Origin of the sequence: Phyllobacterium zundukense, assembly GCF_025452195.1 — a bacterium.
Lineage (GTDB): Bacteria > Pseudomonadota > Alphaproteobacteria > Rhizobiales > Rhizobiaceae > Phyllobacterium > Phyllobacterium zundukense_A.
Map to the genome: position 1 here is coordinate 80001 of NZ_CP104969.1, position 57671 is coordinate 137671.

At 57.9% G+C, this 57671-nt stretch carries 47 protein-coding genes and 1 pseudogene (1 of these 48 only partly in view); 24 read left to right on the plus strand and 24 right to left on the minus strand.

The window, feature by feature from the left end; all coding sequences use genetic code 11:
* Positions 1-206 precede the first annotated feature (206 nt).
* From N8E88_RS00350 to chvE, 4 genes are all read right to left on the minus strand, one after another.
* A complete protein-coding gene (locus N8E88_RS00350; protein WP_262290516.1) occupies positions 207-1232 on the minus strand; it encodes a histone deacetylase family protein in 1026 nt (341 codons plus the stop codon).
* A gap of 274 nt (positions 1233-1506) precedes the next feature.
* The gene (gene mmsB, locus N8E88_RS00355) at positions 1507-2706 is read right to left on the minus strand and encodes a multiple monosaccharide ABC transporter permease (protein WP_262290517.1); all 1200 of its coding nucleotides are present in this window, start codon (positions 2704-2706) and stop codon (positions 1507-1509) included.
* Complete coding sequence (mmsA, locus tag N8E88_RS00360) at positions 2703-4232, minus strand: multiple monosaccharide ABC transporter ATP-binding protein (RefSeq protein WP_262290518.1); 1530 nt, start codon at positions 4230-4232, stop codon at positions 2703-2705. The genes mmsB and mmsA overlap by 4 nt, the downstream gene beginning before the upstream one ends.
* Before the next feature lie 156 nt (positions 4233-4388).
* Positions 4389-5402 carry a multiple monosaccharide ABC transporter substrate-binding protein gene (chvE, locus tag N8E88_RS00365; RefSeq protein WP_262290610.1) on the minus strand — a complete coding sequence of 338 codons (1014 nt, stop codon included), beginning with the start codon at positions 5400-5402 and terminating at the stop codon, positions 4389-4391.
* Between the two features lie 313 nt (positions 5403-5715).
* Here chvE and araD1 point away from each other — a divergent pair, with 313 nt between their 5' ends.
* The gene (gene araD1 / locus N8E88_RS00370; protein WP_262290519.1) at positions 5716-6708 is read left to right on the plus strand and encodes an AraD1 family protein; all 993 of its coding nucleotides are present in this window, start codon (positions 5716-5718) and stop codon (positions 6706-6708) included.
* Here araD1 and N8E88_RS00375 read toward each other — a convergent pair.
* Positions 6698-7453, minus strand: a complete 756-nt coding sequence (locus N8E88_RS00375; RefSeq protein ID WP_246411303.1) for a FadR/GntR family transcriptional regulator — start codon at positions 7451-7453, stop codon at positions 6698-6700. The two genes, araD1 and N8E88_RS00375, sit on opposite strands and share 11 nt — an antisense overlap.
* A gap of 209 nt (positions 7454-7662) precedes the next feature.
* On the opposite strand from N8E88_RS00375, the gene N8E88_RS00380 reads away from it, so the two are divergent.
* The 8 genes from N8E88_RS00380 (at position 7663) to N8E88_RS00415 (ending at position 15711) form a co-directional block, all read left to right on the plus strand.
* Positions 7663-8571, plus strand: coding sequence for a LysR family transcriptional regulator (locus N8E88_RS00380; RefSeq protein ID WP_112528152.1), 909 nt, complete (start codon positions 7663-7665; stop codon positions 8569-8571).
* A 118-nt stretch (positions 8572-8689) separates the two neighbouring features.
* Positions 8690-9850: an ABC transporter substrate-binding protein gene (locus tag N8E88_RS00385; RefSeq protein ID WP_262290520.1), complete on the plus strand. Its 1161-nt coding sequence runs from the start codon at positions 8690-8692 to the stop codon at positions 9848-9850.
* A gap of 226 nt (positions 9851-10076) precedes the next feature.
* Positions 10077-11078, plus strand: coding sequence for an ABC transporter ATP-binding protein (locus N8E88_RS00390; RefSeq protein ID WP_262290521.1), 1002 nt, complete (start codon positions 10077-10079; stop codon positions 11076-11078).
* Complete coding sequence (locus tag N8E88_RS00395; RefSeq protein ID WP_262290522.1) at positions 11075-12028, plus strand: ABC transporter permease; 954 nt, start codon at positions 11075-11077, stop codon at positions 12026-12028. The genes N8E88_RS00390 and N8E88_RS00395 overlap by 4 nt, the downstream gene beginning before the upstream one ends.
* Complete coding sequence (locus N8E88_RS00400; protein ID WP_262290523.1) at positions 12018-12833, plus strand: ABC transporter permease; 816 nt, start codon at positions 12018-12020, stop codon at positions 12831-12833. Before N8E88_RS00395 ends, N8E88_RS00400 begins: the two co-directional genes overlap by 11 nt.
* Positions 12834-12849: 16 nt before the next feature.
* The gene (locus N8E88_RS00405) at positions 12850-14277 is read left to right on the plus strand and encodes a gamma-aminobutyraldehyde dehydrogenase (RefSeq protein WP_262290524.1); all 1428 of its coding nucleotides are present in this window, start codon (positions 12850-12852) and stop codon (positions 14275-14277) included.
* A 75-nt stretch (positions 14278-14352) separates the two neighbouring features.
* Positions 14353-14958 carry a sulfite oxidase-like oxidoreductase gene (locus tag N8E88_RS00410; protein WP_262290525.1) on the plus strand — a complete coding sequence of 202 codons (606 nt, stop codon included), beginning with the start codon at positions 14353-14355 and terminating at the stop codon, positions 14956-14958.
* Between the two features lie 3 nt (positions 14959-14961).
* Positions 14962-15711: a ferredoxin reductase gene (locus N8E88_RS00415; protein WP_262290526.1), complete on the plus strand. Its 750-nt coding sequence runs from the start codon at positions 14962-14964 to the stop codon at positions 15709-15711.
* A 2-nt stretch (positions 15712-15713) separates the two neighbouring features.
* Here N8E88_RS00415 and N8E88_RS00420 read toward each other — a convergent pair whose 3' ends face one another.
* The 9 genes from N8E88_RS00420 to gcl all read right to left on the minus strand — a co-directional run bounded on the left by N8E88_RS00420 (position 15714) and on the right by gcl (position 25154).
* On the minus strand, positions 15714-16532 hold the full coding sequence (locus tag N8E88_RS00420; RefSeq protein ID WP_262290527.1) for a carbohydrate ABC transporter permease: 819 nt from the start codon (positions 16530-16532) through the stop codon (positions 15714-15716).
* Positions 16533-16543: 11 nt separating this feature from the next.
* Positions 16544-17449, minus strand: coding sequence for a carbohydrate ABC transporter permease (locus N8E88_RS00425; RefSeq protein ID WP_262290611.1), 906 nt, complete (start codon positions 17447-17449; stop codon positions 16544-16546).
* Positions 17450-17479: 30 nt separating this feature from the next.
* Positions 17480-18808 (minus strand): ABC transporter substrate-binding protein, encoded by a 1329-nt coding sequence (locus tag N8E88_RS00430; RefSeq protein WP_262290528.1) that lies wholly within the window; start codon positions 18806-18808, stop codon positions 17480-17482.
* A gap of 49 nt (positions 18809-18857) precedes the next feature.
* Positions 18858-19517: a GntR family transcriptional regulator gene (locus N8E88_RS00435; RefSeq protein ID WP_262290529.1), complete on the minus strand. Its 660-nt coding sequence runs from the start codon at positions 19515-19517 to the stop codon at positions 18858-18860.
* Between the two features lie 34 nt (positions 19518-19551).
* Entirely contained in the window at positions 19552-20382 is an 831-nt protein-coding gene (locus N8E88_RS00440; protein ID WP_262290612.1) for a dihydrodipicolinate synthase family protein, read from the minus strand.
* Positions 20383-20528: 146 nt separating this feature from the next.
* The gene (locus N8E88_RS00445) at positions 20529-21464 is read right to left on the minus strand and encodes a PfkB family carbohydrate kinase (protein WP_262290530.1); all 936 of its coding nucleotides are present in this window, start codon (positions 21462-21464) and stop codon (positions 20529-20531) included.
* Positions 21465-21654: 190 nt separating this feature from the next.
* A complete protein-coding gene (locus N8E88_RS00450) occupies positions 21655-22539 on the minus strand; it encodes a 2-hydroxy-3-oxopropionate reductase (RefSeq protein ID WP_262290531.1) in 885 nt (294 codons plus the stop codon).
* A 4-nt stretch (positions 22540-22543) separates the two neighbouring features.
* A complete protein-coding gene (gene hyi, locus N8E88_RS00455; protein WP_262290532.1) occupies positions 22544-23359 on the minus strand; it encodes a hydroxypyruvate isomerase in 816 nt (271 codons plus the stop codon).
* A gap of 10 nt (positions 23360-23369) precedes the next feature.
* Positions 23370-25154 (minus strand): glyoxylate carboligase, encoded by a 1785-nt coding sequence (gene gcl, locus N8E88_RS00460; RefSeq protein ID WP_262290533.1) that lies wholly within the window; start codon positions 25152-25154, stop codon positions 23370-23372.
* Between the two features lie 167 nt (positions 25155-25321).
* Between gcl and N8E88_RS00465 the strand changes: the two genes are divergently transcribed.
* Positions 25322-26152: an IclR family transcriptional regulator gene (locus N8E88_RS00465; RefSeq protein ID WP_410010504.1), complete on the plus strand. Its 831-nt coding sequence runs from the start codon at positions 25322-25324 to the stop codon at positions 26150-26152.
* A gap of 5 nt (positions 26153-26157) precedes the next feature.
* Here N8E88_RS00465 and N8E88_RS00470 read toward each other — a convergent pair whose 3' ends face one another.
* Positions 26158-27141: a bile acid:sodium symporter family protein gene (locus N8E88_RS00470; protein WP_262290534.1), complete on the minus strand. Its 984-nt coding sequence runs from the start codon at positions 27139-27141 to the stop codon at positions 26158-26160.
* A gap of 374 nt (positions 27142-27515) precedes the next feature.
* On the opposite strand from N8E88_RS00470, the gene N8E88_RS00475 reads away from it, so the two are divergent.
* The 5 genes from N8E88_RS00475 (at position 27516) to N8E88_RS00495 (ending at position 32647) form a co-directional block, all read left to right on the plus strand.
* Positions 27516-28541: a 2-dehydropantoate 2-reductase gene (locus N8E88_RS00475; RefSeq protein ID WP_262290535.1), complete on the plus strand. Its 1026-nt coding sequence runs from the start codon at positions 27516-27518 to the stop codon at positions 28539-28541.
* 67 nt (positions 28542-28608) lie between these two features.
* Positions 28609-29991, plus strand: a complete 1383-nt coding sequence (locus N8E88_RS00480; RefSeq protein ID WP_410010501.1) for a Re/Si-specific NAD(P)(+) transhydrogenase subunit alpha — start codon at positions 28609-28611, stop codon at positions 29989-29991.
* Positions 29991-30404, plus strand: coding sequence for an NAD(P) transhydrogenase subunit alpha part 2 (locus N8E88_RS00485; RefSeq protein ID WP_262290615.1), 414 nt, complete (start codon positions 29991-29993; stop codon positions 30402-30404). The genes N8E88_RS00480 and N8E88_RS00485 overlap by 1 nt, the downstream gene beginning before the upstream one ends.
* A gap of 10 nt (positions 30405-30414) precedes the next feature.
* A complete protein-coding gene (locus N8E88_RS00490; RefSeq protein ID WP_262290536.1) occupies positions 30415-31815 on the plus strand; it encodes an NAD(P)(+) transhydrogenase (Re/Si-specific) subunit beta in 1401 nt (466 codons plus the stop codon).
* A 58-nt stretch (positions 31816-31873) separates the two neighbouring features.
* Entirely contained in the window at positions 31874-32647 is a 774-nt protein-coding gene (locus tag N8E88_RS00495) for a fumarylacetoacetate hydrolase family protein (protein WP_262290537.1), read from the plus strand.
* 111 nt (positions 32648-32758) lie between these two features.
* Here the strand turns inward: N8E88_RS00495 and sucD (N8E88_RS00500) are convergent, their stop codons facing one another.
* The 4 genes from sucD (N8E88_RS00500) to N8E88_RS00515 all read right to left on the minus strand — a co-directional run bounded on the left by sucD (N8E88_RS00500) (position 32759) and on the right by N8E88_RS00515 (position 38149).
* Positions 32759-33640 (minus strand): succinate--CoA ligase subunit alpha, encoded by an 882-nt coding sequence (sucD, locus tag N8E88_RS00500; protein ID WP_262290538.1) that lies wholly within the window; start codon positions 33638-33640, stop codon positions 32759-32761.
* Complete coding sequence (sucC, locus tag N8E88_RS00505; RefSeq protein ID WP_262290539.1) at positions 33637-34812, minus strand: ADP-forming succinate--CoA ligase subunit beta; 1176 nt, start codon at positions 34810-34812, stop codon at positions 33637-33639. The genes sucD (N8E88_RS00500) and sucC (N8E88_RS00505) overlap by 4 nt, the downstream gene beginning before the upstream one ends.
* A gap of 217 nt (positions 34813-35029) precedes the next feature.
* Positions 35030-36307, minus strand: coding sequence for a formyl-CoA transferase (gene frc / locus N8E88_RS00510; RefSeq protein WP_262290540.1), 1278 nt, complete (start codon positions 36305-36307; stop codon positions 35030-35032).
* An 87-nt stretch (positions 36308-36394) separates the two neighbouring features.
* Positions 36395-38149, minus strand: a complete 1755-nt coding sequence (locus N8E88_RS00515) for a thiamine pyrophosphate-binding protein (protein WP_262290541.1) — start codon at positions 38147-38149, stop codon at positions 36395-36397.
* 465 nt (positions 38150-38614) lie between these two features.
* Between N8E88_RS00515 and N8E88_RS00520 the strand changes: the two genes are divergently transcribed.
* The 8 genes and pseudogenes from N8E88_RS00520 (at position 38615) to N8E88_RS00555 (ending at position 49617) form a co-directional block, all read left to right on the plus strand.
* The gene (locus N8E88_RS00520; RefSeq protein WP_262290542.1) at positions 38615-38752 is read left to right on the plus strand and encodes a hypothetical protein; all 138 of its coding nucleotides are present in this window, start codon (positions 38615-38617) and stop codon (positions 38750-38752) included.
* 202 nt (positions 38753-38954) lie between these two features.
* The gene (gene oxlT / locus N8E88_RS00525) at positions 38955-40247 is read left to right on the plus strand and encodes an oxalate/formate MFS antiporter (RefSeq protein ID WP_262290616.1); all 1293 of its coding nucleotides are present in this window, start codon (positions 38955-38957) and stop codon (positions 40245-40247) included.
* A gap of 239 nt (positions 40248-40486) precedes the next feature.
* Positions 40487-42613, plus strand: a complete 2127-nt coding sequence (locus tag N8E88_RS00530; protein ID WP_262290543.1) for an acetate--CoA ligase family protein — start codon at positions 40487-40489, stop codon at positions 42611-42613.
* Positions 42614-42750: 137 nt separating this feature from the next.
* The gene (gene sucC, locus N8E88_RS00535; RefSeq protein WP_262290544.1) at positions 42751-43950 is read left to right on the plus strand and encodes an ADP-forming succinate--CoA ligase subunit beta; all 1200 of its coding nucleotides are present in this window, start codon (positions 42751-42753) and stop codon (positions 43948-43950) included.
* Positions 43950-44867 (plus strand): succinate--CoA ligase subunit alpha, encoded by a 918-nt coding sequence (sucD, locus tag N8E88_RS00540; protein ID WP_262290545.1) that lies wholly within the window; start codon positions 43950-43952, stop codon positions 44865-44867. The genes sucC (N8E88_RS00535) and sucD (N8E88_RS00540) overlap by 1 nt, the downstream gene beginning before the upstream one ends.
* Positions 44867-47710 (plus strand): phosphoenolpyruvate carboxylase, encoded by a 2844-nt coding sequence (locus N8E88_RS00545; RefSeq protein ID WP_262290546.1) that lies wholly within the window; start codon positions 44867-44869, stop codon positions 47708-47710. Before sucD (N8E88_RS00540) ends, N8E88_RS00545 begins: the two co-directional genes overlap by 1 nt.
* Before the next feature lie 105 nt (positions 47711-47815).
* Positions 47816-48533, plus strand: a pseudogene (locus N8E88_RS31630) (GntR family transcriptional regulator).
* An 82-nt stretch (positions 48534-48615) separates the two neighbouring features.
* Positions 48616-49617: an NAD(P)H-quinone oxidoreductase gene (locus tag N8E88_RS00555; RefSeq protein WP_262290547.1), complete on the plus strand. Its 1002-nt coding sequence runs from the start codon at positions 48616-48618 to the stop codon at positions 49615-49617.
* 169 nt (positions 49618-49786) lie between these two features.
* On the opposite strand, the gene guaD is transcribed toward N8E88_RS00555, so the two are convergent.
* On the minus strand, positions 49787-51142 hold the full coding sequence (gene guaD, locus N8E88_RS00560; RefSeq protein ID WP_262290548.1) for a guanine deaminase: 1356 nt from the start codon (positions 51140-51142) through the stop codon (positions 49787-49789).
* A complete protein-coding gene (locus tag N8E88_RS00565) occupies positions 51139-52380 on the minus strand; it encodes a urate hydroxylase PuuD (protein ID WP_262290549.1) in 1242 nt (413 codons plus the stop codon). Before N8E88_RS00565 ends, guaD begins: the two co-directional genes overlap by 4 nt.
* A gap of 134 nt (positions 52381-52514) precedes the next feature.
* Between N8E88_RS00565 and N8E88_RS00570 the strand changes: the two genes are divergently transcribed.
* On the plus strand, positions 52515-53429 hold the full coding sequence (locus tag N8E88_RS00570; RefSeq protein ID WP_224506342.1) for a LysR family transcriptional regulator: 915 nt from the start codon (positions 52515-52517) through the stop codon (positions 53427-53429).
* Positions 53430-53438: 9 nt separating this feature from the next.
* Here the strand turns inward: N8E88_RS00570 and xdhC are convergent, their stop codons facing one another.
* The 3 genes in view from xdhC to xdhA are tightly spaced (at most 10 nt apart) and all read right to left on the minus strand, a layout consistent with a single transcriptional unit that may run on beyond the window.
* Complete coding sequence (xdhC, locus tag N8E88_RS00575) at positions 53439-54296, minus strand: xanthine dehydrogenase accessory protein XdhC (RefSeq protein WP_262290550.1); 858 nt, start codon at positions 54294-54296, stop codon at positions 53439-53441.
* A 6-nt stretch (positions 54297-54302) separates the two neighbouring features.
* Positions 54303-56639: a xanthine dehydrogenase molybdopterin binding subunit gene (gene xdhB, locus N8E88_RS00580; protein WP_262290551.1), complete on the minus strand. Its 2337-nt coding sequence runs from the start codon at positions 56637-56639 to the stop codon at positions 54303-54305.
* Between the two features lie 10 nt (positions 56640-56649).
* On the minus strand, positions 56650-57671 hold the 3' portion of the coding sequence (gene xdhA / locus N8E88_RS00585; protein WP_262290552.1) for a xanthine dehydrogenase small subunit. Its footprint extends 460 nt past the window's final position; 1022 of the gene's 1482 nt are visible here — the last part of the coding sequence; its start codon lies off the right edge, out of view — the gene reads right to left on this strand; the stop codon is at positions 56650-56652.

Below are 57671 nucleotides of genomic sequence, written 5' to 3' on the forward strand. Positions count from 1 at the left end.
GGCAACCGCCAGCGGCGCCCCGCCCTCGTTGTGTCGGTATATAGACCCCACCCCATAAAACTGTCAACACACCAAATCACAAAAATTCCAAACTTCACAAATCTAACAACACATCCTGGGGATAAACCGGAAGGAGGAGGCGTTCGGGCGCCCGTTTTCCGGGGATTTTCTACGCCAACAGAACTTTTGTCGGCGAAAAAGAAAAGTCAGATCGCACCGCCAAAGCCGGTGAGGAACGAGGTGAGGTTGTCGCCGAGCTCGTCGCAAATATACCCGCCCTCCTGCACGATAACCGTCGGCAGGCGCAATTTCGCGATGGCTTCGGCGATGCGGGCAAAGCCTGGCGTCGAAACGGAGAGCTCGCCGAACGGATCGCCCTCGAAAGCATCAAGCCCAAGCGCTACGACCAACGCTTCCGGCGCAAACGCTTCAATGCGGCTCCTTGCAGCAGCGAGCGCTTCCAGGAACACCTCGTCGCCGGATTTGCGCTCCAGCGGCAGGTTGTAATTGTAGCCGAGACCCGCGCCCTCGCCGCGCTCGTCGGCATAGCCCCAGAAGAACGGATAGAACCGCACCGGATCGGCATGGATCGAAACGGTCAGCACATCGGAGCGAGCGTAGAAGATGCCTTGCGTGCCATTGCCATGATGCAGATCGACGTCGAGGATGGCGACACGGGCGGCATTCTTGCGCAGTCTTTGCGCTGCGACCGCTGAATTGTTGATGAAGCAAAAGCCGCCGGCGACATCGGCGAAGGCGTGATGGCCAGGCGGTCGGCACAGCGCATAGGCGGCCGGTTCGCCGGAGATTACCGTTTCGGCTGCTTCCACCGCGGCCCAGGCGCTCCAGCAGGCGCTTTCCCACGTCTCCGCAGAAATGGGACATGCGGTATCGGCCATGTGATAACCCGCCTGCCCCACGGCGGAAGCCGGATAGCTGCCCGTGCGGCCGATCGGATGGATATTGGGAACCACTTCTTCCGAGGCGCCGGGAATCAGCTGCCAGCGCCGGTGGATAGTCTGCAGGAACTCCAGATATTCAGGCGTATGAACGGCGGCAATGGGGCCGAGCCCGTGATTGGCGGGGTGATGGATAGAACTCGCCGCCGCTCGGGCACCCGCGAGAAGTCGCTCGATCCGCTCCGGCTTTTCCGGATTGGGCCGCGGCGAGCCGCTCGACAGAAAACCCTTCGGGTTATGGCGCTTTTGCTCGTCCGCACAGAATGTTTTCATGAACCCTCCCTGGCGCAATCGTCGGGCTGTATTCATGCATTACGCCGATAGAGAGTCAAAACGGAAAGGTAGTCCGCGGTCGGGTTATTTTGTCAGGCCTTTTCTTCGACAAAATGGTGCGTGGTTCGACAAGCTCACCATGAGGGAACTTGGGTGTTACACGGAGCCAAGGACGCCAACATCGGCTACTTGGGCTTTTGAGCCCACGACGTCCTCATGGTGAGCTTGTCGAACCACGCACCGACTTCATGTATCAGACTTCGCCAAACAGGCTTCAAGCCTTGTTCTTGTTGTAGACGTCGAAGATAACCGCAGCGAGCAGAACGAGACCCTTGATCACCTGCTGCCAGTCGATATTGACGCCCATGATCGACATGCCATTGTTCATGACGCCCATGATGAAAGCGCCGATCACCGCGCCCATGACCTGGCCGACACCACCCATGGCCGAAGCGCCGCCGATGAACACCGCAGCGATCACGTCGAGCTCGAAACCAAGGCCTGCCTTTGGCGTCGCCGTGTTGAGACGTGCTGCAAAGATCAGCCCGGCGAGAGCGGCGAGAACGCCCATGTTGACGAAGGTCAGGAAGGTCAGCCGTTCGGTCTTGATGCCGGAGAGCTTTGCCGCCTTTTCATTGCCGCCCATGGCGTAGATGCGGCGACCGACGGTCATGCGCTTGGTCACGAAGACGAAGAGCGCGATCAAGAGGGACATGACGATCAGGACGTTTGGCAACCCCTTATAGGAAGAAAGAAGATAGGTGAGGAACAGCACGATCCCGGCGATGATCAGGTTCTTGGCAACGAAGAGTGCAAAGGGCTCGCCCTGATAGCCATGCTTCTCGCGCTTGGCGCGTCCGCGCACGCTGAAATATATCATCAGCGCAACAAGGATAATGCCGACAAGCATCGAGGTGACGTTGAATCCGGGATAGCCGAAAAAGTCGGGAATGAAACCGGAGCTCAGGAGCTGGAACTGCGGCGGGAACGGGCCAACGGACTGGCCGCCCAGCAGCCAGAGTGCAAGACCGCGGAAGACAAGCATTCCGGCCAGCGTGACAATGAAGGACGGGATCTTGTGATAGGCTATCCAATACCCTTGAGCGGCTCCAATTGCGCCGCCCATTATCAGACACAGGATCGTCGCCGGAATGTAGTGGATTTGCCAGCGGACCATCATCACTGCGGCAAGGCCGCCGATAAATCCCGATACCGAGCCCACCGAAAGGTCGATGTGTCCGGCCACGATCACCAGCAGCATGCCGAGTGCCATGATGATGATATAGCTGTTCTGCAGCACGAGGTTGGTCAGATTAACCGGCCTGAAGAGAACGCCACTCGTTGTGTACTGGAAGAAGAGCATGATGAGGATCAAGGCGAGCACCAGGCCATATTCGCGGTAATTGCCTTTCAGCGCGGAGCCATCCGTCTTGAAGTCTTTTTTACCCTGGGTTGCTGCAGTTTCGACGGTCATGATGCTTTCCCTTCTGCACGAATGATGGCGCGCATGATTTTTTCCTGGCTGGCTTCGCTGGCCGGCATTTCACCGACGAGCCTGCCCTGGTTCATCACGTAGATCCGGTCGCAGACGCCGAGCAGCTCTGGCATTTCCGACGAGATCATCAGCACGCTTTTGCCTTCGCTTACCAGTTGGTTGATGATCGTATAGATTTCATATTTCGCGCCGACATCGATGCCGCGCGTGGGTTCGTCAAGGATCAAAAGATCCGGGTTGGCGAACAACCATTTCGAGAGAACGACTTTCTGCTGGTTGCCGCCAGAGAGATTGCCGGTCTTTTGATAGATGCTTGAGGAACGGATATTGGTCTTGCGGCGATATTCATTCGCCACTTTCAGTTCGGCCATGTCATCCAGCACACCGTTGTGGGAAACGCCCTCAAGATTGGCGATCGTGGCATTGTGCTTGATGTGGTCGATCAGGTTGAGGCCATAGGTCTTGCGGTCTTCGGTGACGTAGGCGATCCCGTTGTCGATGGCTTTGCCGATGGTGGAGACGTCGACTTGTCTGCCATTGATGAAGACCTCGCCACTGATGTTCCGCCCATAGGCCTTGCCGAACACGCTCATGGCGAATTCGGTGCGGCCAGCGCCCATCAGCCCGGCGATGCCGACGACTTCTCCCCGGCGCACATTGAGATTGATACCATTGATGACGGTGCGCTCGCTATGAATATGGTGATGAACGACCCAGTCCTTCACCTCGAACACCACCTCGCCGATATTGGGTTCGCGCTGCGGAAAGCGGTCCGCCAGCTGGCGTCCGACCATCGAGGTAACAATCCGGTCCTCGGAGATATCCCGCTTGTCGAGCGTCTCGATCGTCGCGCCATCACGCAGCACCGTGATGCGGTCGGCAACCTTGCCGACTTCGTTCAACTTGTGTGAAATCAGGATGGAGGAAATGCCGTGCGCCTTGAACTCCAGCAACAGATCCAGCAGTGCGTCGCTGTCTTTCTCGTTGAGGCTAGCCGTCGGTTCGTCGAGGATGAGCAACTCGACATCTTTCGACAGAGCCTTGGCAATCTCCACAAGCTGCTGCTTGCCGACGCCGAGATTGGTAATCAATGTCAGCGGGTCTTCCTTCAGACCGACCTTGGCGAGGAGTTCGCGCGTGCGGTTTTCCGCAACGTGCCAATCGATGATACCGAATTTGGCCGGTTCGTTGCCAAGGAAGATGTTTTCGGCGATCGACAGGAGCGGAACCAGCGCCAGCTCCTGGTGAATGATGATGATGCCCTGCTTTTCACTGTCGCTGATCCCGCGGAAGTGCTGCTCCTGGCCATTGTAGAAGATTTCACCTTCGTAGCTGCCATGCGGATAGACACCGCTCAGCACCTTCATCAGGGTTGATTTGCCAGCGCCATTCTCGCCCACCAGAGCGTGAATTTCGCCTTTACGTACATCGAGGTTGACGTTGTTGAGCGCTTTCACACCAGGGAAAACTTTGGTGATGTTGCGCATTTCGAGGATGGTTTCCATCGATATCCTCACCGACGCTTCTGCAGCGTCGTTCCTTCTGCAATTTTTATTAGGCTTTATGGCTTTTGGCCAATGGATTTATTTTCCGGAAAGCCTTTATCGACATGGCAACAAACCCTGCGCCGTAAGCACAGGGTTTGTGATTGATTCCTGGATCTACTTGATCTGGTCTTCTGTGTAGTAACCGCCGCCAATCAGGATCTCTTTCCAGTTGGTCTTGTCGACTTCCACCGGCTTCAGCAGGTAGGACGGAACAACCTTGACACCATTATTGTAGGTCTTGGTGTCGTTGACTTCCGGCTCCTCGCCCTTGAGAACCTTGTCGATGAGATCGGCCGTGACCTTGGCCAATTCACGCGTGTCCTTGTAGATCGTCGAATACTGCTCGCCGGCGATGATCGACTTGACCGATGGTACTTCCGCATCCTGTCCGGAAACGAACGGGAATGGCTGGTCGGCAGTTCCGTAGCCGACGCCGCGCAGCGACGAAAGGATACCGATGGACAGACCATCATAAGGTGACAGAACGGCATTGACCTTCTTGTCGGTGTAGTAGGCTGACAGGAGGTTATCCATGCGTGCCTGCGCAACGGCACCATCCCAACGCAGCGTACCGACCTTGTCCATGCCCATCTGGCCGGACTGAACGACGAGCTTGCCGCTGTCGATCAGAGGCTGCAGGACAGACATCGCGCCGTTATAGAAGAAGAAGGCGTTGTTATCGTCAGGCGAACCACCGAACAATTCGATGTTGAACGGGCCCTTCGCATCCGGCAGGCCAAGCGCCTTGACGAGCGAGCTTGCCTGCAGAACACCAACCTGGAAATTGTCGAAGGTTGTGTAATAGTCGACATTCGGCGTGTCACGGATGAGGCGGTCATAGGAAATAACCTTGATGCCGGCATCGTGGGCCTGCTGCAAAACGTTGGAAAGCGTGGTGCCATCAATCGCTGCGATCACGAGGACCTTGACGCCCTTGGTGACCATGTTCTCGATCTGCGCCAGCTGGTTTGGAATATCGTCTTCCGCATATTGCAGATCGGTGGTGTAGCCGCGTTCTTTCAGCGCCTTCACCATGTTGTCGCCGTCGGCAATCCAGCGTGCCGAGGATTTCGTCGGCATCGCGATACCGACAGAGCCCTTGTCCTGGGCGTAGCCTTGCGACCCCATCGCACCAAGTGCGATCAATCCCGCGGCAAACAGATTGAGTATTTTCACGTGTATCCTCCCGGTTTCTAAATCATGCCCGATACTTTTGAGCGACCTCGACCGAGCTTTTTAGCCCGGACCAGTCCTCCCAGAGCAGGGTCTTCCCAACATCTATCGCAAAAGTATGACTTTTGGAATAGGACTTTCGCTTAGTTGCGAAAAAGCCTTCGAACCATATAATACTATTATAATATTTTTGAAAAGAGCCGCTGGACGATGGCCGATGGCCAGCCTATAACCACGCCACCACATCTGATATATCGGGAGGAAAGCCTTGAATCTGGTCCAGTTGACGAATGCCAATGGAAAGCGGCAAGTCGCCGCACGTGTCGGTGAAGAATTCCGGCATGTCAAGCGCACGCGTTCCGTTCTGGAACTCGCGCATGCGGCGATCGATGCGAAAACAGGCATAGCCGAGATTGTCGAAAAACGCGGGCTCGGCAAGCGTATCGATGTTGCGGCTGCCTATGCGGAAGGCCGCCTGCTTCCCCCGATCGACACGCACGATTCTGCCCATATCCATTTGACCGGCACCGGCCTCACCCATCTCGGATCCGCCGCGACGCGCGATGCGATGCATCGCAAAGTTGGCGATACTGAAGAAGAAAAACTGACCGATTCGATGAAGATGTTCCGCATGGGGCTCGAAAACGGCAAACCGAAGAAGGGCGCGACCGGCGTACAGCCTGAGTGGTTCTACAAAGGCAATGGTTCAATGCTGACCGGTCCCGGCCAACCGCTCGTCTCGCCGGCTTTTGCGGACGACGCCGGCGAAGAGCCGGAGATTGCCGGGATCTACGTCATTGGTCCGGATGGGTCGCCTTTCCGCATCGGCTTTGCACTTGCCAACGAATTCTCCGATCATGTCATGGAGCGTGTGAACTATCTCTACCTCGCCCACTCCAAGCTGCGGCCGTGCTCGCTGGGCCCCGAGCTGATCCTCGGCGACTTGCCTTCCGACGTCCGTGGCGCTTCGCGTATATTGCGTAAAAACAAGACCTTGTGGGAAAAGCCTTTCCTTTCAGGCGAAGACAACATGTCCCATACGATTGCCAATCTCGAGCATCACCACTTCAAATATGCCGTGTTCCGCCAGCCAGGGGATATTCACGTACATATGTTCGGCACGGCGACGCTTTCCTTTGCCGATGGCATCAAGGCCGAGAATGGCGATGTCTTCGAAATCGAAGCACCGGCCTTCGGCTTGCCGCTGCGTAATCCGCTGAAGATCGAGAAGCCCGAGAAGGTAAAAATCACTACGCTGTAGCTGCGGTTCGCCCCGCAGTCAGCACCCGCTCGGCGCCTTCCTCTATCACCACGCGCATGGCTTGCTTGGCCGCCTCGACGTTGCGGGCCTTGATCGCTTCGGCGATCGCGGCGTGGCGGGCAACCGAGCGCACATGGCTTTCGGAGTTGGGTATGGGCGAACTGATGGTGAAGGTGGTCACCAGTGCCACTTCGATCAGCGCGCTGATAGAACGCATGAACGGATTACCGGAGGCTTCCGCTATCCCGATATGGAACTGCAGGTCGCTGAAGACGAAATCTGCCGCCGATTCGCGTGCGTTCCCCATCTTCTCGACCCAATGGAACAGGGTCTCAAGCTGGGCGTCCGTGCGGCGCAACGCCGCAAGGCCTGCCGCTTCGGGTTCCAGCGCCAGCCGCATCTCGACGATACTCGACAGGAAATGCGCACTCGCCCCTGCCTCGAAATGCCAGACCAGTATATCCGGATCGAACAGGTTCCAGTGCGAACGCTCCAGCACGCGCGTGCCGATCTTGGCCTTCGGCTGGATCAACCCCTTGGCAGCGAGCGTCTTCAAAGCCTCGCGCAATACGGTTCGCGATACTCCAAATCGTTCCAGCAATTCCGCATCGCCCGGCAGAATACTGTTCTCCGGATAGACGCCGTTTATTATCTTCAGCCCGAGATCGCGCATGACGTGACCATGATGCGTTCGCGCCTGGCCCGCTGTGCGGAAATCATAATTGGTGAGCTGGTTGCCTGCCAAATGCTTGCCTGCTAATTGCTTACGTGGGTGGGGAATTTAACCAGACAAAAAACCGTCGCCAAAGTTGCAAACGGCACGACCTCCCAGCGCGCTCCCCACTTCAGGCTCCTATTTATAATATTATAATATCATTAACAATCGGCAATATTAAACAACAGCGTTTTCGCCCACAGCTTGCCAATCTGCGCACCCCTCTATTAACTCGGCGCATGGCATTCACCATCAGGCAATTGCAATATTTTGTCGCCGTCGCAGAACAGGGCTCCATCACCCGTGCCGCGCAGAACCTGTCGATTTCGCAGTCATCGATCACCGAGGCCATAAAAGAGCTTGAAAGCGATCTTGGCGTCGAACTTTTCGAACGCCATCCACGCGGCCTCGATATCACTTATAACGGCCACCAATTCCTGCGTCATGCGACGAAGATTCTCGCCGACGTCTCAGATGCACGCCGCTCGTTTTCCGAAGAAGTGCCCAAACAAGCGGGCAAGCTGCACCTCGGCGTAACATCGCTCGTCGCAGGCTATGTCCTTTCCGACCTCCTCGCCCGCTTTCGTCGCGCTTCTCCCGGCGTCGAGGTCAGTGCCATCGAAGACAATGGTTCCTATCTGGAACATTTGCTGGTGGGGGGTGAACTCGATGTGGCGGTCATGGTCATATCCAATCTTCGCGATCGCATGGCTCTGCAGGCGGAAATCATCGAGACCTCACCCTACAGATTGTGGCTGCCACTCGGTCATCCCTTGGTCAGTGCGGATATCATCTCGATCAACGATATCGCCAGGGAGCCGCTGATCATGCTGACTGTCGACGAAATCGAGGAAAACACCGGCAAACTCCTGACCGCCCTCGGTGCGCGGCCGCATGTCGCCTTCCGCACCCGCTCGGTCGAGGCCGTCCGCAGCCTTGTTGCCACCGGCGCCGGGATCGCACTGTTGCCCGATCTTGTCTATCGTCCATGGTCGCTTGAAGGCGATCGCATCGAAAGCCGAGACGTCTCCGGTGCACTCCCTGTGGTGCAGGTCGGCATGGTCTGGCGCAAGGGCTCCAGCCTGCCCCAGGCTGCCCGGGATTTCGTCGGTATCGCCGAAGCCCTTCGCAGCGGTCGAACTCGCTGATATCGGAATTTCCGATAACGTCCTTCTGATAAATGAATTTGCGAATACGGAAAAATCAAGGCACTTTTCTCACCGGGAACATATGCCCTGAAATCAGGGCCCAAACGGGAGAATTGAGATGAAGCAGTTTTTGAAATCCTGCACTGCGCTTACGCTTTCCCTCGCCTTCACCACACAGGTTCTTGCCCAGGAAGCGCTGAAAGAAATCGGCAAGGGCGAGGGCGAACTCTCCATCGTCGCATGGCCGGGCTACATAGAACGCGGCGATACCGACAAGGCCTATGATTGGGTCACGGGCTTCGAGAAGGAGACCGGCTGCAAAGTCAGCGTCAAGACCGCTGCAACATCCGACGAAATGGTGGCGCTCATGAACGAAGGCGACTTCGATCTCGTCACCGCATCCGGCGATGCGTCGCTGCGACTCATTGCCGGCAAGCGCGTTCAGCCCATTAACACAGACCTGATCAAGAGCTGGAAGACCCTCGACGAACGTATGCAGAACGCGCCGTGGCACACTGTCAAGGACGTTCACTATGGCGTGCCCTACGTATGGGGTCCGAACGTGCTGATGTACAACACCGAGGCGTTCAAGGACAAGGCGCCGACCAGCTGGAACGTCGTGTTCGAGGAAATGACCTTGCCTGATGGCAAGTCGAACAAGGGCCGCATTCAGGCCTATGACGGACCGATCCATATTGCCGACGCCGCCAACTATCTTATGGCCCATAAGCCCGAACTTGGCATCAAGAGCCCGTACGAACTCAACGAAGACCAGTACAAGGCGGCGCTCGATATCCTGCGTGTGCAGCGAACCCTCGCCGGCCGTTACTGGCACGATGCCATGATCCAGGTCGACGACTTCAAGAATGAGGGCGTTGTCGCCTCCGGCTCATGGCCGTTCCAGGTCAACCTGCTGAAGGCAGAGAAAAAGCCTATCGCATCGGTCGTCCCTGAAGAAGGCGCGACAGGCTGGGCCGACACGACCATGCTGCACGTCGACAGCAAGCATCCGAACTGCGCCTATATGTGGATGGAGCATTCGCTTTCGCCCAAGGTACAGGGTGACGTCTCGGCCTGGTTCGGCGCCAATCCTTCGGTTGGAGCAGCTTGCAAGGGCAACGAACTGCTGACGGACGAGGGCTGCGCAACAAACGGTTATAACGACTTCGACAAGATCAAGTTCTGGAGAACGCCCGTATCAAAGTGCGAGACCCAGAGCGAATGCGTGCCTTATCACCGCTGGGTGTCCGATTATATCGGCGTGATCGGCGGGCGCTGACTGGCTGCAACCGCAGATGCCGATTATCTCTCCCCTTGTGGGAGAGAAAGGATTTCCTGGATTTGGTCTCTTCGCTAAATCCTTGGAAAATCCAAGAGAGGGGATTTTGCCAAATCCATCGAGTATCCCCTCTCTGGCGATTTCTAGCACTTAGCAAGAGCTAAGATGCTGAAATCACTATCTCCCCCACAAGGGGGGATAACCAAAGCAACCCCGGAGCAAAGCCATGACCGCTGCTGTGCTGTTCGAAAACGTGTCGCGTCATTTTGGTGCTGTGCGCGCCGTGGACGCTGTCGATCTTGCGGTTGCGGAAGGTGAGTTCTTTGCCATGCTCGGACCCTCCGGTTCGGGCAAGACCACTTGCCTGCGCCTGATGGCGGGGTTCGAACAGCCGACAGCCGGACACATCGAGATTTTCGGCGAGACCGCCGAAGGTGTGCCGCCCTACCGGCGCAGCGTCAACACGGTCTTTCAGGATTACGCGCTGTTTCCGCATTTGAGCATCCTCGACAACGTCGCCTATGGTCTCATGGTCAAGGGCGTCGCCAGGGAGGAAAGGCGCAAGGCGGCGGAAGACGCGCTCGCCATGGTCAAGCTGCCGGGCTACGGCGTGCGCCGTCCGGGCCAGCTTTCCGGCGGCCAGCGCCAGCGCGTGGCGCTCGCTCGCGCCCTGGTCAACAAGCCGAAGGTTCTGCTTCTGGACGAGCCGCTCGGCGCGCTCGACCTGAAGTTGCGCGAGCAAATGCAGGAGGAACTCAAATCCTTGCAGAAGTCCCTCGGCATCACCTTTGTTTTTGTCACGCACGACCAAGGCGAAGCTCTGTCCATGGCGGATCGCATCGCTGTGTTCAACGATGGCAGGATCCAACAGCTCGGGACGCCGGAAGAGGTCTACAAGCAGCCGCGAACGCGTTTCGTCGCTGATTTTGTTGGTTCGTCGAATATCTTGCCGCCGGAATTCGTTGCGCAGCTGGGTGCGGCACCACAATTTGCCAGTCTACGGCCCGAGGCAATCTCGCTGAGCCAAAGCGGCAATGGCAGGCTCGTCCTTGATGGCACTGTCCTGTCGCGCAGCTTTCTTGGTGCGGCAAACCGCGTGCTGGTCAATGTCAACGGCACCAGGATCAATGTCATGAGCCCGGCCGCCGCTTCGATTCCCGCCGAGGGTGATCCGGTCAAGCTAAGCTTCGACCGCGCCGACCTGCATTTGATGGAGGCGGCGTCATGAGCGCCATCGCTCAACAACACGCGATCCAGACCGGGCGCGGCAGCTTGGCCGGGCGTGTCTCGGACTTCCTCTGGAAACACCCCCACGTGTTTCTCACCATTCTGCTCGGCCCGCCGCTGCTTTGGCTCGGCATCATCTATCTTGGCTCACTGCTCGCCCTGCTGCTGCAGAGCTTCTTTTCGATCGACGATTACTCCGGCCTGATCAATTATGAGTTCACGCTTGCCACCTACAGGCAGCTGCTGAACGACGCCAATTTCGACATTATCATCCGCACCATATTCATGGCGGCGATCGTGACCTTGTTTTCGGCGGTCATCGCTTTCCCGATCGCCTACTACGCCGCCCGCTACGCCAGGGGGAAATGGAAGGTGATCTTCTATCTCGGCGTGATGCTGCCACTATGGTCCAGCTATCTCGTCAAGATTTACGCGTGGAAACTCATCCTCGCCAAGGAAGGCATTCTCACCTGGCTCGTGACCAAGCTGAACCTTCTCTGGTTGCTCGACGCATGGCTCTCGCTTCCTGTCATCGGCGGCAATTCCCTGTCGGTGAGTTATACGGGCACCTTCATCGTTTTCGTCTACGTCTGGATGCCATTCATGATCCTGCCGATCCAGGCGGCGCTCGAGCGCGTCCCGACCAATCTCATCGAGGCATCGTCCGATCTTGGTGGTACGCCGCAACAAACATTCCGTCATGTGCTGTTTCCCCTTGCGCTTCCAGGTATTGTCGCGGGGTCGATCTTCACGTTTTCGCTGACGCTTGGCGATTACATCATCCCGCAGATCATCGGCTCGTCGCGGCTGTTTATCGGCCAGGCCGTCTACGCTCAGCAGGGCACTGCGGGTAATATCCCGCTGGCAGCCGCCTTCACTGTCGTGCCAATCATTATCATGGGCCTGTACTTGTGGATGGCGCGGAGAATGGGAGCCTTCGATGCGCTCTGAGAAATCCGCTTCCGCTCCCCTTGGCCTGAAGATAGCTGCGGCTGGCGGGCTACTCTTCTTGCATCTGCCGCTGCTGTTGATCTTTCTCTACGCCTTCACCACCGAGGAGAAGAGTTATCAGTTCCCGCCGCCCGGCCTCACTCTTAAATGGTTTGCGGTGACGTGGGAGCGAACCGACGTCTGGCAGGCTCTGTGGCTATCGGTGCGCGTCGCTTCGATCTCGACGATGATCGCCCTGGTGCTCGGCACGCTTTGCGCCGCCGCAGTCAGCCAGACGCGTTTCTTCGGACGCGAGACGATATCTCTTCTCGTGATCCTGCCCATCGCCCTGCCCGGTATCATCACCGGCATAGCCCTCCGCTCGGCATTCAGCCTTGCGGATATCCCGTTTTCATTCTGGACCATCGTGCTCGGTCACGCGACTTTCTGTATCGTCGTTGTCTACAACAATGCTGTCGCGCGCTTCCGCCGCGTGTCGGGTTCTCTGATGGAAGCCTCGATGGACCTCGGCGCCAATGGCTTCCAGACATTTCGTTACATCATCCTGCCGAACATCGGTACCGCGCTGCTGGCGGGCGGTATGCTCGCTTTCGCGCTTTCCTTCGACGAGGTCATCGTCACCACGTTCACTGGCGGACAGCAATCCACCCTGCCGATATGGATGCTGCAGGAACTGATACGACCACGCCAGCGACCCGTGACCAATGTGGTTGCCATGGTTGTGGTGATCGTCACTTTCCTGCCGATTCTCGGCGCCTACTACCTCACACGTGACGGCGACCAGATCGCCGGCTCAGGCAAATAACATGGGAGAACATGTCATGGATACGAAACTGCTGATCGGTGCAAAGTTCGAAGCCGGAACGGAAGCGGAGGAGCATGTGCTCAACCCGAAGACGGGCGCCAAGATCATCGACCTCGCCGAGGCCTCCCACGGCCAGATCGATGCGGCCGTCGATGCTGCAGAACGGGCCTTCTCCGCTTGGTCCCGCACCACCCCTGCCGAGCGTTCCGGATACCTGCTCAAGATTGCCGACGCTATCGAAAAACACGCAGATGATTTCGCCGCACTTGAAGCATTGAACTGCGGCAAGCCAATCAACGCCGTGCGCAATGACGAGATGCCGGCGATCATCGATTGCTGGCGTTTTTTCGCCGGAGCGGTGCGCACCCTTACCTCGCCGGTGGCCGGTGAATATCTGCCGGGCCACACCTCCATGATCCGCCGCGATGCCATCGGCATTGTTGGCTCCATCGCGCCTTGGAACTATCCATTGATGATGATGGCGTGGAAGCTCGCACCTGCGATCGCCGGCGGCAATACGGTCGTGTTCAAACCGTCCGAGCAGACGCCGCTGACCGCGCTGAAAATGGCGCGTCTGCTGGCGGATATCCTTCCCGAGGGCGTCGTCAACGTTATTCTTGGCCGCGGCGAGACCGTCGGCAACGCACTGATCAACCATCCGAAGATCGGCATGGTTTCGATCACCGGCGATATCGCGACCGGCAAGAAAGTCCTGCAAGCTGCGGCAAAAACCGTCAAGCGCACGCATCTCGAACTCGGCGGCAAGGCGCCCGTGCTTGTCTATAATGACGCAGATCTCGAGGCTGTGGTCAACGGTATCCGTACTTTCGGCTACTACAACGCCGGGCAGGATTGCACCGCTGCCTGCCGCATCTATGCGCAGGACCGTATCTATGAAAAGCTCGTCACCGACCTTACCTCCGCCGTGTCGACCATTCGCTACAATGATGCCGATGATACGGTCAACGAGATTGGACCATTGATCTCTGGCCGTCAGCGCGACCGTGTTGCGAGCTTCGTCGAGCGGGCGACCGAGCAGAAGCACATCGAGATTACCACCGGTGGCAGCGCTGGCAGCAAGGACGGCTTCTTCTTCCAGCCGACCGTGGTTGCCGGCGCCACGCAGGAAGATGAGATTGTCCGCCGCGAAGTCTTCGGCCCGGTCGTTTCGGTTACGCGCTTCAAGGATGACGACCAGGCCGTCACCTGGGCCAATGATAGCGATTACGGCTTGGCCTCCTCGGTTTGGACGCAGGATATTTCCAAGGCGATGAAAGCCGCGTCAAGCCTGCAGTACGGCTGCACCTGGATCAATACGCACTTCATGCTGATCAATGAAATGCCCCATGGCGGCGTGAAGCAGTCGGGTTACGGGAAGGATATGTCGGTCTACGCGCTGGAGGATTATACCGCGGTGCGCCACATCATGATCAATCATGGTTGACCTGCTTCGGTCTTGGCCGAGACCGACCTTTGTGGTTGTATGAGTTCACGACCTAGACTCCAGGAGTTCACAACCATGACGACACGCGGCTTTACCGGCCGGCGCCAACCGCCGGAAATCACAGACCGTATCCCGCCTGGTCAATCGCTGACCGACGACTTTCCTGTCCTCTCGGCGGGGCCGACGCCGCGCGTCCGGACCGAAGACTGGTCGTTCACGCTCAAGGATGGGCCCAAACCCCTCATCAAATGGAATTGGGCCGAATTCAATGCGCTGCCGCAGACGAAGTTCACCCGGGATATCCATTGCGTCACCGCCTGGTCGAAGCTGGATACACCATGGCAGGGCGTTTTGATCGACGATATTTTCGCCGAAGCCGGTATCGAGCCGCCGACCGGGTTTATGCTCGCGCATTCCTTCGATGGCTATGCGACCAACGTTCCCGTCAAGGATCTGGTCGGCGGCAAGGCGATGGTTGCCACGTTCTACAATGGCCAACCGTTGACGGCCGATCATGGCGGCCCGGCACGGTTGCTCGTTCCACATCTTTACTTCTGGAAATCGGCGAAGTGGATCAATGGCCTGCAATTCACTACGCGTGACGAACCTGGCTTCTGGGAATTGCGCGGCTATCACATCTATGGCGATCCGTGGCGCGAACAACGCTACACTGGCGATTGAGGCATGTCAGATCAGATACCCGCAACAAAGGCGGAATGGCAGCGCGCAACCATCACCGAAATCGTCAGGCAGACTCCGCGTGTCGTCAGCTTCTTCCTTCAGCCATTCCAGCCCTTCGCCTATCGGCCGGGGCAGCACGTGGATGTACGGCTAACCGCACCGGACGGCTATCAGACGCAGCGCAGCTATTCGATCGCCTCGACACCGGAGCAGGGCGAAATCATCGAGCTCGCCATTGAAAGACTGGAGGATGGCGAAGTGTCGGCCTTCTTCCACGAGGTCGCTACGATCGGCGATGAGATCGAGCTTCGCGGGCCGATTGGCGGGCATTTCATCTGGACCGTCGAGGATGGCGCGCCAATCCTGTTGATCGGCGGCGGCTCCGGTGTAGCACCGCTGATTTCGATGGTCCGCCATCGTGCTGCGCAACAATCACTGGCGCCTATTCTGTTGCTCTATTCCGCCCGGACGTCGGACGAGCTGATTTTCCATGACGAATTGCAGATGTTCAATCGGTCTGGCAACGGCTTCGATCTGGTCTTGACGTTGACGCGCGAGCCATCATCGCAGGAGAGCGACTATACGAGGCGCATCGACCCGGCAATGATTCTGGATGTCCTCGCCCGGATGCCTTCGCCGCCGAAAGAAGTTTTCGTTTGCGGATCGAATGCCTTCGTCAATGCCGCGGCCGACGCACTGATCGGCGCGGATGTTCCCGCCACCATCATCCGCACCGAACGCTATGGTGTATAGGCTTACTTCACCGCACCAGCCGTAAGCCCCGCAATGATCTGGCGTTGGGCGAAGACGGTGAGCAGCAGCACCGGCAGCGTCACCACGAACGCTGCCGCCGCCAGCGGTCCCCAACTGACCTGCTCGAACGAGAGCATGTTGTAGACCGCGACCGGCAGCGTTCGCGTTTCGCGGCTGGCCAGCACGATGCCAAAGACGAAATTGTTCCATGAGAAGATGACCGCAAGGATCAGCGCGACAACCACGCCCGGCTTGGCGATAGGCAGCGCTACGAGGCGAAACACCTGCCATGAGGTGGCGCCATCGATCATCGCCGCTTCTTCGAGTTCGATCGGTGTCGTCTCGAAATAGCCGATCATGATCCAGATGACGATAGGCACCGTCACCACCAGATGGATGATGATCTGCGGCCAGAGCGTCCCGAGTAGACCCAGGGTTTGGAACAGCAGGAACAGCGGAATCAGATAGGAAAGGCCCGGCGTCATGCGTGCAATCATGATGACGATTGCCGACTTGTCCGCTTTCAGGCGGGCAATGCCGTAGCCGGCAGGCACACCAACGAGCAGCGCCAGGATTGTTGCCGTTCCAGTCACGAGCAGGCTGTTCCAGAAATAATGAAGGAAGTCATTGGCAGCGAAGATATCGCTATAGTTCGACCAGGCGAACTGTTCCGGAATGAAGATCGGTGGATAGGCACCGTTGTCTATCTCGTATTTCAGCGAGAGCGACAGCATCCACAGGAAGAAGAAGATCGCCGGTGACACGATTACGAAGACGATGAAGGTGGTGCCTGACCATTTGAGCAGTTTGCGAAGCAGCATTTTCCCGTCCCTCAACTGTTCCACTTGGTCCGCTGGCGCAGATGCAGAAGCGCAAGCGACATGGTGATGATGACGATGAAAAAGACCACGGCGATGGCCGAACCATAGCCAATGTCGTAGTAGGCGAAGGCGACATTATAGAGATAGATGTTGATCGTTTCCGACGCCGTGCCGGGCCCGCCCTGCGTCATGGCGAAGATGATATCGAAGCTTTTCAAGGCATCGATGGAACGGATGATCACTGCCACCATCATGAACGGCAGGATCATCGGAAAGGTGATATAGCGGAATTTCTGCCAGCCATTGGCGCCGTCGATCTCGGCACTCTCGAAAGGATCGCGGGGCATGGCAGCAAGACCGCCAAGAACGATGAGCATGACCAGCGGCGTCCACTGCCATGTCTCGACCAGCACCAGCGAGGGGATCACCGTGTTCTGGTTGAATATCCACTCCTGCGGGCCGATACCTATCAGCGACAGCAGATAGTTGAGAACCCCCAGTTGCGGGTGAAACATCATCGTCCAGACGAGAGCGACCGCGACGGGTGTCGCCATCATCGGCATGACGAATATACCGCGCAAAAGCCCGCGCATCGGCAACTTGCTGTCGAAGACCAGCGCCGCAATCGTGCCGAGAAACAGCGGTGCCACGACGGACAGGACGGTATAGACCACCGTGTGCCCCATCGATTGCCAGAAGCGCGCGTCACCTGCGAGCCGCACGAAATTGGCACCGCCGACAAAGCTCTTTTCCCCGCCAAGATGCCATTCATTGACACTCATCCACAGGGTGAACACCCATGGAAAAACAATCACCGCCACGACGATGACCAGTGCCGGAATAACAAACGGCCAATAGCTCGGCGTGAACCGGCCATCGCCGTTCTTAACCTTGGCACTTTGCTGTTCATTGGTCATGGTCGAGGCGGTAATTGTCATGCTGCTACGCTACGCTTCGCTTTTTTCCAGGATCGGACGGAATTCTTCCGTCGCACGTTTCATTTCCGCTGCCGGATCGGCACCGCCAATGACATTGGTCAAGGCCACACCCATCACGTCACGGAATTCGGTCACCGGAACGATGACCGGCAGGCAAAGCTGGCTCACCTTTGCCGATTCTGAAAGCACGCTTGCCCACTCGGCAGGCATGGTCACGCCTTTCAGGATTTCCGGGTCATTGAGCACCGAATTGCGGAAGGGAACGCCGGAGCCGGACTGCAGCAGACGTGCACCCATCTCCTTTGAAATCGCCCACTGGCAATAGAGGTAGGCTGCTTCCTTCTTCGACGAGCCCTCGGTCACGCCGATACCGTCGCCGAATGTCGGGGCTGCCTGTGCGCCGGGCCCCTTTGGCATGACTCCATAACCGACCTTGCCGACAACACGCGACTTTTTGGGATCCTCCAGCGGCGGCGCAAAGCCGATACCATCCATCCACATGCCAACCTTGCCCTGCAGGAAGCTCGACTGGCATTCGGCCCAATTGAACCCTGTCACGCCGGGCGGTGCGCATTTGGTCATCAGACGCTGGTAGAGTTTGGCGGCCTCGATGGATTCCGGCGTGTCCGATTGCAGTTTGCCGTCCATCACGGTGCTCTTGCCGTAGCCGAGCATAAAGCTTGCCCAGACAGGGGTATTGGCGTTTTTCATTCCGCGCGCAACAAACCCATAGGTGCCTGCATCCTTGTCGGTCAGCTTTTCAGCGGCAGCGACAAGTTCCTCAAACGTTTTCGGGTATTCGACGCCCTTGGCGGCGAAGAGATCCTTGTTCCAGTAGATGATCCAATAATCCACCGAGAAGGGAAGTCCGCCAAAGCGGCCGTTCTTGTCCTTGGCGAAATCGAGACCCGCCTGCGCAAAGTCGCTCTCGGTCAGGGAAGCCTCGGTGAGGCTCGGATCCTTGAGGAACGGCGTCAGATCAGCGAGCCAGCCAGCTTTCTCAAACTGGCGCTTCTGCACGTGATAACTGATATGGATGACATCGAAGCTAGGTTTGCCGGATGTCAGCTCGATGACCGCCTTCTGGCGCTGCTGCTGCTCGGGCGTCTGTTCGGCATTGACCTTGATCCCCGTCAGGTCCTCGAATTCCTTTTGGTATTTCTGCAGGATATCGCCGCGCGGGCTCTTGATCAGATTGACCTCAAGGGTCGTGCCCGCATATTTCTTCCAGTCCACAGCGGCAAATGCCGGCTTCAGCCCGGTGATGCTCGCGGCACCAAGTGCCGCAGACCCAGCCAGGAACTGGCGACGCGTCGGTTTGACGAATTTCATGCTCATTGTTTCCTCCTCTTGTGACTTTGCACGGCAACTCCCATTGCCAGTGTTTCTAAAGCTTCAGTGCCAAATTCCTTGCATTGTTGATGTGCACTGCTATCGCATCCATTGCAGTCTGCGGATCGCGGGTCTCGATCGCCGTAAGGATCGCCAGATGTTCGCGCATGACCGGGACGACGCGCCCGGTGATACGAAACCGCTCCTGGTTGATCAGGCGCATCTTGATCGCATTGATCCGGTAAGCCCTGCCTATGATCCCGTTCTCGAGCGAGTCGATGATCGTTTCGTGCAGGTTCCAGTCGATCGTCTGCGCGCGCAATTCGAGCTCTGGCCTCTCCTTGCCCTGCAGCGCCTCCTGAAGTGTGTCTTCATGCTCTTTACGCAGCCGGGCCAATAGTTCATCGGATGCCGAAACGCAGAAGAGGGCAACCGCTTCCTTTTCCATGAACAGGCGAAACTGGAAGGCCTCGCGGATCAGGTTGAGATCGATATGCGCAATCTGGATCCCACGCTGCGGAATCGTCTTGACCAGTCCCTCGGCTTCCAGGCGAGGCACAAGTTCGCGGATGGCTCCCAGCGGCATACCGGTCATTGCAACAAGCTGGCGCTGCGACACGAATTGCCCCGGATTGATATCACGGGCAAGAAGATGCTCCGTAAAGCTCGCATAGGCCTTCTCTCGCAGTCTTACCGGCTCGTTACCATCATCCATGCCCGTCCTCCCGACTCGTATTGCTTCTCCATTATTACGCGGCAGCCGCCACAAACAAGCGGTCGAAGATGCCAGTCAGTCGCTTGTAGTCCAAATCCGGAAGAGCCTGCAGTGGCGCGCGTGCCCGGCGCCACCCGTCATCGCCGGCGTGGTAGGCGACTAGAGCCTTTACCGCCGGCGTGACAGGAAATTTCAAAAGCTCGTTGACCGCCTCGATCATTGCCGGATCATCGCGGCCTTCATTGACCATTGGCAAAAGACGGTCCGCATAGAGATTTGCCATGCCGGAAATCGCCCCCTGCCCGCCAAGACGAACGCCTGCAGAAAGTGACCGCTCGTCACCTATAAGAATTGCCAGATCCTTGTGCTTTGCCAGCAGCTTTTCGGTGAAGGGCCAGTTTCCGGATGAATCTTTCACACCTGCCACGACTTTCGGGAAAGCTTCGCGCAGACGGCTGACAAGTTCGACCGAAATTTCAACGGCGGTAACGGAAGGGATATTGTAAAGGATGACGTCTCTCACCCGCACACCGATCTCCGTAAAGACCGAGGAAAACCAGACGAAAAGTCCATCGTCGCTGACATTCTTGAAATAAGACGGAGGAGCGAGCAATACGCCACGGCAACCCGCGTCAAGCGCATGGCGCGATTGAACCGCCGCGTCGACATAAGAGTTGGCCATGACGCCGACCACAATCTGCTTCGGCTCGATCCCCGCGTCGAGAAACGCCTGGATAACGACTCCCCGCTCCTCATCACCGATGGAGGAACCCTCGCCTGTCGTTCCGAACAGCGTGACGCTGCTGCAGCCGCTGTTCAGGCAGTGCCGGGCATGATCGACGGCTTTCGCTACATCGATATGCATCTCGGCATCAAATGGCGTGGTCAGCGCGGCGGACAGCCCAAATCGATCCCGAGACACTTGCTTCTCCCATGCCGTTTACGACTAAAGACATACTGACATGTCAGTTGAAAGTCAACAAAAACGCACTGACTTTTTACGGAGTTGTTTCAATCCTCGGGATGCTGGGAAAGAAGCGCGTCGACTTCGGATTTCGCCGGCGCGCCGCCCCTGCCGCCAAAGCGGGAACATTTGATTGCGGCGGCAGCGCTGGCAAAGCGCATGATCTGGTACATCGGATAGCTGCGCGCGAGACCAAAAGCGAATGCGCCGTGGAAAACGTCGCCCGCCGCTAGCGTGTCCACGACATCTACGGGAAAGGCCGGCATGTGACGGACTTCGCCTTCCAGATCATCGTACCAGAAAGAGCCCTTGTCGCCGCCGGTCACGGCAATGAATTCGCCGTCGCGGCCATAAAGTGCTGCAAGAGCAACGGCTGCCCGTTCCGGATCACTTTCACCCGTCACCTTCTCCGCCGCCGGCTCGGAGGCGACGATATGCGAAGCAAGCGGCATCAGCATTTCCAATGTCTCGAGCGATGCCGTGTCGGCGTCGAGGACGCCGTGGACGCCAGCCTCTCGCGCCGCCTTCAGCGCTTGCGCGGCGGCAAGCGGCCAGCGTACGTCGGTCATGACGACATCGTAGGTGCCATCGGCGATCGGCGGCGTTGTCTCCGGCGCGGACAAGAGCTTCGGATCGTAGTAGGGCACGATCATCCGCTCACCCACGGCATCGACGAAAATGGTCGAGAAGGCTGAACGCGCGCCTTCGATGCGCCGAACATGGGAACAGTCCACACCCTCGGCAGTCAGTTCCTCAATGACCCGCCGCCCGATATCGTCCGGCCCGACGGACGCCCAGAGCGAGACATCGCCGCCAAGGCGGGCGATACTTGCGGCGGCGCTCGATGCCATGCCGGCGGCAATTTCGATTGCTTCGAGCGGAATGAATTTGCCGGGTCCCGGCGGCAACCTGTCGAGCCGGAAAATCGTATCCATGGTCAGCGCCCCGACACAGAGTATCCGCGGTGGTGTATTGGTCGCCATGGTGAACTCTCGCCAGAACTGGGAAACGGGAATCAATGGGAGGGTCTTATCTTCTCAAGACGTACCATGGCAATTGCCCGGCGAAAATTGTCGGCGCTCTAGATTCGGCGCAGCGACGCGAAATCGCGTCACTACAGATCAGGATGCGGAAGCACAGAAAATCGCGTCAGATGGCCGCCGCAGTAGAGTTTCAGGCGACTTGGTGATTGGCGATACGTTCCAGCGCCTTCACCAGGCCGGAATGATCGAGACCGCTATCGCCGTTTGCAGCACAACTGTTGAACAATTCCTGCGTCGAGGCAGTATTAGGCAATGAAACACCCAGTGTTTTGGCGCTCTGCAGTGCCAGATTGAGGTCTTTCTGGTGCAGCGATATGCGGAACCCCGGATCGAAGGTCCGCTTGATCATGCGCTCGCCATGCAGTTCCAGAATGCGGGAGGAGGCAAACCCGCCCATCAGCGCTTCCCGTACCCGAGCCGGGTCGGCGCCGGCCTTCGACGCCAATACCAGCGCCTCCGATATGGCTTCGATGGTCAGCGCAACGATGATCTGATTGGCGACCTTTGTCACCTGACCATCACCGCAATCACCCACCAAGGTTATGTTTTTGCCCAGCAGTTTGAAGAGCGGCAAGGCGCGATCGAAGGCACTCTGCTCGCCGCCCGCCATGATGCTTAGCGTCGCGTTCTTGGCGCCAACCTCGCCGCCGGACACCGGCGCATCGATATATTCGCTGCCGGTTTCGCGAATTTTCTTTGCGAACTCCTTGGTATCGATCGGCGAGATCGAGCTCATGTCGATGACGAGCTTGCCGGGCTTCAGGCCGAAAACCACGCCATTCTCGCCGAAGAGAACATCCTTCACTTCCGGCGTGTCCGGCAGCATCAGGATAATGATGTCCGTCTTTTCCGCCAGAGCCTTCGGGCTCTCGACAATCTTCAGGCCATTGTCGATAAGCTCTTGTTTCGGCTCAATAAAGAACTTCGACGTGTAGAGCTCGTGCCCGGCATTCTGCAAATGGCGCGCCATGGGTGTTCCCATGATACCAAGCCCGATAAAACCTATGTCCGCCATGTGATCAGCTCCTCATCCTGATGATATCCGCGTGCTTTTGCGTTGTTGAAGCTTCGTTCAACCAGGCAAGGCCGCGTTGCGTTTCTGTTTTTGGTTTGTATTCGCAGCCGATCCAGCCATCATAGCCGGCTTGGTCCAAAGCTTTGAAAACGAAGGGATAATTGATCTCACCGGTACCAGGCTCATTGCGGCCCGGATTGTCGGCAAGCTGGACATGCGCGATCAGTTCCTTGTGCCGCCCATAGGTGGCGACGAGTTCGCCACGTGTTCGCTGCTGGTGGTAGAGATCGTACTGAATGAACAGATTATCGCTGCCAACCTCTTCGATGATCGAAGCCGCCTGCTCGACCGTGTTCAGATAAAACCCCGGAATATCGTAGGTATTGATCGGTTCGATCAGCAGTCGAATGTCATATTTTGCAAGCTCTTGTGCGGCAATCCTCAGATTATGGACGAAGGTCGAACGCAGGACATCATCGCTCAATCCTGCCGGAGCAATACCTGCAAGGCAGTTGACCTGCTTGCAGCCGAGCGCCGTCGCATAATCGATTGCCATGACGACGCCACGCCGGAACTCGTCGATGCGGTCGGGTAGCACGGCAATGCCGCGCTCCCCCGATGCCCAGTTGCCGGCAGGCAGATTGTGCAAGACCTGGACAAGATTGTTTTCGGTCAGTTCCCGCTTCAACTCGTCGGCGTTGTAGTCATACGGAAAAAGATACTCCACCGCCTCAAATCCCGCTTCGCTCGCCAGCGTAAAGCGTTCGAGAAATGGCATCTCGTTGAAAAGCATCGTTAAATTGGCTGCAAATTTCGGCATTTCATCCTCCTCAGTCGAGATACGCTGCAACAGCAGTCGGCGCATCTTCGGGCCGCTCCGCGAGTTCCTCGAACTCGACGACCGCGTTGATATCCATGCCCATTGCAATGTTGGTGACGCGTTCCAGGATGACTTCGATGACCACCGGCACCTGATGTTCATCCATCAGCGCCTTCGCATCTTCGAATGCTTCCGCGAACTGGTTCGGGCTGCGGACGCGGATGGCCTTGCAGCCGAGCCCTTCCGCGACAGCGACATGGTCAACGCCATAGCCCTTCTCCGCATCGCCGGAGGCGTTGATGTTGTCGAAGGCCAGACTGACCTCGAAGTCCATGTCGAAGCCACGCTGTGCCTGTCGGATCAAGCCGAGATAGGAATTGTTCACGACGACATGCAGATACGGCAGTTTATGCTGTGCCCCGACGGCAAGTTCCTCGATCATGAACTGGAAGTCATAGTCGCCCGAGAGAGCAACGATCGGTCGGTGCGGATCCGCAGCACGCACGCCAAGCGCCGCCGGCAAGGTCCAGCCAAGCGGACCGGCCTGTCCGCAATTGATCCAGTTTCGCGGCTTATAGACATTGAGGAACTGCGCGCCTGCGATCTGACTGAGCCCGATCGTCGTCACGTAACAGGCGTCGCGGCCGAACGCCTTGTTCATCTCTTCGTAAACGCGTTGCGGCTTCAACGGCACCTGATCGAAATGCGTCTTGCGCAGCATCGTGCGCTTGCGCTCCTGGCATTCCTCCGCCCATTTCGACCAGTCGCGCAGTTTGCCGGCAGTTTTCCACTCGGTCGCAACGTCCAGAAAAAGCTTCAGCGCCTTTCCAGCGTCGGACACGATGCCGAAGTCCGGCGCGAAGACCCGGCCGATCTGCGTCGGCTCGATATCGACATGGACGAACTTTCTTCCTTCTGTGTAAGTCGCGACATTGCCCGTGTGTCGGTTGGCCCAGCGATTGCCAATTCCCAGAACGAAATCCGAGGCCAGCATCGTCGCATTGCCGTAGCGATGCGAGGTCTGCAGGCCGCACATCCCGGCCATCAGCCGGTGATCATCGGGGATCGTGCCCCAGCCCATCAATGTGGGAATAACCGGAACGCCGGTGATTTCGGCAAATTCCACCAGCAGGTCGGAAGCATCGGCGTTGATGATACCGCCGCCGGCAACGATCAGCGGGCGCTCCGCTGCGTTGAGCATCGTCAGCGCCTTTTCCACCTGCGCTCGTGTCGCGGCGGGTTTGTAAGGCTCCAGGGGCTCATAGGTATCTGGATCGAATTCGATCTCCGCCAGCTGCACGTCGATCGGCAGATCGATCAGCACAGGACCCGGACGGCCCGAGCGCATGATATGGAAAGCCTTCTGAAAGACATAGGGAACAAGGCCCGGCTCCATGACGGTTACCGCCCACTTGGTCACGGGCTTGGCAATCGACGCGATGTCGACGGCCTGAAAGTCTTCCTTGTCGAGCCGGGCGCGCGGCGCCTGCCCGGTGATGCACAGGATCGGGATGGAATCGGCGGACGCCGAATAAAGGCCGGTGATCATATCCGTTCCGGCCGGGCCGGAAGTACCGATACAGACGCCGATATTGCCCGCATCAGCCCTGGTATAGCCCTCGGCCATATGCGAGGCGCCCTCGACATGGCGCGCCAGGATGTGGCGGACCGTGCCACGCGCCCGCAGCGCCGAATAAAACGGATTGATCGCCGCTCCCGGGACACCAAAGGCGCAATCGATCCCTTCCTTCTCCAGGATACGAACTGCCGCATCAACGGCTCGCATTTTTGTCATGATCATTTCCTCCAGATTTTGGTGGAACTGTAACCCAAAATTCGCATTTTTCAACACATAATGGAAATTATTCTCATTCTATGGAAATAATGACTTTCAATAAAACTGGATAAATCCGCTTTGCCGGTCTATGGCTGGATCGTGCCAGGGGATGGAACAAGGGAGCGATTGTGTCTGTTATCGAACCGGTCAAAGGCAGGAGGGGTCGCAAGGCTGCAGCGGACGCGGCGCCGTCTTCGGTGCAGGTTCTCGACAGGAGCTTGAAACTTCTCGCTATCATCGCCGACCATGATGGCTCGGCGCTCTCGGAGCTTGCCGACCAGACCGGCCTCGCGCCTTCGACCATCCATCGCCTGCTGACCTCGCTGCAAAACCACGGCATGGTCGCCCACGATCCGGAAACGGGCGACTGGACTATCGGGGTCGGGGCTTTTGCGATTGGCAATGCGTTCCTGCGCTTCCGCAAACTTGGCACGATCAGCCGCCGTTTCCTCAAGCGGCTGATGGAGGAATGCGGCGAAACCGCGAATATCGGCATCGAGGATGACGGCGATGTGGTGTTTATTTCCCAGGTCGAAAGCCATGCGCCGATGCGTGCCTTTTACCGGCCTGGACGGCGCGGCCCTATCCACGCCTCCGGCATTGGCAAGGCTATCCTTTCGACGTGGTCGGACGCCGAAATTGGCCGGACCGTGGGCGGCAAGCAGCTTGCCCGTTTCACCGATCACACACTGGATACGCTACCGGCGCTCCTGAAGAACATTCAGGAGATACGTTCGCGCGGGTGGTCGATAGACGATGAGGAACACACCCTCGGCATGCGCTGCATCGCGGCGCCGATCTTCAACGAGCATGGCGAGGCAATCGCTGGAATGTCGATTTCGGGACCGGCAGTGCGGTTACCGAAGGAAAAGCTGATCGTCCTCGGCCCGGTTATACGCGACGCCGCCGATGAACTGACGCGGGCCATGGGTGGCAAGCGACCGGAAGAGCTCTAAGAACTTCACAACACCACGGCTGCTTTTTTCCGAACGTTTGCACTGGCATAATGGCGGGCGATAACAGCGCAAACGATCAGTTGTATCTGATGGAAAAGCATTATTGGCAGGATGATGCTGCCGATGGCCTGCCCGGCAAACAGCACATTGGCGATGGGAACGCCGCTTGCAAGACTTTTCTTCGATCCGCAAAATGTGATTGCGATCTCGTCGGGCCTGGAGAAGCCGAGCAAACGGCTGCCAAACCTCGTGACCGCGAGCACGATCGCTAGAATCGCGATATCGATCGCCAGCAGAATGCCCAAATCATGCAAGGACGTCGTCTGCCACAATCCTTCATTTACGGACGCGCTGAACGCTCCATACACGACCATAAGAATTGATCCCCGGTCGACAGGCATGAGAATTTTGTTCTTGCTTCTGATGAAATTACCGATCCACGGCTGCAGGATCTGGCCCAGGACGAACGGCGCAAGCAACTGCAGAAAGATAGACCGCAGTGCGTCGAGAGAGAAACCGGCATGTCCGCTGGCCGTGAGCAGAACGCCAGCCAGCAATGGGGTAAGGAACATTCCAAAAATGTTCGACGCCGAGGCAGCGCAGATTGCGGCCGGAACGTTGCCGCCTGCTATCGATGTAAAGGCAATGGAGGACTGCACGGTGGAGGGCAGGACGCAAAGAAAGATTATCCCGGTGTACAGGGAAGGCGACAAAAACTCGGGAACAAGAACGCTTGTGGTCAACCCCAATAATGGGAACAGGACGAATGTGGCGGCCAAAATGACGATATGCAATCGCCAGTGAAGAAGACCTGCCACGACGACGTCGCGCGATAGCCTTGCGCCATGCAGGAAGAAGAGAAGACCAATCGCAAACTTTGTTGCCAACGCAAAGTAGTCTGCCGGGATGCCGTCGATCGGTAGGAATGAAGCGAAAACCACCGTCGACACAAGCAGCAGGGTGAAGGTATCCGGCAGAAAACGTGACATCTATGATTCCGAAACGGCTTTTTTGCAGGGCGTTGGCGAGCACCCGGAATGCGAGGAGATAGAGCCACCATGATATAGGACATCTATGCAGGATTCATGCTGCGGTGTTTTGCCACCCGGAATGGCGGCTGGCGCTGGCTCACAAGCCAAACAGCATTTCCGCGCGTCTTTTCTCGTCGAATCCTCTTTGCGCTCCAGTCGGCAGGATTGACATTCGAGAATTTCTTGGGATTATGTATACCACAGATTATGGGGCAGATGGCGCGTGTCTGCCTGTCGGTCCAATCACCAGGCCGGAACAAGTGACAAAAACCAGATCCCTGAAGATCACACGGGGGCAGAACGATCCAAAAAGGGCGAGCAGGAGGAAAACAATGAAGATCTGCATTTACGGCGCCGGCGCGATCGGTGGTTACATGGCAGTGATGCTCAAGCGCGGCGGCGCTGACGTTTCCATCGTTGCCAGAGGTGCGCATCTCGACGCGATCCGGCAGAACGGTTTGAAGCTCCTGGTGGACGGTACGGAAATCATCGAGCGCATGCCGGCTACCAGCAAGGCAAGTGAACTCGGTGTCCAGGATTATGTGATCGTCACGCTGAAAGCCCATCAGGCGTGGCAGGTTGCCGAGGACATGACGCCGCTTCTGGGTAAGGACACTGCAGTGGTGACGGCCCAGAACGGACTTCCCTGGTGGTATTTTCATGGCCTCCATCCGAGCGTGGCCGATCTCAGGCTGCAGAGCGTCGACCCGGATAACCGCCAGTGGGATGCGATTGGACCTGAGCGCGTCATCGGCGCCACGGTCTATCCCGCAACGGAAATCATTGGTCCCGGCGTCATCAAGCACATTTACGGCAATCAGTTTGGCCTCGGCGAACCGGATTGCAGCAACAGCGAACGGGTCAAGCGTTTGGCGGCTGTGATGGAGGCTGGCGGCTTGAAGACACGTTTCTATGACGACATTCGCAATGACATCTGGGTCAAGCTCTGGGGCAATCTTTGCTTCAATCCGATTTCTGCGTTGACGGGCGCAACGCTCGACATCGTCGCCACCGACCCGGGTACGCGGACCCTCGCGCGAAATATGATGCTCGAGGCCCAGGCAATCGGCGAAAAGTTCGGCGCGACCTTCCGGGTCGATGTCGAGCGCCGCATCGACGGCGCTGCGGGCGTTGGCGCGCACCGCACGTCCATGCTGCAGGATGTCGACAAGGGCCGCGCTATCGAACTCGACGCACTTTTGACATCCGTGCAAGAAATGGGCCGGCTTTGCGACGTGGATACGCCCTTTATCGACAGCGTGCTTGCGCTTGCCCAGCAGATGGGGCGTGTGAGGGGACTCTATCCCACCTTCCCCGAAGTGGCTGCCGTGACGGCCAGACCTGCAATGGCATCCTGACCTGTTCCAGCAGCCGTTTAACGGAATCAAGTTGCCCCATTAGAAACCCCATAAAAGGAGCAGCCTGATGATGCGGGTCGCTATTCCGAAGGAAACCGCGCCGAACGAGACTCGCGTGGCTGCCACGCCGGAGACGGTCAAGAAGCTGACAGCGCTCGGGTTTGCGGTTGTTGTCGAGGCTGGCGCCGGGGTTGCCTCGCGCATACCGGACGGCGAGTTTGTCGCAGCGGGGGCGACGATCGGCAAGGCGGCTGATATCGCCAGGGCCGATGTGGTGCTGAAGGTGCGCCGGCCTTCCTCCGCCGAGCTCAAGGCTTATAAAAAGGGTGCGGTCGTCATCGCCATGCTCGACCCTTACGGCAATGATGCGGCGGTCAAGGCGCTGGCCGATGCGGGGGTGACGGCCTTCACCATGGAATTCATGCCGCGCATCACCAGGGCGCAGGTCATGGACGTCCTGTCGAGCCAGGCCAATCTTGCCGGCTATCAGGCAGTGATCGATGCGGCGGGTGAATATGACCGCGCGCTTCCGATGATGATGACGGCTGCGGGCACCGTGCCTGCGGCCAAAGTGTTCATCATGGGCGTCGGTGTTGCCGGGTTGCAGGCGATTGCCACGGCGCGGCGGCTTGGCGCGGTGGTGACGGCAACCGATGTGCGTCCGGCGGTCAAGGAACAGGTCGCCTCGCTCGGCGCCAAGTTCCTGGCGGTCGAGGACGAGGAATTCAAGGCAGCCGAGACGGCGGGTGGTTACGCCAAGGAAATGTCGAAGGAATATCAGGCCAAGCAGGCGGCCCTGGTTGCCGACCATATCGCCAAGCAGGATATCGTCATCACCACGGCGCTCATTCCGGGGCGTCCCGCACCAAGGCTGGTCACGCGCGCGATGTATGCGCGCATGCGTCCGGGCTCGGTCCTCATCGATCTGGCGGTGGAGCGCGGCGGCAATGTCGAAGGCGCGGTTGCCGGCAAGATTACCGAGGTCGACGGCGTCAAGATCGTCGGCCACCTGAATGTCGCCGGCCGCATTGCCGCGACCGCCTCGCAGCTTTACGCCAAGAACCTCCTCGCCTTCGTCGAGACCCTGGTCGACAAGGATGCAAAAGTCATCAAGATCGATTTCGACGACGAACTGGTCAAGGCCACCGTGCTGACCCATGGCGGCAAGGTGGTGCATCCGAACTTCGCCAGTGCTGCAACTGCAGCGTCAGCACCTGCAGCCTCAGCGGCAAAGCCCGCCGCCGGCAAGAAGGCTGCTCCTGCCAAGCCAGCGGCAACCAAGCCAGTCAAAGCGCCTGTCGCAAAGGCAGCGGCGACGGCCAAAACCGCCCCCAGCAAGACTGCGACACCAAAAGCCAAAACAGCCGCAAAGACCGCTGCTGCCAAACCCGCTGCAGCCCCATCCCCTGCAGCAAAGACTGCCGCTAAAAGCACGGAAGGAGAGGCATGATGGCTGCCGATGCAACCCTCGACAAGGCGCTCGATGCCTTGAACCAGGCGGCCGAGATGGTGCGTCAGGCCGCCGGAGCCATGCCGGATGCGGCAGGCGCTGCGGCGCATGCGGTCACCGGCGGTGCGGTCGATCCCTTCGTCTTCCGCCTGGCCATCTTCGTCCTCGCCATCTTCGTCGGCTATTATGTCGTCTGGTCGGTGACGCCGGCGCTGCATACGCCGCTGATGGCGGTGACCAATGCCATTTCCTCGGTCATCGTCGTCGGGGCGCTCTTGGCCGTTGGTCTCTCGGCCAGCGGCTTTGCCACCGGCTTCGGCTTCATCGCGCTCGTTCTCGTCAGCGTCAATATCTTCGGCGGCTTCCTCGTCACCCACCGCATGCTCGCCATGTACAAGAAAAAAGAAAAGTGAGATTTGAACGATGAGCGTTAATTTCGCAACTTTTCTGTATCTCGTTTCCGGCGTCCTGTTCATCCTGGCGCTGCGCGGCCTGTCGCATCCGACCACCAGCCGCCAGGGCAATTTCTACGGCATGACCGGCATGGCCATCGCGATCGCCACGACGCTGGCTCTGGCCGAGCCGAGCCTCAAGGGGCTCGGGCTTATCGTTGTCGGCCTTGCCATCGGCGGCAGCGTCGGCGCCTATATCGCCAAGCGCATTGCCATGACGGCGATGCCGCAGCTCGTTGCCGCCTTCCACTCGCTCGTCGGCTTTGCCGCGGTGATGGTGGCCGCCGCTGCGGTCTATTCGCCGGATTCCTTCGGCATCGGCGAGGTCGGCTCGATCCATGGCCAGGCGCTCATCGAGATGTCGATTGGCGTTGCCATCGGCGCCATCACCTTCACCGGCTCGATCATCGCCTTTTTGAAGCTCGATGGGCGCATGTCGGGCAAGCCGATCATGCTGCCGGGCCGCCATCTCCTCAATGCGGGGCTTTTGATCGCCATCGTCGTTCTCGTCGTGGCGCTGGTCCTGACCGAGAGCCATCTCGTCTTCTGGCTCATCGTCATCCTGTCGCTGATCCTCGGCGGTCTGATCATCGTGCCGATCGGCGGCGCCGACATGCCGGTGGTCGTCTCGATGCTCAATTCCTATTCCGGCTGGGCGGCGGCGGCACTCGGCTTTACCCTCGGCAATCTGGCATTGATCATCACCGGGGCACTGGTCGGCTCCTCCGGCGCGATCCTCTCCTATATCATGTGCAAGGGCATGAACCGCTCGTTCATCTCGGTCATTTTAGGCGGCTTTGGCGGCGAGACGGCCGGGGCAGCGTCCGGCGAAGTCGAACAGCGTCCGGTCAAGCAGGGCTCGGCCGACGATGCCGCCTTCATCATGAAGAACGCTTCCAAGGTCATCATCGTGCCGGGCTATGGCATGGCGGTGGCGCAGGCCCAGCATGCCTTGCGCGAGATGGCCGACAAGCTGAAGGCCGAGGGCGTCGAGATCAAATACGCCATTCATCCGGTCGCCGGCCGCATGCCAGGCCACATGAACGTGCTGCTGGCCGAAGCCAACGTGCCCTACGACGAAGTGTTCGAACTTGAGGATATCAACTCGGAATTCGCCCAGGCCGATGTCGCCTTCGTCATCGGCGCCAACGACGTGACCAACCCGGCCGCCAAGACCGATCCGAAATCGCCGATCTTCGGCATGCCGATCCTCGATGTCGACAAGGCCGGCACCGTGCTCTTCATCAAGCGCGGCATGGGCTCCGGTTATGCCGGCGTCGAGAACGAACTGTTCTTCCGCGACAACACCATGATGCTCTTCGCCGACGCCAAGAAAATGGTCGAAAATATCGTCAAGGCACTCGATCACTGACAATCAGCGGCGGGCAGAAGAAAAGATCCGCACTTTTCAAAAATGGAGGATAGACAAAATGGCTCAATGGGTACGATTTGACGATGAGGGCATGGAGGGCTTCGGTCTTCTGCAAGGCAAGGATATCGTCGTTTATCAAGGCAGCATGTTCGAACAGCCGATCGCCACCGACATGCGGCTTCCACTTGCCTCGGTTCGCTTGCTGGCGCCTTGCGCGCCTTCCAAGATCATCGCGCTGTGGAACAATTTCCATCAGCTCGCCGCCAAACTCGATGTCGCGAAACCCGATGAGCCGCTCTATCTGTTGAAGGCCCTGTCGAGTGTCGCATCTCCAGAGGCTGTAGTCCGCCGCCCTCCTTCCTACACCGAACGCGTCGGCTATGAAGGCGAACTTGGCATCGTGATCGGCAAGCGCTGCAGCAATGCGTCGGAAGAGGAAGCCGCAGCCGCCATTTTCGGCTACACCTGTGTCAACGACCTGACAGCGAGCGACATCATCGCCCGCGACAAGACCTTCGCGCAATGGGCCCGCGCCAAGAGCTTCGACGGTTTCTGTCCATTCGGTCCGGTCATCGCCACCGATATCGATCCGACCGGATGCAATGTCAGAACCGAGCTCAACGGCGCCCTGCGCCAGGACTATCCCTTGAGCGATATGATCTTTCCCCCGGCAATTCTTGTCAGCGCCCTATCGAAGGATATGACGCTTGAGCCCGGCGATCTGATCTGCTGCGGCACGTCGGTCGGCGTCGGCTCGATCAAGGATCCGACCAACACTGTCCGCGTCACCATCGAGGGCATCGGCACCTTGTCGACCACATTTGTTCAGTAGGTTATAAAATGAGAGAATACCCGGAAGCCAAGGTTCCGGGTATTCTTCTATCAAACCGGATTTGGATGTTTCAGCGCTCTATCCAACTCCGGCCAGACACGTCATATTCTTTCAGGCCGCCGCGGCCATCGCCTCGCGGATGGTTTCGCCAACGAGGTGCGGGCTCTTGGCGATGATCACGCCGGCATCTTTCAACGCGTTGATCTTGTTCCCGGCGTCGCTGGCAGCACTTTGCGCAAAGGCACCGGCATGGCCCATGCGGCGTTCCGTCGGCGCATAACGGCCGACGACGAGCCCGACGACCGGAATGTCCGGTTTGATCCCGGCAAGAAACTCTGCCAGCTCCTGTTCTTCCGATCCGCCGATCTCGCCGATGGCGATCACACCGCGCGTATCCTGGTCGGCAAGGAAAAGCTCCATGCAATCGCGCATGCTCAAGCCGTGAATGGCGTCACCGCCAATGCCGACTGTTGTCGACTGGCCCAATCCCGCCGCACTCACTTGAGCGATGACTTCGCTGGTCAGCGATGCCGAGCGCGACAGGATGCCGACGTGGCCCTTGCGCTCGCTGCCCGTCGCCATCACGCCGATCTTGCAGACCCCCGGCGATAGGATACCCTGCGAGTTCGGGCCGACAAGAACCGTCGAGCTTTGCTTGAGCGCCGCGCGCACGCGCAACATGTCCTGTACAGGCACCCGCTCCGTCAGAGCCACGATCAGCGGCATACCTGCCTCGATGGCCTCGATCATTGCTGCGGCGGCGTTTTCCGGCGGCACGAAAATCATGCTGGCATTGGCGCCAGTCTCTTTCATCGCTTCTGCAACCTGATCAAAGACCGGGAGGTTCAAATGGTAGGTTCCGCCCTTGCCGGGGGTGACGCCGCCGACGATCCGGGTTCCATACTCCATCATGGCCGCCGAATAATGCGTTCCGGCCCAACCGGTCATGCCCTGGCAGATCACACGGGTGTTCTGATCGACGAGAATGGTCATGATCTTTCTCCATGTGCGGCGGAAACGGCGCGGTTCACCGCCGTCCACATGTCGGGACAGTCGATCACCTTGCAACCGAAATTGGCGAAGCGAAACCGTGCATATTCGGCATTGTTGCCCGCCAGACGAACGATAACCGGACAGGTGCGGCCCGTCCGCCGCATCGCGATGCCGAGACCGTCGGCAATGGTGTCGCAGGGCTGCATTCCGCCGCCATGCACATTGACAAGAATCGAGCGCACAGCCGGATTGTTGAGAAGAAGCGTGAACCCATGCGCGACATCGAGGCTGGTGGCCGTCGTGCGGATATCCATGAAGTTTGCAGCGCTGCCATTGGCTGCACGCACCATATCGAGCGTTGCGAGGCCAAGTCCGGCCCCATTGACAGCCAGACCGATATTGCCGTCCATCCGCAGATAGTTGAGCCGGCGATTTTGCGCGACAAGCTCGATTTCATCGCCGTCATGCTCTTCGCGTAGCGCCACCAGCTCGGGATGCCTGAACAGCGCGTTGTCGTCGATGATCATCTTGACATCGACCGCAACGAAATTGCCCGCTTCTGTCACCACCAATGGATTGAGTTCGATGAGTGTTGCATCGAGTTCGACGAAGGCCAGGCGCAGCTGATCGACAAGCGAAGCAAAGGCGGAGTGAAGGCCGGAACCAAGGCCAAGACGCTGGGCCAGGCCAGTCACGACCGCCTTCTCCAGTGCATCTCCGGTACCGAGGGAAAGCCGTTCCAGACGGGTTTCGCCCGATTGAAGCCGCTGCTCGATATCCTCGCTGCCTTCAGCGCCGGCGAGGATGGCAATTTCAGCCCTCGCCGCATCAACGAGCAACGATAGATAGAGGCTGCGGACAGGGCGAACGGCCGCTTCGATCAACACCCTGTTGACGCGGCAACCGGCTGGTCCTGTCTGTTCGGTTATGAGTGTGCGCCCAAGCATCGCGGCTGCAGCTGTTTCGACCTCGCCTGTAGACGAGACCAGACGGACGCCGCCTGCCAGGCCGCGGCCTCCCGCCAGAACCTGTGATTTCACGGCGATCCTGTCCACGCCCAAAGCCTTGGCTGCTTCGCGGGCCTCGCTGGGGGTCAGCGCCACCTGGCCTTCGGGGACATTGACACCTCTGGCGGATAACAGTGCTTTCGACTGAAACTCATGAAGCTTCATAGCCGCCTCCTCCCTGAAGCGATTAGGCTGATGTGCGACGGGGACTTGCCCCGCGAGTCGCACTTGTCGTCAAGCGCATTGGAATACATAATGCCAACAAAAACGCATGCTGTCAATCCGTAGCCGGGTTAAGATTGCTGCTAGAACAACATCAAATGCGTTGTTTGAAAAGAAAACGGCGGCACCGGGGGTTATGCCGCCGTTTTCTCGATGCGGATTACTCGGCGGCGATTTGCTGCGGAGTTCCGAGTGCACCGCTTTTCTGCAGTTCGTCGATCGTCCGCTCATCGAACCTGAGGACGTCGCGCAGAATTTCGTCCGTATGCTCTCCCAGGAGCGGGGAACGCGTAACGTCTGTCGGACTGTCGGAAAGCTTGATGGGGTTACCGACAGAAAGATAGTTGCCGCGCTCCGGATGCTCCACCTCGACGATCGTGCCCGTAGCTCTTAGCGATTGGTCTTCGGCGATCTCTTTCATGGACAGGATAGGACCGCACGGGATGTCCCTGTCGTTGAGGATCGCCATCGCCTCGAACTTGTCCTTCGTCATCGTCCATTCCTCGATGCGGGCAAAAATCGCGTTGAGGCGCGGCAGACGAGCCACGGGTTTTGCATAGTCGGGATGGGTCTTCCATTCCGGCTCGCCGATCACGTCGCAGATCGCCTCCCACACCGGCGCCTGGGTAATGAAGTAGATATAGGCGTTGGGATCTGTCTCCCACCCCTTGCATTTCAGGATGCGCCCGGGCTGGCCGCCGCCTGAATCATTGCCCGCGCGCGGCACGCTTTCGCCGAATTCGATACCCTCGCCATATTGGCTGTATTCGTTCAACGGACCGTGCGCCAGACGTTGCTGGTCCCGCAGCTTGACCCGGCACAGATTGAGCACGCCATCCTGCATTGCTGCCGAGACTTTCTGGCCGCGCCCTGTCTTGGTGCGTTGGAAAAGCGCCGTGACGATGCCGAGGCAAAGATGCAGACCCGTGCCGGAATCACCGATCTGCGCTCCGGTAACCAGCGGCAGACCATCGCGAAAGCCCGTCGTCGAAGCCGCACCGCCGGTGCATTGCGCGACGTTTTCGTAAACCTTGCAATCCTGATAGGGACCGGGGCCGAATCCCTTGATCGAGGCAACGATCATGGCCGGATTGAGTTCCTGGACACGCTCCCACGTGAACCCCATGCGATCGAGCGCACCGGGAGCGAAATTCTCCACCAGCACATCGCAATTTTTGATCAGTTCTTCCAGAACCGCCTTCCCGCTCTGATTCTTGGTATCGAGCGTGATCGAACGTTTGTTGTGATTGAGCATGGTGAAATAAAGGCTATCCACCTCGGGGACGTCGCGCAGCTGGCCACGCGTAATATCTCCAACCCCGGGCCGCTCGACCTTGATGACATCGGCACCAAACCAGGCAAGAAGCTGTGTGCATGTTGGCCCAGATTGAACATGGGTGAAATCCAGGATGCGAACACCCTCCAAAGCTTTCGTCATTCTTTTCTTCCCTTCTTTCGGCGCGGAACTTGTTCGTTCGTTCTGGCTCTCTGAGCCGGCGGCCTTTATGACCGCCGGGCTTTTTCGTTATTTGTACATCGTCTGGTTTTTGGTCCCGGGCGCATACTCGTTCGGATCGACCCAGATGTTGACGACCGCCGACCGGCCCGTCTTGGCTATGGCTTCGCGTGCCCGCAGCAGCGCCGGCTGAATTTCGGACGCCTCGCGAACCTCCTCGCCATGATTGCCGAGCATGTGCGCGAATTTGGAAAACTCGACGTCGCCAAGCTTGTTGCCGACATTGCCGCGTTCCTCGCCATATTTTGCAACCTGGCCATAACGGATCTGGTTCATCGAAGAGTTGTTGCCGATAACCGCAAGATATGGCGCGTTGAACCGATCACAGGTTTCCATGTCGAAGGCCGTCATCGAGAATGCGCCGTCGCCATAGTAGCAAAGCACTTCCTTTTGCGGATGCGCCAGCTTGGCTCCAAGCGCAAAGCCGGTCCCGACGCCCAGCGAACCAAGCGCGCCGGGATCCATCCATTGACCCGGATTGCGCGGGCGCACCGCCTGAGCCGAGATGGTCACCACATCGCCGCCGTCGCCGATGTAGATCGTATCCTCGCCGAGGAACTCATTGAGCTCGTATGCAACACGATAGGGATGGATCGGGCTTTGATCCGACTTGAGAAGCGGCAGCACCTTGTCATAGGCGATAACTTCCTGCTGCTCGAGAGTCTTCATCCACTCGCGGCGCGCCTGGCGTTTGCCCTTGTCGATCCGGGCGGATGCGGCCTGCAGGACCGCCGAAAGTATGGCACCGGGATGGCCAACGAGACCGATATCGATATCGCGGTTCTTGCCGACTGTGCGGTAGTCCTGATCGATCTGTACCAGGGTAAGGTCCTTGGAAATCCGCTTGCCATAGCCCATGCGGAAATCGAAAGGCGTGCCGATTACGATGATCACATCGGCATTGTTGAATGCAAAGCCGCGTGTGCGGTCGAAGTGATGGGGGTCACCAATCGGCAGTGTGCCGCGGCTTGCGCCGTTGAAGTAGCCGGGAATATCCAGCCCGCGCAGCAACTCGACTGCAGCCTGGGTGCTGCCTGACGTAAAGACCTGTTGTCCAAACAGGACGGCAGGGCGTTCGGCATTGACCAGAACATCAGCCAGCTTTTCGATATCCGCCGGATCGCCAATTGAATAGGTCGATGCCCTGTATTTGCCCGGCTGCGGTATGACTGCCTTTTCAATAGGAATTTCGCGATCCAGAACGTCACGCGGAATTTCCAGATAGGAAGGTCCGGACGCACCGGAGAAACACTCGCGCGCCGCCATGGAAATCATATCGGCAATACGTTCGGTGGAGGAAACACAGGCAGCAAACTTGGTGATCGGCGTCATCATATCGACGTGCGGCAGATCCTGGAGCGAGCCCATCTTGTGCTGGGTCAAGGCGCCCTGCCCGCCAATATGAAGCACCGGGCTTTCCGAGCGAAATGCCGTGGCGATACCTGTTACCGCATTGGTGCAGCCTGGACCCGCCGTCGTAACAACGCAGCCCATCTTGCCCGTCTGGCGGGCATAACCATCGGCCGCATGAGCAGCGACCTGCTCGTGGCGCACATCGATAATGCGGATGCCTTCATCGATACAACCGTCATAGATATCGATGATGTGACCGCCGCAAAGCGTGAAAATGGTGTCGACGCCTTCATTCTTCAGCGCCCGCGCCACCAGATGGCCGCCGGACACCACGCTCCCGTCGCGTACCTTCCGCTTCAATGTGTCTTCAGCCGTTGATGTGGCCTTTTCAACCTTTGTGACGATTGTCATGGACGTCTTTCCTCTATTGAATTTTTGTCGTCTCTTATCGTTGGCACTTGGCCGTGCGCCTTTTCAAACGCTCGTTGAGATCGATAGACCCTGTCTTCCCCCTGTCCCGGATTGCCGCCTCAAAGACGCAACCAGCGGAGACAGTCGAAAGAGAAGAGCCAGATTTATAAAGTCCGCGCCGCTTCCCTACCCGTGTGTCGGGTTAGTTAAAGTGCTCTTGCAGAATTTCTGGCATAATAAATACCATAAGTCAAACGCCCTTCTTAACGATAATCGCCGAGCGGGAAAAACCAGTTGAGGGCCGTAAAAAACGTCGAAACAAAAGGGCGGCTGGCGGCGTTATAAGAGTGTGCAGTGCACAACCTATGCAAAAATGGGATGCTGATATGCATCTGGCGCCGTTGTGAACTGGGATATGGTATGCCAGATAAGGGTCATCTTAACGGTAAACAGGAGTGTCAAATCATGCCGGCACGTGCAGAAATAGCCAATTCAGCCGATCGTACCGCCCGCCGCGGTATCATCGAGACGATTCTTGCCTTTCTCGACAGAGTTGCACGCACGAATGCACGCAACAAAAATAACGAACCTTTTGGTCTTTGATCGCTGAAAAGTTACGTTTCCTCCCCTTAAACGGCTGCCGGATCACCTCCAGCGGCCGTTTAACATTTTGAATACATTCAGTATTTACAAAAGTTGTATAGCAACACAAGCTTGGCTCTTGTCTTTTGGTATAACAGATACCAGTATGTCCCGATCAGCGCATGGCATTTTAGCTACATAAAAGGCGTAGAAAGGGATGAACATGACTCAAGCGGTAAAAGAGGAGTTCCGCTCGCGGCAGGTCAGCGACGGATTCAGATGGGTACAGTTGGCAATTGGCGTGATCTGTATGGTCATGATCGCCAACCTGCAATATGGCTGGACGTTCTTTGTTCCCGAAATTACCAAACAATTCGGTTGGGGGCGTGCCGAAATTCAATGGGCTTTCACGCTCTTCGTCCTGTTCGAAACATGGCTCGTTCCCATCGAGGGCTGGTTCGTCGATAAATACGGCCCGAAGATCGTCATCATTTTCGGCGGGGTGCTCTGCGCCATCGGGTGGGTGATCAATTCACAAGCCGAAACCCTGTTTGCATTCTACATCGGCCAGATTGTTGCCGGTATCGGAGCGGGCGCGGTCTACGGTACCTGCGTGGGCAATGCATTGAAATGGTTCCCCGATCGGCGCGGCCTTGCAGCGGGCATCACGGCAGCCGGATTTGGCGCGGGGGCCGCGCTGACGGTCTGGCCCATCCAGGCCACGATCGCGAACTATGGCTTCCAGAGTGCTTTCCTGACCTTCGGCATCGGCCAAGGCGTTGTTATCGTTATCCTTGCGTTCTTCCTGCTGGCTCCGAAGCCAGGTCAGGTGCCGGAACCGACAAACAAGGGCCCGATCATCCAAAGTCGCCGGCAGTACTTGCCTTCTGAAGTGGTCAAGCACCCTATTTTCTGGCTCATGTATGCCATGTTCGTTGCGGTGGGTGCCGGCGGCCTCGTTGTAACGGCCAATCTTGCGCCGATGGCCAAGGATTTCGGTGTTGCGGATATTCCGATGTGGCTGGGCATACCGGCTCTGACACTGGCTGCTACCCTCGACCGTCTTCTCAATGGCCTGACGCGACCGTTCTGCGGCTGGGTGTCGGACAAGATAGGGCGCGAGAACACCATGTTCATCGCCTTCGGTATCGAGGCGATCGGTATCTACATGCTCTATCTCTACGCGGGCAATCCGGTGATGTTCGTCATACTCAGCGGTTTGGTGTTCTTTGCCTGGGGCGAAATCTATTCTCTGTTCCCGTCAACCTGCACCGATACATTCGGCTCCAAATTTGCAGCCACCAATGCGGGACTGCTCTACACCGCCAAAGGTACAGCAGCGCTTCTCGTCCCATTTGGCACCGCGATGGCGGCAGATGGCAACTGGAACTCGGTGTTTATCATCGGCGTCGTCCTGAATGGCGCTGCAGCCCTTCTGGCTCTGTTCGTACTCAAGCCATGGCGTGCAGGCATTATTCGCAGAACGGAAGAAAACGTTCTGCAGCCTGCCCAATAATATCCCGACAGCATTCGCCTGGGCTGGATGATTCAGCCCAGGCATTCAGCTTCAGACACTCAATCAGCATCGAAGCAACCAGCTACCAGCCAGAGATCAGGACTTGACAGTGATTTTTCTGGTATACAATATGCCAATATGGGCGCCAAAGACAACTTTACCAGTTCGCGCCGCTGGCAAACCAGGCCACATCAATGCCGCCGTCACCGGGAGTGCACGCGGCCATCACGGAGGAAATCATGCTCGATAAAACCGTTGTCCGTAACGTACTGGAAGCGGCGCGGGCCGAGGGCCGCCAGGCACTCACCGCACCCGAAGGCAAGCTTATTTGCGATGCCTATGGCATAGCAGTTCCGCAGGAGGGCGTTGCCGGCAGCGCCGGGGAAGCCGCCTCGCTTGCATCGTCCATGGGTTTTCCGGTGGTCATGAAGATCGTCTCTCCGGATATCCTGCACAAGACCGAAGCAGGCGGCGTTATCGTCGGCGTCAAATCTGCCGAGGAAGCCAGGGCCAGTTTCGACAAGATCATCGCCAACGCCCAAGCCTACAAGGCCGATGCGGAAATCGTCGGCGTGCAGGTCCAGCAAATGCTGACCGGCGGCCTCGAGGTCATCATCGGCGCTGTAACCGACGACAGCTTCGGCAAGCTCGTTGCCTTTGGCCTTGGCGGCGTCCTCGTCGAAGTCCTGAAGGACATTACCTTCCGTCTCGCACCGGTGACGCACGACGAAGCCCTGTCGATGCTCGACAGCATCCAGGCAGCGGAAATGTTGAAGGGCGTGCGCGGCGGCGAGGCGGTCAATCGTATCGCGCTTGCCGATATGATTGTGCAGGTCTCCAAGCTCGTCGACGACTATCCGGAAATCTCCGAGCTCGATCTCAATCCGGTTTTCGCCACCAGGGAAGGCGCGATTGCCGCCGACGTGCGCATTGTCGTCGATTACAATCAGGCCAAGCCTCGCCATCGCCCGTCCCAGGAGGAAATCCTCAAATCCATGAACCGCATCATGCGGCCGAAGGCGGTCGCCGTGATCGGCGCTTCGGCAGAGGATGGCAAGATCGGCAATTCCGTGATGAAAAACCTCATCAACGGCGGCTACAAAGGACAGATATATCCGATACATCCGAAGGCCGAAGAGATCCTTGGCTACAAGACCTACAAAAGCGTCAAGGATGTTCCGGGCGATATCGATACGGCGGTCTTTGCCATTCCCGCCAAACTGGTTGCCGGCGCCCTTGCCGAATGCGGCGAGAAGAAAATTCCTGGCGCAGTCCTCATTCCCTCGGGCTTTGCTGAAGCCGGAGAACCGGAACTGCAGGACGAAATCGTCAAGATAGGCCGCAAATACAATATCCGCCTGATGGGCCCCAACATTTACGGCTTCTACTACACGCCGGAAAATCTCTGCGCGACGTTCTGCACGGCTTACGACGTCAAGGGCTCGGCGGCATTGTCGTCACAGTCCGGCGGCATTGGCATGGCGATCATCGGCTTTTCGCGTTCGGCCAAGATGGGCGTGTCGGCGATTGTCGGTCTCGGCAACAAGTCGGATATCGATGAGGACGACCTGCTCACCTTCTTCGAGCAGGACGACAATACGCGCATCATCGCCCAGCATCTGGAGGATCTGAAAGACGGCCGTGCCTTTGCCGAGGCCGCAAAACGCGTCTCGCAAAAAAAACCGATCGTCGTCCTCAAGGCGGGACGCACCTCCGCCGGTGCCAAAGCGGCCTCCTCGCATACGGGCGCGCTTGCCGGTAACGACAAGATCTACGAGGACGTTTTCAAGCAGGTCGGCGTCATCCGCGCCCGCTCGCTGCGGCAGCTCCTCGAATTCGCCCGCGGCATTCCGGTCATGCCAACGCCGAAGGGCGAAAATGTCGTCATCATCACTGGCGCTGGCGGCTCGGGCGTACTTCTCTCCGACGCCTGCGTCGATAACGGCCTCAGTCTCATGGGAATGCCGGACGATCTGGATGCGGCCTTTCGCAAGTTCATTCCGCCCTTCGGTGCCGCGGGCAATCCCGTCGACATCACAGGCGGCGAACCACCCCTCACCTACAAGAACACGGTCAAACTCGGCCTCGAGGACGATCGCATCCACGCGCTGATCCTCGGTTACTGGCACACGATCGTCACCCCGCCGATGGTCTTTGCCAAGCTCATGGTCGAGGTGAAGGAAGAGATGGCGGCCAAGGGTATCGAGAAGCCGATGGTTGCGTCGCTTGCCGGCGATGTCGAGGTCGAAGAGGCCGCCGAATATCTCTACCAGCATGGCATCCCCGCCTATGCCTATTCGACCGAGCTACCAGTCGAGGTACTGGGAGCGAAGTACAAATGGGCCAGAGGCGCAGGTTTGCTCTAGAGCAATCCCAGGAAAAGTGGGAACCGGTTTTCCGTCCGGAATTGCGTAAAAACAAATACCTCCCCGCCGGGCCCTGGCGCGAGCCAGGGTCTGGTGCCCTCATAAAATTTATCACTCTCAAGGAGGACGTTTCTCCAATGCACATTCATGAGTATCAGGCCAAGAGTGTTCTGAAGTCCTTTGGCGTGCCTGTCCCGGAAGGCTATCTGGCTGTGGACATCGACGAGGCCGGTGAAATGGCCGCAAGGCTTCCTGGTCCGGTCTTTGTTGTCAAATCGCAAATTCATGCCGGCGGTCGCGGCAAAGGTTCGTTCAAGGAACTGGGCGAAGGTGCAAAGGGCGGCGTCCGCCTTGCCCGTTCCATTGCGGAAGTTCGCGAACATGCCGCCGAAATGCTCGGCAATACACTGGTGACGATCCAGACCGGCCCCTCAGGCAAGCAGGTCAACCGCCTCTATGTCGAGGACGGATCGCAGATCGAGAAAGAATTCTACCTCTCGCTCCTGGTCGACCGCGCAACCAGCCGCGTTTCGTTCGTTGTCTCCACCGAGGGCGGCATGGACATCGAAACCATCGCGCACGATACACCGGAAAAGATCCTCACGTTCTCGGTCGATCCCGCAACGGGCATCTTGCCCCATCATGGCCGCGCCGTTGCCAAGGCGCTGGAACTCGACGGCGATCTCGCCAAACAAGCGCATACACTCGTCGCAAAACTCTATACGGCGTTTACCACCAAAGACATGGAGATGCTCGAGATCAATCCGCTGATCGTCTCGAAGGACGGCCAGCTGAAATGTCTCGACGCCAAGGTCAGCTTCGATTCCAACGCGCTCGCCCGTCATCTCGACATTTTCGAAATGCGCGATGAGACCGAAGAGGACGCCAAGGAGATAGAAGCGTCGAAATACGACCTCTCCTACATCACGCTCGACGGCAGCATTGGCTGCATGGTCAACGGCGCCGGCCTTGCCATGGCGACAATGGACATTATCAAGTTCTACGGCGCAGAACCGGCCAACTTTCTCGATGTCGGCGGTGGCGCCACCGCAGAGAAGGTCGCAGCGGCATTCAAGATCATAACTGCGGATCCGAATGTAAAAGGCATTCTCATCAACATCTTCGGCGGCATCATGCGCTGCGACGTGATTGCAGAAGGCGTGATCACCGCTGTCAAGGAAGTGGGGCTGACCGTCCCTCTCGTCGTTCGCCTCGAAGGCACCAATGTAAATGAGGGCAAGAAGATCATCGCGGCATCGGGGTTGAACGTCATCCCCGCTGACGATCTCGACGATGCCGCCCAGAAGATCGTCAACGCAGTCGGAGGCTTGAACTGATGTCGATACTGATCAACAAGAATACCCGTCTCCTCTGTCAGGGTTTCACCGGCAAGACCGGCACCTTCCACAGCGAACAGGCGATCAAATACGGCACCCGCATGGTCGGCGGTACCTCCCCCGGCAAAGGCGGAACGTCACATCTCGATCTGCCCGTCTTCGACACGGTAGCGGAAGCACGTGAAGCGACCGGAGCTGACGCCTCGGTTATTTACGTGCCGCCTTTCGGCGCGGCGGACGCTATCTGTGAGGCGATCCAGGCGGAAATTCCGCTGATCGTCTGCATCACGGAAGGTATCCCGGTTCTCGACATGCAGCGTGTCAAACGTGCATTGAGCGGTTCGAAATCCCGACTGATCGGCCCCAACTGTCCCGGCATCATGACTGTCGATGAATGCAAGATCGGGATCATGCCAGGCTCCATCTTCCGCAAAGGATCTGTCGGCATCGTGTCGCGCTCGGGTACGCTGACCTATGAGGCAGTATTCCAGACCTCGCAGCAGGGTCTTGGCCAGACCACCGCGGTCGGAATCGGTGGCGATCCCATCAAGGGCACCGAGTTCATCGATGTGCTGGAAATGTTCCTCGCCGATCCTGCGACGGAGTCGATCGTGATGATCGGCGAAATCGGCGGTTCGGCTGAAGAAGAAGCCGCACAATTCCTTGCCGATGAGGCAAGGCGCGGACGCTCGAAGCCAACGGTCGGGTTCATTGCCGGGCGGACAGCACCTCCCGGCCGGCGCATGGGCCATGCTGGAGCCATCATATCCGGCGGCAAAGGTGGCGCAGAAGACAAAATCAGCGCCATGGAAGCAGCTGGCGTCCGGATCGCCTCCACACCGGCGCGTCTTGGCACCACACTGGTCGAACTTCTGAATGAGCGCTCGGTATCTCCACGCCTGTCAGCAACTGGTTGATGGCAGCCCCGGCACCGGATCAAACCGTCATGTCGCTTGAAAATCACTGCCGCGAAAGGCTTGCCGCCTTTCGCGCGCGGCTGACCGACGAACCGCGCTATAATCCTGTCGCGCAGCTCTCCTTCGAGCTGTCGCGTGATCTCGAGGCAGGCACGCTTAGCAGACACGATTTGGCTGGCCTCATCCATTCTCTCGGCAAGGCCAGCTTTCAGGCCCGCGCCCGTGCACTCGCCGGTTACGTTGGTCCGCTCGATATGGATGAGAATCGCAAGCGTCTGACGTCCGCCATCGAATCCCTGCTCGGCGATGACGGCACATTCGAGGAGGATCTTGCCGCCCTTCGTCGTTGCCAGCTTGGCTTGGTGTTCACAGCACATCCAACCTTTCTCCTGTCGCGCCGCCAGCGCAACATGCTGGCCCGGCTCGCCAATGGCGAAATCGTAGAAGACGATGAAACAGGTTTGGGTCCTGATCGCCCGATTACGCTGAATGATGAGCATGAAGCGGTGGTTATGGCGATCGATAGAGTCAGCGACGCGATCGCCGAGTTTTCGAGATTGTCGATTGAGATCCTGCGCCAGCGCCATGGAGATAGGTGGCGGGAGGCGCAGATTGGTTTTGTCGGTGTTGGTACCTGGGTGGGCTACGATCTGGATGGACGCACCGACATAGCCTGGATCGACATGTTTCGCTTCAGGCTTGCTGAAAAATCGCGGCAGATCCGTCGCTATGAAGCTTCAATCACCCGGATACTCGCAAAGCCCGGATGCGGATCGGCGATCGGAAACAAGCTCGGACAGATGGCCCTGAAACTCGAGCGGCTCCACGCGTGGAGCGATCTTGTGCTTGAGGCTTTTTCGCAAATGCCGCTTGATCCGTCAGCCCTTGAGGCCGCTTCGGAGATATTGACGACAGATCATCCCGACCGGATCGTCAGCATCGATCCCTTGCTCTCCATCCTGGACGCGGCCGTTGCGGATACCCCCGACGAGATTGCCCTGGACCTGCTTATTCTGCGCAGCGAGATGGCAGCGCTCAGCTTTGGCGTGGGTGAAGTTCACCTGCGTATCAATGCGACACAGCTTCACAACGCCATCATGCAGTATCTGGACCTTGATTCCGGAGAACAGATCGGCAGCCGATCCATTCTCGAAATGCTTGGCGAACTCATCCGCGATGCCGATAAGTACCAGGTCAACTTCGCCTCCCTCGATATCGAGCAAAAAACTGCGCTACGTCAGTTCCTGCTTGCCGCCCAGATTCTCAAGCACGTCGATAGCGATTCCTCCATTCGCCTGTTGATTGCCGAATGCGAAAACCCGGCAACTGTTCTTGCCGCAATGTGCTTCGCCCGGCTGTTCGGCGTCGATCACAAGCTCGATATATCGCCGCTGTTCGAAACACCCACAGCGCTGGAGAACGCAGCCCGCTTCTTCGACGTGCTTTTTACCATTCCTGAATACCGGGACATCGTGCGTGCTCGCGGTCGCATAGCAATACAAACCGGCTTTTCCGATTCCGGTCGTTTCATGGGTCAAATTCCGGCGGCTCTCGCCATTGAACGCGTCCAGGGGCAACTGGCGCGTGCATGTATTCGTCACGAACTCACTGATGTCGAAGTCCTCATTTTCAACACGCATGGCGAATCTGCAGGCCGCGGCGCCCACCAGCGCTCATTCGTGGACCGGGCCTTCTACGTGCTTAGCCCATGGATCCGCCACCAATACCGCGATGCCGGCATTACTCTGAAACATGAGGTGAGTTTTCAAGGCGGCGACGGATATCTCTATTTCGAGACGCCGGAGCTGGCTCTTGCCACGTTGACGAGACTTGTCGAATGTGAGGTGCCGACACGTGGCGCGCCAGAAGATGACCTGCTCTACGCCAAGACGAGCTTTTCCTTCGACTTTTATCGGCATATTGCGAATTTTCATGACCATCTTCTGAATGACCGGGCCTATCACAGAACGCTAGGGTCGTTTCCGCAAGGGCTTCTCAACGAGACCGGTTCGCGCAAATCGCGCCGGCAGTTCGATGTCGCCGGCGCCGAAGTCCATCAGGTCAGGAAAATCCGCGCGATCCCCCATAATGCCATCCTGCAGCAACTCGGCTACCCGCTGACTGTGGTCTCCGGTTTCGGAAGTGCCGTGCGCGGTGATGAGGATCGCTTCGTGGAAGTTTATAAGGGATCGGATCGCCTGCGCCGGCTTACATCTCACGTTTTTGCCACGAAACAGAAGTCGAGCATCAAGGCGCTTGCCGCTTTCGCAACCGTTTACGACCCCGCATTCTGGTCGTCGCGACCCTATGCCGGCGCCGAGCCGCATCTCGCCGCACCTTGTCTTTCGATAACACAGCTCCTTGAAGGCGATGAAAGGGCGACGGCCATAAGCGCGCTAGCGGTCAAGCTGAGGATCGATGCCATCTGGCTTCATCGCATCCTGGATGCGGTCGAACTACCCGCGGGCAAGCCACGGGAGTCAGAACATGAGCGCAGCGATATGCTGCAGGCCATACGCCTGGCACTGTTGCAGCACATCTTTCTCATGGCCGCGCGCGTTCCGCGATTTTCGACGCGCAACGATATTTCTCGCGACGACATCATGGAACTGATCTTCAGCCTGCGCATACCCGAAGCAGTCGAATTGCTCCGCGGAGCGTATCCCGGGGACCCCGTCGATATGAAGAAATATCACCTTAGCGAGCCATTCACCTATCCGGGAGAACGTCCCTCGAACTATGCCGATCTCAGCGCCCGGTTGATCGACCCGATTGCCGATACCTACACCGCCATTCTTGAAGCCGGCACAGCGGTGGCTCTTGATTTCGGCGCTCATGGCTAACGTAAATGGTTGCAAAAACTCGCAAAATGACTTCAATGAATTAAATATGGTATTATACATTCCAAATATAAATGGAGATGATCCGACGTGAGCCCGAGAACCCACATGCGTTGGCCGCTGGCCGATGACGTCACCCCGGACCTCGTCCTCGAGCCTTTTGCGGCCGAGCCGAACTTCAAAACGCGAATCTATGCGACGTTGAAGCAGGCCATCGCCAATATGGACATCTATGCGACGTCCGAAGACACCTGGCTCGACGAACGGCAATTGGCCGATCGGCTTGGTGTCAGCCGTACGCCCATCCGCGAAGCGATCGCGATGCTGGAGCAACAGGGGTTTGTGAAATCCATTCCTCGCCGCGGTATCATGGTGTTGCGCAAGACAAAGCGCGAAGTGATCGAAATGATCCAGGTCTGGGCTGCCTTGGAAGCCATGGCCGCCCGCCTCGTCTCGCTCAATGCCAGCGGCAAGGATATTGCACGCCTGAGGACGCTCTTCGAAAAGTTCCATGACGGCCACAAGCCGGCCGATTATCTGGGCGAATATTCCGAAGCCAATTTGCAGTTTCACCAGACCCTGATCCAGATGACGGATCTCGAAAATTCTCCGGGAAACGACCGAGAATATTCTCCTCCACGTTCGAGGCATCCGGAAGATTACCATCGGACGCGACGACCGCGCATCCCAGTCGATCAAGGATCATCTGGCGATCATTGCGGCTTTGGAAAAGCGCGATACCGAGACGGCCGAAAAGCTCTGCCGCGATCACACGCTCGGCCTTGCCGCCTACGTAGAGAAGCATAGCGAAGGTATTTTCGACTGAGAAACCTGACCGCTCGCCGCGCTTGACGTAGCGAGCGCCGTGGACCTCTCACTCCTTCCATCCCACATCCGGAGATACGGCAATGATCGGCCTTCCCGAAAGTATGACTGCGATCGCCATCAGCGAACCGGGCGGTCCTGATGTGCTCAAAGCGGAACAGCGCCCTGTTCCTGCCCCTGCGGAAAACGAAATCCTCATTCGTGTTGCCGCCGCCGGTGTCAACCGCCCCGATGTGTTTCAGCGCGCGGGTAGCTATCCGCCGCCGAAAGGCTCCTCGGACCTGCCCGGTCTCGAAGTTGCGGGCGAAGTGGCGGCCGTGGGAGCCGGTGTGTCACGATGGAAAGCGGGAAACAAGGTCTGCGCCCTGACACCGGGTGGCGGTTACGCCGAATACGTAGCTGTCGACAGCTTGAGTGCGCTCCCGATCCCTGACGGGCTTTCGTTTGTTGAAGCCGCAGCCATACCGGAAACCTTCTTTACCGTTTGGCACAACGTCTTCGAGCTTGGCGCCTTGAAGCAGGGTGAAACCCTTTTGATCCATGGCGGCGCATCGGGCATAGGAACGACTGCGATCATGCTTGCCAAGGCATTCGGTGCGACAGTGATCGTAACCGCAGGGACGGACGAAAAATGCGCCGCTTGCCGCGAACTCGGTGCCGATGCGGCAATCAATTACCGCACGGCGGATTGGCTGGCAGAGGTCAGGGACGTGACCGGACGGCAAGGTGCCGACGTCATCCTCGACATGGTCGGCGGTCCCTATATCGAGAAAAACTACCAGGCGGCGGCGATCGGCGGACGCATCGTCAATATCGCATTTCTGCAAGGCTCGCGCGCCGATGTCGACTTTATGCGCCTGATGATGAAGCGCCTGACGCACACCGGCTCAACGCTACGCGCGCAGTCTCTCGAGGCAAAGGCGCGGATCGCCGCCGAGCTTGAAGCCAATGTCTGGCCGCTCCTCGCCGAGGGGAAATGCCGGCCGCTTATCCACGCGTGCTTTCCATTTACCGAGGCAAGCCAGGCCCACACATTGATGGAGGCCAATACCAATATCGGCAAGATTGTGCTGACCGTTGAATAAAACCGATGATTCTTAAAAGCCGGACAGTTTTTACGCAAGATGGCGTGATTCCTGCGCAAGACTGGCCGATTCCTATGCAAGAAATGCCCGAGACCCATATGGTTTTTGCAATCGCAGGTTTAAATTTTGGTGTAGCGACGCGAAAATCGCGTCACTACATGTGACCGGGTTAAGCCGGCTGCAATTCAGGCAGCGATCGGGCGCCATGAGAAGCAGCAGCTTTATCGAGCCCGCTCTTCATTGGCTTGCCGGCGACGTAAACCTCTGAAACAGAACGATCATCGCCCATGGTCTGGAGGATGAACAGCTCCTCCGCCAAGGTCGTTGCAGTCCTCATGCGCAATTCCATCGCCGGCTTGGCACGGCTGTCGAGAATGGTGATATCTGCATCTGCCCCCGCACGCAGCGAACCGATGCGATCCTCAAGACCTAGTGCTCGCGCATTGCCAAGCGTCATCATGTAGTAGGAAGCGAAGGGCGAGAGGCTCTGTCCCTGTACATGCAAGACCTTGTAGGCCTCGCTCATCGTCTCCAGCATGGAGAAGCTGGTCCCGCCACCGACATCGGTCGCGACGGACGTGCGTGCGCCGCGCTCTTTGAACCGACCTTTGTCAAACAAGCCGCTACCGAGGAACAGATTGGAGGTCGGGCAGAAAACCGCAACCGACCTTGTCTCGGCGAGCGCCGAAATTTCCCGGTCCGAAAGGAAGATGCAGTGGCCAAGTAGGGTTTTTGACCCGAGCAAATCATAGTTCGCATAGATGTCGGTATAGTCCTTCGCCGAAGGATAGAGCGACCTTGCATAGGCAATTTCGTCTTTGTTTTCAGATAGATGCGTTTGGACATAACATTCCGGATGCTCGCGCACCAAAGCGCGGCTCATGTCCATTTGCTCGGGTGTCGAGGTGATGGCGAAGCGCGGACTGATCGCATAATGCGCGCGTCCGCGGCCATGCCACTTGGCGATAAGAGCCTTGGTTTCGTCATAGCCTGTCTGTGGCGTATCGCGCAGCGCGTCGGGAGCGTTGCGATCCATCATCACCTTGCCGCCGATCATCAGCATGTTGCGCTTCTCAGCGGCAGCAAAGTAGGCGTCAACGCTTGTCCGATGTACCGAGCAATAGGCGGCGGCTGTTGTCGTGCCGTTGCGCAATAGTTCATCCATGAAGCGGCCAGCGATGAAATCGGCATGCGCGGAGGACGCGAATTTCTGCTCTTCTACAAAGATGTAAGTGTTCAGCCATTCCAAGAGCTGCGCGCCATAGGAGGCGATCGCCTGCGTCTGCGGAAAGTGTAAATGGGTGTCGATAAAGCCGGGCAGAATCAAATGAGGATGGTGATCGACGATCTGCGCCTGCGGTCCCGCAACCGACACCAAAGCCGCGTATTCTCCGGTTTCGACAATCTTGCCATTGTCGACCAGCACCGCGCCATCTTCGAAATAGCTATAGGCTGACTGATCGTCGATGCTCTTCGGCTCGTCGACGAAAGTCAGCACGCGGCCGCGCAGAAGCAATTTGCTCATTGGACTGTTCCTCCCTGAACTGTGGTCTCATACCAGCTGGTGAGCAGGCGGCGCTCGTCATCAGTTATGCCGCTGACATTGGCCGGTGGCATCGCATGTGAGCGCCCGGCCTGCAGGTAGATCTCGCGGGCATGTCCCGCGATCTCGCTGTCGGTTTCAAGCACGACACCCTTGGGCGGGACGATGATGCCCTCCCAGCCAGGTTCCTTGGCGTGGCACATTGAGCACCGTCCGAGGATTGTGTCCTTCACCTTGGGGAAGGCTTCGGCGGAAATAAACGGCTGCTGGACAGCAGAAATCCTCTCCCCGGCACCTTCACCAGACAGGATCTTCGGCACCGTCGACAGCCACATGATGATAACGAAAAGGATCGCGGTAACCAGCCACGTCCATGTCGGTTCCCCCTTGCGCGCGTGGCGGGTGTTGAACCAATGGCGGATCGTGACGCCCATCAGGAACACCAGCGAGGCAATGATCCAGTTGTACTTGGTGCCGAATGCCAGCGGATAGTGGTTGGACAACATCAGGAACAGCACTGGCAGGGTCAAATAATTGTTGTGAGTGGAGCGCTGCTTGGCCTGCTTGCCCAGCTTGGGATCTGGAAGCTTCCCTGCGATCAGGTCGGCAACGACCTTCTTCTGGTTCGGGATGATGATCATGAACACGTTGGCAGACATGATGGTCGCCGTGAACGCGCCAAGATGCAGAAACGCCGCACGCCCAGTGAAAAGCTGCGTATAGCCCCATGCCATTCCCACCAGCACGAAATAGAGCAGGACCATCAATTGCGTGTCGTTTCTGCCAAGCGGCGACTTGCAGATCGTGTCATAGACGATCCAGCCGCCAAAAATCGATGCGAGCGAAATCGCGATAGCCACTGGCCGCGATACGTCGAGTACATGCGGATCGATCAGGTACAGATCAGCGCCTGCATAGTAGACGATGCAGAGCAGGGCGAAGCCAGAAAGCCACGTCGCATAGGATTCCCATTTGAACCATGTCAAATGTTCGGGCATCTGCTCGGGCGCCACCAGATATTTCTGGATGTGATAAAAACCGCCGCCGTGGACTTGCCACTCCTCACCATGCGCGCCGGCTGGAAGGCCAGGACGCTGGCGCAAACCAAGGTCGAGCGCCACGAAATAGAAGGACGAGCCGATCCAGGCAATGCCGGTGATCACATGTAACCAGCGAACAGCGAAGTTCATCCAGTCCCAGGCAATAGCGTATTCGTACATCCGGCTCTCCCTTGTATCGCAGGGAGTATGTGCCAAAGCCTATGCTCATGTGAAACACCGTAATGCGCCCATCTCTTTCAAAAAAATCTTTAAAATGCTAGATCATCAGACAGTGTAAGGCTTCGGGCGAAACAATGTCGTACCTTGATAACCTTCGTGTTTTTGTTCGAGTCGTCGAACTTGGAAACCTCTCTGCCGCCGGGCGCGACCAGCGTGCTTCTCCGGCTGTTGCCAGCAATCGGATCAAGGAACTCGAGCGTCATCTTGGTGTGCGTCTCTTCAATCGCACGACGCGCAAACTAACGCCGACCGAGCACGGCCGCGTATTCTACGAAGGCGCAGTCAAGATTATCGAGGCAATCAATGAGGCCGAAGCGGCGATTGCCGATCTGTCGAAAAAGCCCAAAGGTGCAATCCGGATCACCGCACCCCTTGGCATTGGCCGGCGCCTGATCGCATCCGGCATTCCGGAGTTTCACGACAAGTACCCGGATATCGAGGTGCGGCTGCGATTGTCAGATCACAACGTCGATATCATGAGCGAGGGTGTCGATGTTGCCTTCAAGCTCGGCATACTCGAGGACTCCAATTTGCGCATGCGCGGCATCATGAATTGCGAAAGGGTAATCTGCGCGTCGCCTGATTATCTGGAAAGGCGCGGTACACCCTTAACGCCCGACGATCTGATAGCCGAACATCACGATTGCCTGCTGCTACGTTATCCGGGTTCCAAGGAATATTTCTGGACGCTGCAGATGCCGGAAGGTACGCGCAAGCTGGAAGTCAGCGGTCCTTATGATTCCGATGATGGCGATGTACTGACACAATGGGCGCTCGAGGGTCGCGGCATCATCAACAAACCGTTGTTTGAAGTGAAAAGCCATTTGAATGACGGAACGCTGAAAGCGATCCTCGAAGACACGCCGCCAGCCAGTATTCAGCTCGCCGCAATCTACCCGCACAAGCGGTTTCAGGATCCGAAGGTCCGGCTTATGATCGACTTTATGACCGAGCGCTGTCAGCGCCTGGTCAGTGCAATGTTGGAATAAGAGCTCACCTCAGGCTGGAACGCGCCTACGTTCTTTGGGTGCAACATTTGGCGTAAGGCGATAGTTTAACGCCGAAACCATGATTTCAGCCGCCGCCAGAGCCGCAATGACAGTAGGACGCTTGTCCTTCACGGCGGTCCCGCCGACCGGACAGACCAGCCTGTCGAAAAACTCCGGACGACCCACCTCACGTGTCAACCAGCTGCGAAACGTTGCGCGTTTCGTCTTCGACCCAATCATGCCGACGTAGGACGCATCATTCCTGGCAAGCGCTTCGGTCGTAATCAAGAAGTCGAGTGCATGGTCGTGGGTGAGGACGACGAATGCACTTCCCGCTGGCGCATCACGAACGACCGCCTCAGGCATGGCCGTCAGGCAGGTTTCGATGCCGGGAACCTGCGTGGCGGAAAGTTCATCCTCGCGTGTGTCGACCAATATCGTTCGCAGCGGGACAAGTGAAAGCGCCATGGCCAGCGCATCGCCGACATGACCGGCACCAAAGATATAGACATGCGGACGCTGGGCGATCTCAAGATCAACCTTCTCGATCAATGTCATGGCCACAGTTCGATCAACCCGTTTGAAGCCCAATGAGACACGGCCACCGCAGCATTGGCCAATCTCCGGTCCAAGCGGGATCGTCATTTCATCCATTTGGGCGCCGTTTTCGAGCGCCCTGCGCGCGTGATCAATTGCCATGAATTCGAGCTGCCCACCGCCTATGGTGCCAAAAATGCAATCCGCTGCCACCAGCATCCAGGCTCCGGCTTCGCGCGGAGTGGAGCCGTCTGCGGCCCTCACCTCAGCGAGAACGGCGTGCCTGCGTCGATTCAGAAAGTCCCGGATATCGTCGCAGTTCGTCGGCATGGGATTTCACAGCTCCTTGCCCGCCGACCGCAAACGTTCGACTGCCATCAATACACGCTCTGGTGTGGCCGGGGCATCCAGGCGCGGTGAAATTCGATAGTCCGCTACACTGGCAATTGCCATCGAGATTGCTTCCAGCACGGAGATCGCCAACATGAAGGGCGGTTCGCCGACTGCCTTGGAGCGGCGGATCGTTTCCTCACGATTCACCGACCAGGTGGCAAGCTGCACGTTGAACGTGCGCGGACGATCCGATGCCAGCGGTATCTTGTACGTGGACGGAGCGTGCGTGCGCAACCGGCCCTTGGCATCCCACCACAATTCTTCTGTCGTCAGCCAACCCATGCCCTGCACGAAGGCACCTTCCACCTGACCAAGATCAAGTGCCGGGTTCAACGACTTGCCCACATCATGAAGAATATCGGTACGGTCGACCTGATATTCGCCGGTCAGCGTGTCGATGCTCACCTCGGATACGGAAGCGCCGTAGGCGAAATAGTAGAATGGACGGCCCCTGCCCTCCGACCTGCTCCAGTGGATTTTTGGCGTTTTGTAGAAACCCGCCGCCGAGAGCTGTACACGCGCGCCATAGGCTGACTTGATGAATTCGGGAAACGGGATGAGCCGGTCGCCTACCCGCACCGTATTGGGCTCGAAGAAAACCTCTTCCTTTGCAACACCATATTGCTCGACGGCAAACTGAACGAGGCGCGCCCTGATCTGCTGAGCAGCGTTGGCTGCGGCCATGCCATTAAGGTCAGAACCGGAAGAAGCAGCGGTCGCAGAGGTATTCGGAACCTTTGCGGTTGTTGTTGCCGTTATCCTGATGCGATCGAGGTCGACCTGGAATTCATCGGCCACCACCTGCGCTACCTTGGTATTCAGCCCCTGTCCCATCTCGGTACCACCATGGTTGAGGTGGATTGAACCGTCCGTATAGACATGGACGAGAGCGCCAGCCTGATTGTATTCGGTCTTGGTGAAGGAGATGCCGAACTTGACCGGCGTCAGCGCTATACCCCGCTTGATGATGCGGCTGTGGCGGTTGAAGTTGATAATCGCCTCGCGCCGCGCCGCGTATTCAGACGACTCTTCAAGCTCCGCGATGATCTGCGGGATGATATTATCTTCGACCGTCTGGTGATACGGCGTAAGATTGCGGCCTTCACCGCCATAGAAATTGGCTTTGCGAATTTCCAGCGGGTCCTTCCCAAGCGCATAGGCGATCTCCTCGATCATCCGCTCGCCGCCGACCATGCCCTGCGGGCCACCGAAACCGCGAAAGGCCGTGTTGGAAACGGTGTTGGTCTTCAGCGGCCGCGAACGCAGCCGAACATTGGGATAGAAGTAGCAATTGTCAGCGTGAAACAATGCACGGTCGGTTACGGGCCCCGAAAGATCAGCAGAAAAACCACAGCGGGCGGAGAACGTGGCATCGACAGCTTCAATGCGCCCTTCGTCATCGAAGCCCAGTTCATAGGCTACGTGGAAGTCGTGACGCTTGCCGGTTGCAATCATGTCATCGTCGCGATCCGGCCGGATCTTCACCGCCCGCCGGTACTTCTTGGCGGCAATCGCCGCAACGGCTGCAAAAAGATTAGCCTGCGTTTCCTTGCCCCCAAAACCGCCACCCATGCGTCGCACGTTGACGGTCACTGCGTTGGACGGAATTCCGAGAACATGGCCAACCATATGCTGGGTTTCGCTTGGATGCTGGGTCGAGGAGAAGACCGTCACCTCATCGTCTTCACCGGGAATAGCGAAGGCAATGTGGCCCTCCAGGTAGAAGTGGTCCTGTCCGCCAATGCGCATCTCGCCATTCAGGCGATTCTTCGCCCCGGCAAGGCCAACGGCAATATCGCCGCGCTCAAGTTTCAGCGGATCGATCACCAGCGGATAGTTGGCTTTTTCGGCTTCCAATACATCGGTGACGTGATCGAGATCGCGGTATGCGATCTTGACTTTCGAGGCGGCCTGGCGCGCGATCTGGCGCGTTTCAGCAATCACCGCGAAGATGGGCTGGCCGTGGAATTCTACCTTGCCAACTGCAAAGACGGGATCGTCATGTTTGCCTGCGGGGCTAACGTCGTTGTGACCCGGAATATCATCGACAGTCAGGACGCCTATAACACCGGCGCACAACTTCACCGCTTCGAAATCGATCGACACGATTTCCGCGTGCGCGCGGTGCGACAGACCGAGATAAGCATGCAGCGTGTCGGACGGCTCTGCCATGTCATCGATGTATTCGGCCGTGCCGGACACATGCTTGTGACCGGATTCATGCGGCTGTTTTTCGTGCACGCCACCGCGAATTCGCGTCATTGGCTGAACTACATTCATCGCGTGCTCCTCACCCAAATGCCGGTTCATAACGGTTCAACCGCACAAGCTTTTCGCCGCCTGTCTCAAGGTAGAAACGCCGCAACAGGTTCTTTGCGACCAAGAGGCGATAGTCAGCAGAAGCGCGCCAATCTGTCAGGGGCGTGAAATCATCGGAGAATGCTGCCGCTGCCTTTTCAATCGCGCCCTCGTCCCAAACGGCGCCGGTCAACGATGCCTCGACCGCACTTGCACGCTTGGGAGTTCCGGCCATCCCGCCGAATGCGATGATTGCATTCTCCACCCGGCCCCGTTCGTCGAGAGTAATCCGGAACGCACCACAGACCGAGGAAATGTCTTCATCCAGCCGCTTGGAAATCTTGTAGACGCGATAAATATCGTCGGAGCCTAGGTACGGGATATGGATCGCTTCCACGAACTCGCCGGGTGCACGATCCTGTTTGCCATACTCGATAAAGTATTTCTCAATTGGAACGGAGCGGCGATTGTTACCCTTGCGCAATTGAACTGTCGCACCAAGCCCGATCAGAGCTGGGGGCGTGTCGCCGATTGGCGAGCCGTTGGCGACGTTGCCACCGACAGTCCCCATGTTGCGAACCTGCTCACCGCCAATGCGGTTCCAGAGCTCTGTCAACTGCGGGAAATGGCGAATGATGACGGGATAGGCCTCGGTGTAGCTGACGCCTGCACCAAGCATCAGACGATCGTCGTCCTCTGTTATCAGCCGCAAGTCATCAAGATGCGACAGGAAGACCACCGGGCCGATCTCGCGCATGAACTTCGTCACCCAGAGACCGACATCCGTCGAGCCGGCAACGATGGTCGCGCCGGGATTGCGCTCCAGAACGTCCGCGAAATCATCGACATTGGCGGGAAGAACAAGCCGTTGCTTCCCCTCACCGAGGACAACATGCTTACCGTCTTTCAACGCAAGCAGTTGCTGGGTAACACGAGCCCGTTCAGTGACGAGCGGATCTTTATTCAGATCGCCGATCGCGGTAACGCTTTCTGCGGCCCGGATGATCGCGGCGT

What these genes read in the sequence shown, in the direction of transcription:
- N8E88_RS00350 (WP_262290516.1), bottom strand. Translation starts at nt 1,232, where the DNA reads ATGAAAACATTCTGTGCGGACGAGCAAAAGCGCCATAACCCGAAGGGT.
- mmsB (WP_262290517.1), bottom strand. Translation starts at nt 2,706, where the DNA reads ATGACCGTCGAAACTGCAGCAACCCAGGGTAAAAAAGACTTCAAGACG.
- mmsA (WP_262290518.1), bottom strand. Translation starts at nt 4,232, where the DNA reads ATGGAAACCATCCTCGAAATGCGCAACATCACCAAAGTTTTCCCTGGT.
- chvE (WP_262290610.1), bottom strand. Translation starts at nt 5,402, where the DNA reads ATGGGGTCGCAAGGCTACGCCCAGGACAAGGGCTCTGTCGGTATCGCG.
- N8E88_RS00380 (WP_112528152.1), top strand. Translation starts at nt 7,663, where the DNA reads ATGGCATTCACCATCAGGCAATTGCAATATTTTGTCGCCGTCGCAGAA.
- N8E88_RS00385 (WP_262290520.1), top strand. Translation starts at nt 8,690, where the DNA reads ATGAAGCAGTTTTTGAAATCCTGCACTGCGCTTACGCTTTCCCTCGCC.
- N8E88_RS00390 (WP_262290521.1), top strand. Translation starts at nt 10,077, where the DNA reads ATGACCGCTGCTGTGCTGTTCGAAAACGTGTCGCGTCATTTTGGTGCT.
- N8E88_RS00395 (WP_262290522.1), top strand. Translation starts at nt 11,075, where the DNA reads ATGAGCGCCATCGCTCAACAACACGCGATCCAGACCGGGCGCGGCAGC.
- N8E88_RS00400 (WP_262290523.1), top strand. Translation starts at nt 12,018, where the DNA reads ATGCGCTCTGAGAAATCCGCTTCCGCTCCCCTTGGCCTGAAGATAGCT.
- N8E88_RS00405 (WP_262290524.1), top strand. Translation starts at nt 12,850, where the DNA reads ATGGATACGAAACTGCTGATCGGTGCAAAGTTCGAAGCCGGAACGGAA.
- N8E88_RS00410 (WP_262290525.1), top strand. Translation starts at nt 14,353, where the DNA reads ATGACGACACGCGGCTTTACCGGCCGGCGCCAACCGCCGGAAATCACA.
- N8E88_RS00415 (WP_262290526.1), top strand. Translation starts at nt 14,962, where the DNA reads ATGTCAGATCAGATACCCGCAACAAAGGCGGAATGGCAGCGCGCAACC.
- N8E88_RS00420 (WP_262290527.1), bottom strand. Translation starts at nt 16,532, where the DNA reads ATGCTGCTTCGCAAACTGCTCAAATGGTCAGGCACCACCTTCATCGTC.
- N8E88_RS00425 (WP_262290611.1), bottom strand. Translation starts at nt 17,449, where the DNA reads ATGACCAATGAACAGCAAAGTGCCAAGGTTAAGAACGGCGATGGCCGG.
- N8E88_RS00430 (WP_262290528.1), bottom strand. Translation starts at nt 18,808, where the DNA reads ATGAGCATGAAATTCGTCAAACCGACGCGTCGCCAGTTCCTGGCTGGG.
- N8E88_RS00435 (WP_262290529.1), bottom strand. Translation starts at nt 19,517, where the DNA reads ATGGATGATGGTAACGAGCCGGTAAGACTGCGAGAGAAGGCCTATGCG.
- N8E88_RS00440 (WP_262290612.1), bottom strand. Translation starts at nt 20,382, where the DNA reads ATGCATATCGATGTAGCGAAAGCCGTCGATCATGCCCGGCACTGCCTG.
- N8E88_RS00445 (WP_262290530.1), bottom strand. Translation starts at nt 21,464, where the DNA reads ATGGCGACCAATACACCACCGCGGATACTCTGTGTCGGGGCGCTGACC.
- N8E88_RS00450 (WP_262290531.1), bottom strand. Translation starts at nt 22,539, where the DNA reads ATGGCGGACATAGGTTTTATCGGGCTTGGTATCATGGGAACACCCATG.
- hyi (WP_262290532.1), bottom strand. Translation starts at nt 23,359, where the DNA reads ATGCCGAAATTTGCAGCCAATTTAACGATGCTTTTCAACGAGATGCCA.
- gcl (WP_262290533.1), bottom strand. Translation starts at nt 25,154, where the DNA reads ATGACAAAAATGCGAGCCGTTGATGCGGCAGTTCGTATCCTGGAGAAG.
- N8E88_RS00470 (WP_262290534.1), bottom strand. Translation starts at nt 27,141, where the DNA reads ATGTCACGTTTTCTGCCGGATACCTTCACCCTGCTGCTTGTGTCGACG.
- N8E88_RS00475 (WP_262290535.1), top strand. Translation starts at nt 27,516, where the DNA reads ATGAAGATCTGCATTTACGGCGCCGGCGCGATCGGTGGTTACATGGCA.
- N8E88_RS00480 (WP_410010501.1), top strand. Translation starts at nt 28,609, where the DNA reads ATGATGCGGGTCGCTATTCCGAAGGAAACCGCGCCGAACGAGACTCGC.
- N8E88_RS00485 (WP_262290615.1), top strand. Translation starts at nt 29,991, where the DNA reads ATGGCTGCCGATGCAACCCTCGACAAGGCGCTCGATGCCTTGAACCAG.
- N8E88_RS00490 (WP_262290536.1), top strand. Translation starts at nt 30,415, where the DNA reads ATGAGCGTTAATTTCGCAACTTTTCTGTATCTCGTTTCCGGCGTCCTG.
- N8E88_RS00495 (WP_262290537.1), top strand. Translation starts at nt 31,874, where the DNA reads ATGGCTCAATGGGTACGATTTGACGATGAGGGCATGGAGGGCTTCGGT.
- sucD (WP_262290538.1), bottom strand. Translation starts at nt 33,640, where the DNA reads ATGACCATTCTCGTCGATCAGAACACCCGTGTGATCTGCCAGGGCATG.
- sucC (WP_262290539.1), bottom strand. Translation starts at nt 34,812, where the DNA reads ATGAAGCTTCATGAGTTTCAGTCGAAAGCACTGTTATCCGCCAGAGGT.
- frc (WP_262290540.1), bottom strand. Translation starts at nt 36,307, where the DNA reads ATGACGAAAGCTTTGGAGGGTGTTCGCATCCTGGATTTCACCCATGTT.
- N8E88_RS00515 (WP_262290541.1), bottom strand. Translation starts at nt 38,149, where the DNA reads ATGACAATCGTCACAAAGGTTGAAAAGGCCACATCAACGGCTGAAGAC.
- N8E88_RS00520 (WP_262290542.1), top strand. Translation starts at nt 38,615, where the DNA reads ATGCCGGCACGTGCAGAAATAGCCAATTCAGCCGATCGTACCGCCCGC.
- oxlT (WP_262290616.1), top strand. Translation starts at nt 38,955, where the DNA reads ATGACTCAAGCGGTAAAAGAGGAGTTCCGCTCGCGGCAGGTCAGCGAC.
- N8E88_RS00530 (WP_262290543.1), top strand. Translation starts at nt 40,487, where the DNA reads ATGCTCGATAAAACCGTTGTCCGTAACGTACTGGAAGCGGCGCGGGCC.
- sucC (WP_262290544.1), top strand. Translation starts at nt 42,751, where the DNA reads ATGCACATTCATGAGTATCAGGCCAAGAGTGTTCTGAAGTCCTTTGGC.
- sucD (WP_262290545.1), top strand. Translation starts at nt 43,950, where the DNA reads ATGTCGATACTGATCAACAAGAATACCCGTCTCCTCTGTCAGGGTTTC.
- N8E88_RS00545 (WP_262290546.1), top strand. Translation starts at nt 44,867, where the DNA reads ATGGCAGCCCCGGCACCGGATCAAACCGTCATGTCGCTTGAAAATCAC.
- N8E88_RS00555 (WP_262290547.1), top strand. Translation starts at nt 48,616, where the DNA reads ATGATCGGCCTTCCCGAAAGTATGACTGCGATCGCCATCAGCGAACCG.
- guaD (WP_262290548.1), bottom strand. Translation starts at nt 51,142, where the DNA reads ATGAGCAAATTGCTTCTGCGCGGCCGCGTGCTGACTTTCGTCGACGAG.
- N8E88_RS00565 (WP_262290549.1), bottom strand. Translation starts at nt 52,380, where the DNA reads ATGTACGAATACGCTATTGCCTGGGACTGGATGAACTTCGCTGTTCGC.
- N8E88_RS00570 (WP_224506342.1), top strand. Translation starts at nt 52,515, where the DNA reads ATGTCGTACCTTGATAACCTTCGTGTTTTTGTTCGAGTCGTCGAACTT.
- xdhC (WP_262290550.1), bottom strand. Translation starts at nt 54,296, where the DNA reads ATGCCGACGAACTGCGACGATATCCGGGACTTTCTGAATCGACGCAGG.
- xdhB (WP_262290551.1), bottom strand. Translation starts at nt 56,639, where the DNA reads ATGAATGTAGTTCAGCCAATGACGCGAATTCGCGGTGGCGTGCACGAA.